The sequence below is a fragment of the Pseudomonas sp. GW456-12-10-14-LB2 genome (genome assembly GCF_002884345.1).
GTDB classification, from domain to species: Bacteria; Pseudomonadota; Gammaproteobacteria; order Pseudomonadales; family Pseudomonadaceae; genus Aquipseudomonas; species Aquipseudomonas paraglycinae.
This window is the reverse complement of sequence record NZ_POHV01000003.1, coordinates 115,344-173,014: the sequence shown is the minus strand read 5'-3', so window position 1 is coordinate 173,014 and position 57,671 is coordinate 115,344. Positions and strand designations below refer to the sequence as shown.

At 61.4% G+C, this 57,671-nt stretch carries 43 protein-coding genes (2 of these 43 cut by a window edge); 33 read left to right on the top strand and 10 right to left on the bottom strand.

Features of this window, described 5'->3' with window-relative positions; translation table 11 throughout:
- Positions 1–536, top strand: the end of a protein-coding gene (locus C1X29_RS03245; RefSeq protein WP_102716854.1) for an MFS transporter. 715 nt of this gene lie to the left of the window's left edge; 536 of the gene's 1,251 nt are visible here — the last part of the coding sequence; its start codon lies beyond the left edge, outside the window; its stop codon occupies positions 534–536.
- A gap of 58 nt (positions 537–594) precedes the next feature.
- Here the strand turns inward: C1X29_RS03245 and C1X29_RS03240 are convergent, their stop codons facing one another.
- Entirely contained in the window at positions 595–1,509 is a 915-nt protein-coding gene (locus C1X29_RS03240; RefSeq protein ID WP_074690647.1) for a LysR family transcriptional regulator, read from the bottom strand.
- A 270-nt stretch (positions 1,510–1,779) separates the two neighbouring features.
- On the opposite strand from C1X29_RS03240, the gene C1X29_RS03235 reads away from it, so the two are divergent.
- The 4 genes from C1X29_RS03235 to pgm all read left to right on the top strand — a co-directional run bounded on the left by C1X29_RS03235 (position 1,780) and on the right by pgm (position 8,001).
- Positions 1,780–2,802, top strand: coding sequence for a zinc-dependent alcohol dehydrogenase family protein (locus C1X29_RS03235; RefSeq protein ID WP_064381679.1), 1,023 nt, complete (start codon positions 1,780–1,782; stop codon positions 2,800–2,802).
- Between the two features lie 547 nt (positions 2,803–3,349).
- On the top strand, positions 3,350–4,798 hold the full coding sequence (locus C1X29_RS03230; RefSeq protein WP_085745731.1) for a hypothetical protein: 1,449 nt from the start codon (positions 3,350–3,352) through the stop codon (positions 4,796–4,798).
- 49 nt (positions 4,799–4,847) lie between these two features.
- The gene (locus tag C1X29_RS03225) at positions 4,848–6,278 is read left to right on the top strand and encodes a PLP-dependent aminotransferase family protein (RefSeq protein ID WP_085745730.1); all 1,431 of its coding nucleotides are present in this window, start codon (positions 4,848–4,850) and stop codon (positions 6,276–6,278) included.
- Positions 6,279–6,354: 76 nt separating this feature from the next.
- The gene (gene pgm, locus C1X29_RS03220) at positions 6,355–8,001 is read left to right on the top strand and encodes a phosphoglucomutase (alpha-D-glucose-1,6-bisphosphate-dependent) (protein ID WP_085745729.1); all 1,647 of its coding nucleotides are present in this window, start codon (positions 6,355–6,357) and stop codon (positions 7,999–8,001) included.
- Between the two features lie 61 nt (positions 8,002–8,062).
- On the opposite strand, the gene C1X29_RS03215 is transcribed toward pgm, so the two are convergent.
- Entirely contained in the window at positions 8,063–8,758 is a 696-nt protein-coding gene (locus C1X29_RS03215) for a pirin family protein (protein WP_085683700.1), read from the bottom strand.
- Positions 8,759–9,036: 278 nt separating this feature from the next.
- Here C1X29_RS03215 and C1X29_RS03210 point away from each other — a divergent pair, with 278 nt between their 5' ends.
- Positions 9,037–11,511, top strand: coding sequence for a UvrD-helicase domain-containing protein (locus tag C1X29_RS03210; protein WP_102716853.1), 2,475 nt, complete (start codon positions 9,037–9,039; stop codon positions 11,509–11,511).
- A gap of 56 nt (positions 11,512–11,567) precedes the next feature.
- On the opposite strand, the gene C1X29_RS03205 is transcribed toward C1X29_RS03210, so the two are convergent.
- Positions 11,568–11,840: a DUF1652 domain-containing protein gene (locus C1X29_RS03205; RefSeq protein WP_011334086.1), complete on the bottom strand. Its 273-nt coding sequence runs from the start codon at positions 11,838–11,840 to the stop codon at positions 11,568–11,570.
- Between the two features lie 263 nt (positions 11,841–12,103).
- Here C1X29_RS03205 and C1X29_RS03200 point away from each other — a divergent pair, with 263 nt between their 5' ends.
- The 14 genes from C1X29_RS03200 to C1X29_RS03135 all read left to right on the top strand — a co-directional run bounded on the left by C1X29_RS03200 (position 12,104) and on the right by C1X29_RS03135 (position 33,716).
- Positions 12,104–12,919 (top strand): helix-turn-helix domain-containing protein, encoded by an 816-nt coding sequence (locus tag C1X29_RS03200; RefSeq protein ID WP_102716852.1) that lies wholly within the window; start codon positions 12,104–12,106, stop codon positions 12,917–12,919.
- Between the two features lie 51 nt (positions 12,920–12,970).
- Positions 12,971–14,377: an FAD-binding oxidoreductase gene (locus tag C1X29_RS03195; protein WP_102716851.1), complete on the top strand. Its 1,407-nt coding sequence runs from the start codon at positions 12,971–12,973 to the stop codon at positions 14,375–14,377.
- Between the two features lie 29 nt (positions 14,378–14,406).
- The gene (locus C1X29_RS03190; RefSeq protein WP_102716850.1) at positions 14,407–14,751 is read left to right on the top strand and encodes a cupin domain-containing protein; all 345 of its coding nucleotides are present in this window, start codon (positions 14,407–14,409) and stop codon (positions 14,749–14,751) included.
- Between the two features lie 56 nt (positions 14,752–14,807).
- The gene (locus C1X29_RS03185) at positions 14,808–15,893 is read left to right on the top strand and encodes a polyamine ABC transporter substrate-binding protein (protein WP_102716849.1); all 1,086 of its coding nucleotides are present in this window, start codon (positions 14,808–14,810) and stop codon (positions 15,891–15,893) included.
- 387 nt (positions 15,894–16,280) lie between these two features.
- Entirely contained in the window at positions 16,281–17,747 is a 1,467-nt protein-coding gene (locus tag C1X29_RS03180; protein ID WP_102716848.1) for a serralysin family metalloprotease, read from the top strand.
- A 92-nt stretch (positions 17,748–17,839) separates the two neighbouring features.
- A complete protein-coding gene (locus C1X29_RS03175) occupies positions 17,840–18,262 on the top strand; it encodes an AprI/Inh family metalloprotease inhibitor (protein WP_158247897.1) in 423 nt (140 codons plus the stop codon).
- 158 nt (positions 18,263–18,420) lie between these two features.
- Entirely contained in the window at positions 18,421–20,220 is a 1,800-nt protein-coding gene (locus tag C1X29_RS03170; RefSeq protein WP_102716846.1) for a type I secretion system permease/ATPase, read from the top strand.
- The gene (locus tag C1X29_RS03165; protein WP_085603749.1) at positions 20,217–21,566 is read left to right on the top strand and encodes an HlyD family type I secretion periplasmic adaptor subunit; all 1,350 of its coding nucleotides are present in this window, start codon (positions 20,217–20,219) and stop codon (positions 21,564–21,566) included. Before C1X29_RS03170 ends, C1X29_RS03165 begins: the two co-directional genes overlap by 4 nt.
- A 2-nt stretch (positions 21,567–21,568) precedes the next feature.
- Positions 21,569–22,930, top strand: a complete 1,362-nt coding sequence (locus tag C1X29_RS03160; RefSeq protein WP_085745720.1) for a TolC family outer membrane protein — start codon at positions 21,569–21,571, stop codon at positions 22,928–22,930.
- 245 nt (positions 22,931–23,175) lie between these two features.
- Entirely contained in the window at positions 23,176–26,127 is a 2,952-nt protein-coding gene (locus C1X29_RS03155) for an autotransporter serine protease (protein WP_102716845.1), read from the top strand.
- Positions 26,128–26,332: 205 nt separating this feature from the next.
- The gene (locus tag C1X29_RS03150; protein WP_102716844.1) at positions 26,333–29,419 is read left to right on the top strand and encodes an autotransporter serine protease; all 3,087 of its coding nucleotides are present in this window, start codon (positions 26,333–26,335) and stop codon (positions 29,417–29,419) included.
- A gap of 57 nt (positions 29,420–29,476) precedes the next feature.
- Complete coding sequence (locus C1X29_RS03145) at positions 29,477–31,165, top strand: polyurethanase (RefSeq protein ID WP_102716843.1); 1,689 nt, start codon at positions 29,477–29,479, stop codon at positions 31,163–31,165.
- Positions 31,166–31,265: 100 nt separating this feature from the next.
- Positions 31,266–33,119 (top strand): polyurethanase, encoded by a 1,854-nt coding sequence (locus C1X29_RS03140; protein WP_102716842.1) that lies wholly within the window; start codon positions 31,266–31,268, stop codon positions 33,117–33,119.
- A gap of 222 nt (positions 33,120–33,341) precedes the next feature.
- Complete coding sequence (locus tag C1X29_RS03135) at positions 33,342–33,716, top strand: hypothetical protein (RefSeq protein WP_085745715.1); 375 nt, start codon at positions 33,342–33,344, stop codon at positions 33,714–33,716.
- A gap of 58 nt (positions 33,717–33,774) precedes the next feature.
- On the opposite strand, the gene C1X29_RS03130 is transcribed toward C1X29_RS03135, so the two are convergent.
- A complete protein-coding gene (locus tag C1X29_RS03130; protein ID WP_007951417.1) occupies positions 33,775–33,999 on the bottom strand; it encodes a YgdI/YgdR family lipoprotein in 225 nt (74 codons plus the stop codon).
- A gap of 195 nt (positions 34,000–34,194) precedes the next feature.
- On the opposite strand from C1X29_RS03130, the gene C1X29_RS03125 reads away from it, so the two are divergent.
- The 5 genes from C1X29_RS03125 to C1X29_RS03105 all read left to right on the top strand — a co-directional run bounded on the left by C1X29_RS03125 (position 34,195) and on the right by C1X29_RS03105 (position 41,850).
- Positions 34,195–35,847, top strand: a complete 1,653-nt coding sequence (locus tag C1X29_RS03125; RefSeq protein WP_102716841.1) for a VRR-NUC domain-containing protein — start codon at positions 34,195–34,197, stop codon at positions 35,845–35,847.
- Positions 35,844–38,129, top strand: coding sequence for an ATP-dependent DNA helicase (locus C1X29_RS03120; RefSeq protein ID WP_102686182.1), 2,286 nt, complete (start codon positions 35,844–35,846; stop codon positions 38,127–38,129). Before C1X29_RS03125 ends, C1X29_RS03120 begins: the two co-directional genes overlap by 4 nt.
- Before the next feature lie 176 nt (positions 38,130–38,305).
- Entirely contained in the window at positions 38,306–39,220 is a 915-nt protein-coding gene (locus tag C1X29_RS03115) for a zeta toxin family protein (RefSeq protein WP_102716840.1), read from the top strand.
- A gap of 100 nt (positions 39,221–39,320) precedes the next feature.
- Positions 39,321–41,240 carry a PAS domain-containing sensor histidine kinase gene (locus C1X29_RS03110; protein ID WP_102716839.1) on the top strand — a complete coding sequence of 640 codons (1,920 nt, stop codon included), beginning with the start codon at positions 39,321–39,323 and terminating at the stop codon, positions 41,238–41,240.
- Between the two features lie 73 nt (positions 41,241–41,313).
- On the top strand, positions 41,314–41,850 hold the full coding sequence (locus C1X29_RS03105) for a hypothetical protein (RefSeq protein WP_102686181.1): 537 nt from the start codon (positions 41,314–41,316) through the stop codon (positions 41,848–41,850).
- A 13-nt stretch (positions 41,851–41,863) separates the two neighbouring features.
- Here C1X29_RS03105 and C1X29_RS03100 read toward each other — a convergent pair whose 3' ends face one another.
- From C1X29_RS03100 to C1X29_RS03085, 4 genes are all read right to left on the bottom strand, one after another.
- Positions 41,864–43,225, bottom strand: a complete 1,362-nt coding sequence (locus C1X29_RS03100) for a sodium:proton antiporter (protein WP_102686180.1) — start codon at positions 43,223–43,225, stop codon at positions 41,864–41,866.
- Positions 43,226–43,270: 45 nt separating this feature from the next.
- Positions 43,271–43,882, bottom strand: coding sequence for a Yip1 family protein (locus C1X29_RS03095; RefSeq protein ID WP_085610274.1), 612 nt, complete (start codon positions 43,880–43,882; stop codon positions 43,271–43,273).
- Between the two features lie 90 nt (positions 43,883–43,972).
- On the bottom strand, positions 43,973–44,830 hold the full coding sequence (locus tag C1X29_RS03090) for a glucose 1-dehydrogenase (RefSeq protein WP_102716838.1): 858 nt from the start codon (positions 44,828–44,830) through the stop codon (positions 43,973–43,975).
- A 95-nt stretch (positions 44,831–44,925) separates the two neighbouring features.
- The gene (locus C1X29_RS03085) at positions 44,926–46,074 is read right to left on the bottom strand and encodes a MalY/PatB family protein (protein WP_102716837.1); all 1,149 of its coding nucleotides are present in this window, start codon (positions 46,072–46,074) and stop codon (positions 44,926–44,928) included.
- Positions 46,075–46,292: 218 nt separating this feature from the next.
- Between C1X29_RS03085 and fdnG the strand changes: the two genes are divergently transcribed.
- The 4 genes from fdnG to fdhE are packed head-to-tail and all read left to right on the top strand — an operon-like array spanning position 46,293 to position 51,888.
- Positions 46,293–49,358, top strand: a complete 3,066-nt coding sequence (gene fdnG / locus C1X29_RS03075; RefSeq protein WP_146023249.1) for a formate dehydrogenase-N subunit alpha — start codon at positions 46,293–46,295, stop codon at positions 49,356–49,358.
- 14 nt (positions 49,359–49,372) lie between these two features.
- A complete protein-coding gene (gene fdxH / locus C1X29_RS03070) occupies positions 49,373–50,308 on the top strand; it encodes a formate dehydrogenase subunit beta (RefSeq protein ID WP_085667048.1) in 936 nt (311 codons plus the stop codon).
- Positions 50,305–50,958 (top strand): formate dehydrogenase subunit gamma, encoded by a 654-nt coding sequence (locus C1X29_RS03065; protein ID WP_102716835.1) that lies wholly within the window; start codon positions 50,305–50,307, stop codon positions 50,956–50,958. Before fdxH ends, C1X29_RS03065 begins: the two co-directional genes overlap by 4 nt.
- 3 nt (positions 50,959–50,961) lie before the next feature.
- Positions 50,962–51,888 (top strand): formate dehydrogenase accessory protein FdhE, encoded by a 927-nt coding sequence (gene fdhE, locus C1X29_RS03060; protein WP_102716834.1) that lies wholly within the window; start codon positions 50,962–50,964, stop codon positions 51,886–51,888.
- Between the two features lie 3 nt (positions 51,889–51,891).
- Here the strand turns inward: fdhE and C1X29_RS03055 are convergent, their stop codons facing one another.
- Together C1X29_RS03055 and C1X29_RS03050 are read right to left on the bottom strand one after the other, a co-directional pair.
- Positions 51,892–53,223, bottom strand: a complete 1,332-nt coding sequence (locus C1X29_RS03055; RefSeq protein ID WP_102716833.1) for an ATP-binding protein — start codon at positions 53,221–53,223, stop codon at positions 51,892–51,894.
- The gene (locus C1X29_RS03050) at positions 53,220–53,945 is read right to left on the bottom strand and encodes a response regulator (protein WP_102686172.1); all 726 of its coding nucleotides are present in this window, start codon (positions 53,943–53,945) and stop codon (positions 53,220–53,222) included. Before C1X29_RS03050 ends, C1X29_RS03055 begins: the two co-directional genes overlap by 4 nt.
- 149 nt (positions 53,946–54,094) lie before the next feature.
- Between C1X29_RS03050 and C1X29_RS03045 the strand changes: the two genes are divergently transcribed.
- The 4 genes in view from C1X29_RS03045 to selB are tightly spaced (at most 51 nt apart) and all read left to right on the top strand, a layout consistent with a single transcriptional unit that may run on beyond the window.
- Positions 54,095–54,406 (top strand): hypothetical protein, encoded by a 312-nt coding sequence (locus C1X29_RS03045; protein ID WP_085745700.1) that lies wholly within the window; start codon positions 54,095–54,097, stop codon positions 54,404–54,406.
- A gap of 17 nt (positions 54,407–54,423) precedes the next feature.
- Positions 54,424–55,104, top strand: coding sequence for a DUF3313 domain-containing protein (locus tag C1X29_RS03040; protein WP_085745699.1), 681 nt, complete (start codon positions 54,424–54,426; stop codon positions 55,102–55,104).
- A gap of 51 nt (positions 55,105–55,155) precedes the next feature.
- Positions 55,156–56,562 carry an L-seryl-tRNA(Sec) selenium transferase gene (selA, locus tag C1X29_RS03035; protein WP_102716832.1) on the top strand — a complete coding sequence of 469 codons (1,407 nt, stop codon included), beginning with the start codon at positions 55,156–55,158 and terminating at the stop codon, positions 56,560–56,562.
- On the top strand, positions 56,559–57,671 hold the 5' portion of the coding sequence (selB, locus tag C1X29_RS03030; RefSeq protein WP_102716831.1) for a selenocysteine-specific translation elongation factor. It continues 798 nt past the right edge of the window; 1,113 of the gene's 1,911 nt are visible here — the first part of the coding sequence; its start codon is at positions 56,559–56,561; its stop codon lies beyond the right edge, outside the window. Before selA ends, selB begins: the two co-directional genes overlap by 4 nt.

Sequence of the window (57,671 nt, the reverse complement as noted above, 5' to 3'; positions counted from 1 at the left end):
GGCACTTTGCGATGTTCACTTATGTTCGGCCATTCCTAGAAGGGACTACCGGGATCGGCCCGCAAGGATTGTCGCTGATGCTGCTGGGGTTCGGTGTGGCGAACTTCGTCGGCACGTTGTTAGCCGGGAGACTGCTGGAGCGCTACCCGCTGGCCACTCTGGTGTTGATGCCCGCGCTGGTCGGCGTCGCAGCACTGGCGTTGGTGCTGTTGCCGGCGTCGGTGCCGGGGCAGGCGGTATTGCTGGCGATCTGGGGTCTGGCCTTTGGTGGTGTGCCGGTGGCGTGGTCGAACTGGGTCGCCAGCGCGGTACCTGATCAGGCGGAAAGCGCCGGGGGCATGGTGGTGGCCTCTGTGCAGTCCGCCATTGCAACGGGCGCGGCCGCTGGCGGTGCGATGTTCAACCTTGGAGGAAGTGCCGCCGTATTCGTAGCGGCGGCCGTGCTGATGCTGCTGGCCGCGCTGCTGATTGCCCTGCGGGTCCGCGTCCCTTCTGTAGATGGCGTTCGCCAGGCCAAGCCTGCGTTGCACCTTTGATGCGGTTTGCCAAAACGCTTCAAGTCCGTCCGTAATCAGGAGATATTCCAATAGAAGCCTAGAGACTGTCAGGGTCCCCAAAAAACATCTGAATCCGCGACCGCAACCACCGCTCACCCGGATCGTTATCCTGCGACCCACGCCACGCCATGTGCAGCTCGAAAGTGCGTGTCGGCAACGGTGGATCTTCCGCGCGAAGACCACCAGCCGCCGTCAGCGCTTCCGCCGTGTAATCGGGGACGGTCGCGACGATGTCGGTGCCCGCCAGCAGCGTACCCAGTCCGTTGAACTGCGGCACCGCCAGTACCACATGCCGTTTACGTTCGAGTTTTTCCAGCTCTTCATCGACGAAACCACTGAGGTCGCCGGCGAACGACACCAGCGCATGCGGTCGGGCGCAGTAATCGTCGAGACTCAACGGTCCCGGCACAGTATCGGCGCGCAGCAATTTGGGTGCGCTGCGGCGCAGGACCTTGCGTTTGGCGTTGGCCGGCAGGTCGGTGGTGTAGCTGACGCCGATGGAGATTTCGCCGGAGGCGAGCAGGCCGGGCATCAGGATGTAGTTGACGCGGCGTACTACCAGCACGATCCCGGGTGCCTCGGCGCGCAGGCGCTTGAGCAACATTGGCAGCAACGCGAATTCGACGTCGTCCGACAGGCCGATGCGAAATACTGAAGTGCTGGTGGCGGGGTCGAATTCCGCTGCGCGGCTGACGGCTGTCGAAATCGAGTCCAGGGCCGGGGAGAGCAGGGCGAAGATTTCCACCGCGCGGGCGGAAGGCTCCATGCTGCGCCCGGTGCGCACAAACAAAGGATCGTCGAACAGGCCACGCAGGCGCGAAAGCGCCGCGCTGATCGCCGGCTGGCCGAGAAACAGCTTTTCCGCCGCACGGGTCACGCTGCGCTCATGCATCAGCGTTTCGAACACGATCAACAGGTTGAGGTCGACACGACGCAGGTCATTACGATTCATCTGGAGTCCTGGCAGAGTCATCAAGCTTGACGAGAGCGACCATATGAGAACAATGGCCGGCATGAATCTTACGGGGAAAGGCTGGTAGTCTGCACCGGGTAATTCAGCTTTACTGAGAAGGCGGCAGCAGTTTTTTCATGGTTTTTTTCAATGCTGACCATGCTGCGGAATCAATGACAGGCATGTCGACTATTAATAGCCACTGATAGTCTTGGCTGGAAAGCCCAGATAGAGTTCATGGCATTAGAGGTTACTTTGACGAGGTTTGCGATGTCCCGCACGATCCGTTTTCACAAGTTTGGTCCAGCCGAGGTGCTCAAATGCGAAGAGCATGCGGCTGCTCAGCCAGGTCCTGGCGAAGTGCAGGTGCGTGTCGAGGCGATCGGCATCAGCTGGTATGACACGCTCTGGCGCCAGAATCTGGCGTCGTCCCAGGCGCGTCTGCCTTCCGGCCTCGGTCATGAAATGGCCGGCGTGGTCACGGCGATCGGCGACGGCGTCGAAGATCTCGCCGTGGGCGACAAGGTGGCCAGCTTCCCGGCCGAGAGCCCCAACGATTACCCGGTCTACGGCGAACTGATCGTTCTGCCGCGCACCGCGCTGACGCGCTATCCGGACGTGCTCAGCCCGATTGAAGCCAGCGTGCATTACACGCCGCTGTTGATCGCCTATTTCGGGTACGTTGATCTGGCACGGGTCAAACCCGGGCAGTTCGCCCTGGTGACCGACGCCAGCCACTGTGCCGGTCCGTCCTTCGTCCAGTTGGGCAAGGCGCTGGGTGTGCGGGTGATTGCTGCCACCAAAACGGCGGAGGAACGTGAGTATCTGCTGTCGCTCGGTGCCGAGAAAGTGATCGTCACTGAAGAAGAAGACTTGTTGATGCGGATCAACAAGATCACCGACAACCGCGGCGTCGACGTGGTGTTCGACGGTCTCGGCGGGCCACAGATGTCGCTGCTCGGCGATGTGCTGGCACCCCGTGGCAGCCTGGTGCTGTACGGCCTGCAGGGCGGCAACCAGACGCCATTTCCGGCCTGCGCAGCATTCCAGAAGAACATTCAGTTCTTCGTGCATTGCATCGGCAACTTCACCGGCAAACCGGAGCTCGGCATCATTCAGGATCACGTCGCCTTGCAGCGTGCCTTGCGTGATATCAACCAGCTCACTGCCGACCGTGTGCTGCTGCCGCTCAAGACTCGTGTGTTTCCGTTCAACGAGTTTGTCGAAGCTCACCGCTACATGGACGAATGCCCATGCCGCGAGCGGGTTGCCCTGCAAATCGAAACTGCCTGACCCTTCCAATCAGAGTCCGTGGCCGCACGGACTCTTGTGCGTTTAATCCTTCAGATATCGAGAAGCCCCTGGGCCATACGCCTGGGGACGTTCAGCAACTGAACTGGTTTTTGCTCTCGATCTGTATCTTCTAATTGCCCTCCAGACCCTGATAATTGAATGACTACTTTCATCTCAAGGAATGAGCTATGTCTGTGCATTCTATTTGTTCTGTGCAGTATCAATCTGCTGTTTATCAGCGCATCTCAAACTTTTGTTTAAAGTTTGTAGGCGTGTCATGTAATCCCTTCTTTTTTTCTTGTGCTCATCATGTGCAGGGGCTTGTAAGAAGTTTCCTAGGAAAGTTCGACCTTGCAAGGAGCCCAGAAACTACGGGGCTTTCGGTCACGCCCTTCGTGATTTCAAAATGCCGCGCGCTCAACTGTTTCAAATAACTACAAAAGCTTAAGTGTTAGCATTTCAGCGTCTATTAATTAATGAAGAATGATTGTGCGTCCGCCATTTGCGTCCGTGCGATATAAAACCTTTGATACCGGGTGAAGTACTGATGAGCACGATCCATGATCAGGCAATGAATTATGTCTACCAGCAAGTATTGCAACGACTGCTGAGTTTCTTTTCCCGTGCCGAGCGCACGGCATTGCAGCTGTTGATCCAGCGGCTGGCGGTCGCTGCCGGTGGTATGGATCGCATCGGTGAATTCAAGGTGATGACGATTCAGTCCGGCACACGAGATTGCAGCTACAGCCTGGCCCTGTTGCGTGCTGCCCAGCTGAGCATTGCCGGGCGTGCACCGGCCACGTTCCAGTTACGGGTCGCAACCTTGCGGAGCAATGGCTTACCGGCTTCGGCATTGCACAATCTGCATCGCAGTTTCAGCGCCCTGTTTCTGCATGACGATCCGAGGGTCGAACTGTTGATGGTCGATCATCGCGAGATTCTGCCTTTCAACCATCTGACACCTGTCTGCGATGAAGGTCGTGAAGCCGGCAGAATCGACCTGTTGATGGTCGGGCATCGTCGTGGATGGAATGAGGAGCTGACGTTGTGGGATGACGAGTACTTGACCACCGCCGAGTTCTACGGTCAGGTCGCCCGATGGAACAACGGTGTCGATGCATTGATCAGTAGCGACAGCGCACACCGTCAGGAGCAGTTTCTCGATGGGCTGGACCGCGCAGTGCGCAAGGTCGGCATGGGCGATCTGTCGCGAAAGGGCGGCGGGTTCGATGAACTGTTCAGTCTGCTCGACAACATCGGCGGCGATTGTTATCGCGAACTCTACTCGCAAGACGATCGGGTGCCGTGGCGTCCGCTCGGCGAGTTCGAAGCCTGTCGTCGCACCAGCTATATCGGGATCGACGATATGGTCGTCGGCAAAATGGAGGAGCGCTGGCCCTTGCTCAGCGATTTTCTCGGGTTTCAGGCTGACGAGATGATGCTTGAAGCCCGCCCCGGCGAGTGCGCTGATCCCTTGATCGGCGGCTATTTGAAGGGACTGCAAGCCAGTTACATCGAAGGGAGTACCTACGAGGCCGGCGTATCGGACTATCTGCAGCAATGCCTGGCCACGATGCGCCGCAGGAACACGCCCGAGCAGATTTGCGAACGCTTCGTTGCCACGTTCGACAAAGATCTCGCCGAGCATCGGTCGCTGGCAACGTCGTCCCTGCAAAAGAATTTCAGTATCAATGAGTCGCAACTGGTTTGTCTGTTGTTCGCTCCCTTCAACAATTCCGGTGCCGGTCTCGAGCGATTCCTGCGCACTTGTCACCCCGGCATGCTGGTCGCCATGCCGGACCTGCACCGCGCCATGCAGGGTTTGCACGCGCCGGAGCAGGTCTTGCAATGGATGACTGATGTCAGCGGTTTGCCCCTGCGACTGATCTGCCGGTTATATGCAATGGGGGCTGTCCGGATGGGCGAACACGTCGCACAAGCTCAGGAGTTGCCCGAGCACGAGGTCACTCTGGGCGACCGCTCGGCGGAAGGTTGAATGGGATTTTGTCGCCCGATCACACGGACACCTCTGCGGACGTACGCTCATGAGTGAGCCGAGAGAATCTGATTTTGCCTACCAGGCGGTCTATCGCTACCTGACGCAACTGATCAGCGAGCCGGGCAACCAAGGGGCGATTCGACTGCCATCGTTAAGGCAGCTGGCCGAGCGGTTGAACGTTTCGATATCGACTATTCAATATGCTTACGCGCTACTGGAGAAAGAAGGCCGGGTCTATTCCGTCGCCAAATCCGGATACTTCGCGCAGCCTGCATCGTCGGTCATGCCGCCCGGACGCGGCGGTGATTTGCTGGAAACGGTGTACGTCAATGCCAGGTGCACTGGCATGCAGGTATTGAGCGCCGATGAGCCGGCGTCGATCCAGCCCCTCGATCGCCCGTTGCTGATGCTTGAACGAGAGCTGTTGCGCCAGTATCCCCGGCACCTGCAAACGCCGGCCCAGCCTTGCGGAGAACTGGAATTGCGCACGTTGCTGGCGGCCCGCTACACGTCATCGGCCGCTCATTGCTGGCACGCTGAAGACGTCTACATCGGTGCCGATCTGCGAGGAGTGCTGGAAATCCTGATCGCCGTCCTTGAGCTGCGCCACGCAACCGTGGTGATCGAATCGCCGTGTGACTGGATGATCCTGCGCCTTTTCCAGTCCGCCGAGGTTCAGGTGATCGAGTTGCCGCTTCAGCCGGACGGGGCATTCGATCCGCAGAAACTCCAAAGACTGCTTGAAAGCGAGCGGGTGCGATTGATCCTGCTGTCCTCCAGATTGAACATGCCCCACGGTAGTCGTGTCCCGCCGGCCAGCCGTGAAGCCATTGCGCATTTGCTGCTGAGTCATGGCACCTGGTTGCTGGAAAATGATTGCCACGGCGACTTACTGGACGACGCCGAAGGGGAGCCGCTGCGCGAGTTGGTGGATCCCGACCGTCTTTTGGTGTTTTCCATGTTCGAAAAAATCATCGGGGTCGAAGCACCTTACGGTTTTGTCCTGTCGCGGCAATGGCGTGCGGACCTGCAGCGTCACTTCCTGCTGCGTTCGTTCCGCCTGTCACCGATCCGACAGAAAGCCATTGCCCGACTCTATGCGAGCGGGCGGGTCGACCAGCATCTGCCAGTGCTCAAGCACTTGCTCAGAGAGCGCCGAACGCAATGGATCGATTTGATACGTGAGCGTCTGGGCGACTTTCTGCAAATCGTGGAACCTGATGGCGGCGCAACAATCTGGCTGCATTCTGCGCGCCCGGTCGTGATGGATGCCGTGTTTCAACGGTTGCTCAAGCAGCACGTGCTGATTGCTCCGGGGGAGTTGTTCAGCCTCAGAGGGTTGCACGCGCAGCACATGCGTTTGAGCGCGATCGGTGGCACGGAACACGAGTTGTTAAGACTTGTCGGACTGCTTGGGGATGCGTTGCGACTGGCTCCGCGGACAGATGCGCGCAAACACTCGGCTTGTACGCAATAGACCCCATCGCACTCCGGACAAACTGCCAGTAAACTCCGGTGTAATTTCCTGAACCACTCTATTTCAGAGGTTTTGCATGACACTCAGTCCTTTTGCGGGCAAACCGGCACCGGCAGAACTGTTGGTCGACATCCCGCGACTGGTTACGGCGTATTACACCGGTCAACCCGACGCCTCGGTTTCCACCCAGCGCGTGGCGTTCGGCACCTCCGGGCACCGGGGCAGTTCCTTTGATTTGAGTTTCAACGAGTGGCACGTTCTGGCCATCAGCCAGGCGATCTGCCTGTATCGCGAAGCCCAGGGCATCACCGGGCCGCTGTTCGTCGGTATCGACACCCATGCGTTGTCGACCCCGGCCGGGGCCAGCGCCCTGGAAGTGCTGGCGGCCAACGGCGTGACCGTAATGATCGCCGAAGGCGATGAATACACGCCCACCCCGGCAGTCTCCCACGCCATTCTTTGCTACAACCGTGGTCGCACCACGGGCCTTGCCGACGGCATCGTCATTACGCCGTCGCACAACCCGCCTCAAAGCGGCGGCTACAAATACAACCCAACCAACGGCGGCCCGGCCGACACCCATATCACCAAGTGGATCGAAGCCAAGGCCAACGAACTGCTGGCCAACAAACTGGCCGGCGTCAAACGCATCAGCTACGAGCAAGCGCTCAAGGCCGAAACCACCCACCGTCACGACTACGTCAACACCTACGTCGCCGACCTGATCAACGTCATCGACTTCGATGCCATTCGCGGGGCCAAACTGCGTCTGGGCGTCGATCCGTTGGGCGGAGCAGGGGTGCGCTACTGGTCGGCGATTGCCGAGCACTATCGTCTGGACCTGGATGTGGTGAACAAGGAAGTCGATTCGACGTTCCGCTTCATGACCGTCGACTGGGACGGGCAGATCCGCATGGACCCATCGTCCAGCCATGCCATGCAAGGCCTGATCGGTCTGAAGGAACGCTTTGACGTGGCCTTCGCCTGCGATCCGGATCACGACCGCCACGGTATCGTCACACCGTCCGGCGGCCTGCTGGCACCGAATAACTACCTGGCGGTGTCGATCGACTACCTGTTCCAGAACCGTCCGCAATGGCGCGCCGATGCTGCCGTGGGTAAAACCGTGGTCAGCAGCGGTCTGATCGATCGCGTGGCCAAGCGTCTGGGCCGTCGCCTATATGAAGTACCGGTCGGCTTCAAATGGTTTGCCGATGGTCTGTTCGACGGCTCGCTGGGTTTTGGCGGCGAAGAAAGCGCCGGCGCCTCGTTCCTGCGCAAGGATGGCGGTGTCTGGAGCACTGACAAGGACGGTCTGATTCCAGCCCTGTTGGCCGCTGAAATGACTGCCCGTACCGGACGCGACCCAAGCCAGGCCTACCGTGCGCTGACCGATGAACTGGGCGAGCCGTTCTCGGTGCGTGTCGACGCCAAGGCCAATCCGGAACAGAAAGCGCTGCTGAGCAAACTGTCGCCGGAGCAGGTTACCTCGACCGAGCTGGCGGGCGAGAAGATCCAGAGCATTCTGAGCAAGGCTCCAGGCAACGATCAGGCCATTGGCGGCCTGAAAGTGATGACTGAAAACGGCTGGTTCGCTGCGCGCCCGTCGGGCACTGAAGACATCTACAAGATCTACGCTGAAAGCTTCATCGGCGACGACCACCTCAAGCAACTGGTGGCCGAAGCGCAAACCCTGGTAGACGGTGCTATCAGCACCCAATAAATCCGGACAACGGAAAAGGGCGACCCTGAGGTCGCCCTTTTTTGTGCCCGCGATTCGCCGATCAGGCCAGATCCACCAACACGATTTCGCTGTCTTCCAACGCCGTGACGGTCAGCACCTGTTCATCAGCCACCGCTACACCGTCTCGAGCTTGTGCGCGCAAACCGTTGACTTCAATGACACCCGTAGCCGGCACCAGATAGGCACGGCGTCCGGCATCAAGACGGTATTCAGCCGTTTCCCCGGCCTTGATATTGGCCGCCACCAAGCGCGCGTCGGCGCGGATGCGCAGGCTCTGATCGTCACCGTCCTTGCCGCTGGCGAGGGTCACGAAACCTTCGCGGTCGCCTTTCGGGAACGGTTTGGCGCCCCAGGACGGTGGCGCGCCGGTTTCGGTCGGCAGAATCCAGATCTGGAAAATCTTGGTGTCCGTGGCTTCCAGGTTGTATTCACTGTGGGCGATCCCGGTGCCGGCGCTCATGACCTGCACGTCGCCAGCCTCGGTGCGGCCCTTGTTGCCCAGGTTGTCCTGGTGGCTGATCGCACCTTCACGCACGTACGTGATGATTTCCATGTCGCGGTGCGGGTGAGTAGGGAAGCCCGTGCCGGCGGCAATGATGTCGTCGTTCCACACGCGCAGGTTGCCCCAGCTCATACGTTGCGGATCGTAGTACTCGGCGAACGAAAAATGGTGATGGGCATCCAACCAGCCGTGATGGGCGCCGCCCAGCGAGCTGAAGGGTCTGAGTTCAAGCATGATCGTCTCCTCAAAAGGTTCGTCATGGGGCGCGATGCCTGAGCCACGAAGCGAGACCGGTGATTGATGGCAGCCATCATCTATCAGTCAACCATCGAGAAAAAGCTTAAAAACTGCGGCATTCCAATCGAATCGGTTGATATGAAAAAGGCTCGAAACCGTCTCATCCCACCTTCAATTCATCGCCTAAACCAATGACCTGTAAGCATTTCGCTAGAACAAAAAAGCAAATGCAGACACCATAACCCTCAACAGCCTCACATCCGGAGTCCGTCAGCGTGGCGCAACACACCCCCGATCTTCCTCCCGAACTTCGTCCCTTGGCCGAGATGCCCTGGTTCAAACGCCTGGCGGCGCGTTTTCTTGGCCACGGTCTGACGCAACTGCGCGCCCAGCACCGGGCTTCGTGGTTGCACGGCCAGGCCGACGGCTTTCGCAGCGGGCATACCGCCGGCGTGGATTACGGGTACAAGGAAGGCAAGGCTGATGGGCTGGAAGAGGGCCGCCAGGTCTTGTTGATCCGCGACAGTCGCAATACCGAGCATCGCCCGCCGGGGATCGACAATCACTTGTTCGACGACTGGCGTCTGCCGCTCAGCGCAGAACTGAAGAAGCGCATGAAAGCCGATGTCGCGCGCCTGCTGCCAGCCCACGCCCAGCCAAGCGTGGCGCAATGGAAGATGATTTTCAGCGATACGCCGTCAACATCAGTGATTGCCGGGGCCGGAGCCGGAAAGTCGACCACACTGGTATTGCGGATCCTGCTGCTGAGTCATTACTTGGGCTTCGAGCTCGATTCGATGACCGTGGTGACCTTCACCCGCGAGTCGCGCAAGGACTTCATCAACAAACTGATCGAACTGTTCGCATTGTGGGGCCGGGCACTCAGTCAGAAAGACGCGCGGGATCTGGTGCGTACGTTTCACTCGCGCATTTTGCCGATGGTTCGCAGTCTGCCGGGGTTCGAGCGCTTGCAGGCATTCGAAAACCTCAGCCAGCGCGCGCCGGGTGCGGATGAAGACGTCGACAGCAATCCGTTCGATCTGCGCATCAACGACGCACAGCGCCAGCAGCTCAACGCCTGCTACCACCGGCTCTACAAGGAAGACCCGCGCTTTGCGCAACTGATCCAGCCATTGTCCCGGCACGCCTTGCAGCTCAAGGAGCTGGAGCGCGATCACCCGGACGTGCAAAAGCGCGTGGCAGTGACAGAGCTGGCGGCCCGGCGCGATGAAGAGCTGTGCGACATGATCGAGGACATGTGGCTCCGCGCCGGCGCCTGGCCGATCAAGGGCATCGAACCAAGCCGCGAGACTTTCGAAATCAACGGTGCTTCGTTCCATTGCCACGGCTACATTCCAAGCCTGGACGCCTGGGTCGTTCTGGGTTTCGACCCTCGGGAAAACCCGCAGGTCTGTCGTCCGAACGCCAAGCTGACGGTACGCGCGGAGTGGGCAGTCAAACGCACCCTGTTTCAAGCTTTCTGTCGTAAACCATTGATCTGGCTTGATAGTTACGAGTCATCAAAGCGTTTATTGGCCACGCTGGCAGGCGATGTCAGCGCCGGTCCCGGCTTCGATTACAAGGTCAAGGGCGAGCTCGCTTCCGCGCCGTTGCTCGACTGTTTTGTCGCCGCCGCAGGCTTCATCGAGAACCTGGGCCTGGATGTGCCGGACGCCGTTGGCCGTATGAGTTTCGCCAAGGACGATCCGGACCGGTTTTTCTTCGAAGCCTTGAGCCTGTTCTGGCGAGCGCTGGAAGATCACCTTCTGGATCAGAAACCGCCGGTCATGACCTACAACCGCATGTTCGCGCTGTTCAGCGAGCATTCGCCGGAGAACTTCAAACTGCTCAGCGATGAGTTACTGCGGCCGATGTCGCACCTGATGATCGATGAGTTTCAGGACGTTTCACCGCAAATCGTCTCGTGGATTCGCGCCAGCCTCTCGGAAATCCGCAGTCGCGGGCCGGCCATGCACGTCGGGCGAGGTGCACAGCGATCCTCGCTGCTTTGCGTAGGCGATGACTGGCAATCGATCTACGGCTGGCGCGGCAGTTCGCCGAGTTACTTCATGGAATTCAACAAGGAATTCCCGTCGCCGAGTACGACGAGGGTGATGCTTAGCGAAAACTATCGCAGCCATCAGCACATTATCGACGCGGCGGAGCACATCGTTCGTGCGGCACCGGCGATTCCCGGCAAGAAGGCCAAGGCCAGCGGCGAAGAGAAGCTGTTGCATCCGGTCAACGTGCTGGAGCGCGACGATCAGGCACTCGGCCAGCGCCTTGCAGAACACTATCGAAAGGGCGATTCAATCCTGATGCTCTATCGAAAAAGCAGCGATAAGTTGTTGATAGAGCAGCATATTCAGTCTGTAGTTAATGTGGATTCTAGCTTGCCATACGAGTCCCGACGCCTGAAACAACTGACCTATCACAGCGCCAAAGGTCTCCAGGCCGACGCGGTCTTCCTGCTGGGCGATTGCCAGCACCTGACCAGTTCGCCGTACAAGAATCAGGTGTATCGCATGGCCGGACTGGGCAAGGCTGGTGACAGCGAGCCTTATGACAGTGCGCAAAAGGACGAAATCCTGCGCCTTGCTTATGTCGGCATCACCCGCGCAGTCAGCCATTGCTACTGGTACGTAGAGCCGCAAGACACGCAGGCAGTCAACATGCCTCGGGCTTCGGACCGGGTCGCCAAAGGCAAACCGTTCTTCGTCGATCATCGTCCGGAAAAGAAAACGGCCTGAATCAACGCCCATAAAAAAGCCCGCACAAAGCGGGCTTTTTATTTTAAATCAGCTAGTTACGCGTAACTCTTGAGAGATTCCGGAGGAATAAAAGCCTCCAATTCGTCCTCGACGGCCTCGATTATTCGCTCCACATCCGCCGCGTTCATGACCGTGGCGCAGGGAATGCCGGCGATCGCGATCAGGGTTTCGCCGCTGGCCCGATCGAACAGGCGCGCGACCAGACTGCCCGGCGCATCCATGGTCGCCTCGAAACCCATGGGATGAAAATGCCAGCGCATCAGCTGGCAGGCATTGGGAAACGTGACTTTGCTTGACCCTTTGTTCATGTGTTGCCCGCCTTCTTCATCGAGCGCTTCCGTTTGCTCATGTTAGGTGGGAAGAGCCTTCATTGGCTCAACCGGTGACTGCCTTTAAAAGTAGCATCTGAATGTGAAATTCCTGTGAGAATTTTCAGTTCATTTAGCGATTGCGAGGATTCTTTTGATGTAAGTCACGATCCACCCAATCGTCGCCAAAGTGCCATTACGGTCGGGTTGTTGATGCAACGCCAGAAGTTGGGCAAGCTCGGTTCTTTTTCCAAGAGTCCCTTATGCACGCCGATGATGACGGCCCGGAACAGACCGGGGCCACGGCCGAAACGGTCATGCGCTATCACCTGTGCTGGAAACACCGGGACCTGGATGGCGTGATGGCGCTGTACCACCCGGACATCCAGTACAACGATTTTTTCCAGAATCGCGTGCTCGGCCTCGAAGAACTGCGCGAGTACGTGCGGGTCAGCATGCCGCGCGAATCCGACGAAGCGCTGGAGCATTGCGACCGGATCCGCATCGACGGCAACACCGCATTCATTCAATACGAAGTGACGCTGCGCGGCGGCAACGGGCTGGTGTCGTTTCGCTCCAGCGAAGCGATCACGGTCAAGGACGGGCAGATCTGGCGGGTCAACGAATATGCTTCGCTGGTGCGCGAACAGGCCGATAGCCCGACGACAAGCAGCCAGCGTCCGGCGGTGAGTCGACTGGGCCTGTCGCCGCGTCAGTTGAGCTTCATGGCCGATGACCTGCAGCAGTATTTCCAGCGTCAGCAACCGTATCTCGACCCCGAGCTCGACCTGCAGCGGGTGGCGAAGGAGTGCGGGTACAGCCGCAATCAGATTTCCTATTTGCTGAATCAGGTGTTGGGGCAAAGCTTCTACCGCTACGTCAATCAGGCGCGTCTGCAACATCTATTGCAGTCGCTGGACAACGCCACGCCGCCGTTACGCATCGATGAACTGGCCTTCGCTGCCGGTTTCAATTCGCTGTCGGCTTTCTATAGCTGCTTTCGCCAGCACACCGGCCAGTCGCCCAAGGCCTACGCGAAGCAAATTTCTTTGCGGACACGCGCGCAAGACAATCCCTGAGTTCTGCCTCTAGGATCGACGCCATCGAAACCTGGATTGGCGGAGTCTTGCATGCCGGCGTGGCGCACTATCAGTTTGTGGATGGATCAACTCGACGAGCCGCTGACCGCGCGCCCGTCGCTTGCGCAGGATCTGGACGTCGACGTGGCGATCATCGGTGCCGGTTACACCGGGCTGTGGACGGCGTACTACCTGAAACAACAGGCGCCAAACCTGAACATCGTCATCATCGAAGCGCAAACCGCCGGGTTTGGCGCGTCCGGTCGCAATGGCGGCTGGTTGATGGGCAATCTGCTGGGTGAGGATCGCCTGCTGGCGGGCCTCTCGCCACAACAACGCCGCGCTTCGTTCGATCTGTTGCACAGCATCCCTGATGAAGTAGAAGTCGTCCTCGAACGCGAAGGCATCGATTGCGATTACCGCAAGGGCGGGGTGCTGTACTGCGCCGCGCGTTATCCCGAGCAGGAAACCAGTCTTCGCGACTACCTGAAAAAGCTCCACGCTCAGGGCCTGACCGACGACGATTACCGCTGGCTCAGCCCCGAACAATTGGCGCAGCAGATCCGCATCGCCAAACCTTACGGCGGCATCTTCGCGCCCCATGTGGCGACCATTCACCCGGCGAAACTGGTGCGCGGCCTGGCGCGAACCGTTGAAAGCATGGGGGTGAAGATCTACGAAAACAGCCCGGTAACCCATTGGCAGGCCGGCAGCCTGCGTACTGACAAGGCCAGCGTGCGCAGTCGCTGGATCGTCCCGGCCATCGAAGGTTATTCCGTCACGCTGCCACCGCTGGGCCGTTATCAATTACCGGTGCAGAGCCTGATCGTCGCCACCGAGCCGTTGTCCGCCGCGACCTGGGATGCAATCGGCCTCAGCCGGGGGCAGGCGTTCAGCGAATTCAGTCGTCAGGTCACTTACGGCCAGCGTAGTGCCGATAACCGGCTGATTTTCGGCGCCCGTGGCGGTTATCAGTTCGCCGGCAAGTTGCGCCACAACTTCGACCTGACCCGTGATGAAGTCGACCTGCGTCGCTATCTGTTCGGCGAGCTGTTCCCGCAACTGAAAAACGTCCAGATCACCCACGCCTGGGGCGGCAACCTCGGCATGTCCCGGCATTTCAAGCCGCACATGCTCTGTGATCGGGCCAACGGCATCGCGCTGTCCGGCGGCTATGGCGGGGAGGGTGTCGGCGCTTCCAATCTGGGTGGGCGCACGCTTGCGGATCTGATTCTCGAGCGCGACACCGAGCTGACGCATCAGCCGTGGGTGCTGCCCGACGGCGGGATCCACGCGCTGCGGGCATGGGAGCCGGAACCGTGCCGCTGGCTCGGCTACAACGCGATCATCAAAAGCTTCGTCCACGAAGACCAGACCCTGGCCAACCCGGCGACTGCGCCCTGGCGGCGCAAGCTTGCCAGCCAGGTGGCCGGGTTCATGGAAGGTTTCATGCACTAATCGTTGTTTACTAGGAGACAGGTAACGCCATGAGCATCACCCAATTCAAGAACACCGCCACGTTGCAGCTGGAAGAATCCAACCCGGTGGCCGTGCCGCTCGGCACGCCGGTGGCGATTGCCTCGACCACCAGCGTCGAGCGCGACGACGGCGTCGAGACCGGCGTCTGGGAATGCACCCCCGGTCGCTGGCGCCGTCAGATCACCGCTCAGGAGTTCTGCCATTTCATTTCCGGTTGCTGCACGTTCACCCCGGACGACGGCGGCGAACCCCTGCACATACAAGGTGGCGACGCACTGATGTTGCCGGCCAACACGCTCGGGATCTGGGATATCCAGGAAACCGTGCGCAAGACCTATGTCCTGATTTTCTGACGTTTTGATCCTTTTGATTGCCTGCCAACAACAATAGCCAATACAGGAATCGATCCATGATCCGAAAGACCCTCGCACTCGCACCCTTGATGCTCGCCGTCTCCCTCGCTCAGGCGGCGGATACGGTCAAGATTTACAACTGGTCCGACTACATAGCGCCGGACACCGCCAAGAACTTCGAAAAGGCCAGCGGCATTGGCGTCACCTATGACGTCTACGACAGCAACGAAACTCTCGACGGCAAGTTGATGACCGGTAAATCCGGTTACGACGTGGTGTTTCCGTCCAACCACTTCATGGCGCGGCAAATCGAAGGCGGGGCGCTGAAGAAGCTCGACAAGAGCCAGTTGCCGAACTGGAAGAACCTCAACCCGGTATTGCTCAAGGCCTTGCAGACCAACGATCCGGGTAACGAACATGGCTTTCCGTACCTGTGGGGCAGCACCGGCATCGGCTATAACATCGCCAAGGTCAAAGCCGTGCTGGGTGACAACGCGCCGGTCGATTCCTGGGATCTGATCTTCAAACCCGAATACATGGAAAAACTGCAGAAATGCGGCGTGGCGATCCTCGACAACGGCCCGGAACTGCTGCCGGCGGCGCTCAACTACCTGGGTCTGCCGCATCACAGCAAGAATCCCGAGGACTACAAGAAAGCTGAAGCGCTGCTGATGAAAGTGCGGCCTTATGTCAGCTATTTCCATTCCTCGAAGTACACCAGCGATCTGGCCAATGGCGATATTTGCGTGGCGGTCGGTTTCTCCGGCGACATCCTGCAGGCGGAAAACCGCGCCAAGGAAGCGAAGAATGGCATCGAAATCGGCTACGAGATTCCCAAGGAAGGCGCCGCCATCTGGTTCGACATGGTCGCCATGCCCGCCGACGCACCGGACGAGAAGGCCGGCTACACGTTCATGAACTACCTGCTGCAGCCCGACGTAATGGCCGGCATCAGCAACTACGTGCACTACGCCAATGGCAACGAACAGGCCGACAGCCTGATCGACCCGGCGATCAAGAACGACACCAAGGTTTATCCGAGCCCGGAAATGATGGGCAAGCTGTTCGCACTGGAAGCGATGCCACTGAACATCGACCGGATCCGCACGCGGGTGTGGAACAAGATTCGTACTGGCAGCTGAAGAAAACAGGCGAGGGCGGTACAGCCCTCGCCTGAATATGTTCTGTTGGATCAACTTGATATCAAACCACTGGCATTGCACCGATAAAGTGCAGCAAAGTGAGACGTTGCTAACAAAAAACAACTTACCGATATTTAATATTTAAATAAGAAATCGTCAGACAATTAGGCAAATTCACCACACTTACAAACTTCTTTCGGCAGCACGCGCTTTGTTTACGGGAGTTTCCCGGAACAGTTCAATTTGATCTCAAAAAAACGCTAGACGTTAGATTTCAAATTGTGTCAGGTTTCTTACGCCTTCATTGGGCGAGTGATAGGACAATCTCGCCAGAGGTTGTCGCTATCGGACAAAAACTGTTCCATTGCTAAACAAGGAAGTGTGTTTATGTCGAAAGTAAAAGCTAACGCTATTGATACCGCCGAACAGGCTTTCCAGCTGGGCGCGGCGCCGGAACCACTGGCGGCAACCAGCACGGCGTATAACCAGATCAATAGCTTCAGCCATCAGTACGATCGTGGCGGCAACCTCACGGTCAATGGCAAACCCTCTTTTTCCGTCGACCAGGCCGCAACCCAGTTGCTGCGCGACGGCGCTGCCTACCAGGACAAGGATGGCAGCGGCAAGATCGAACTCACCTACACGTTCCTGACTTCGGCATCGTCCAGCACGATGAACAAGCACGGGATCACCGGGTTCAGTCAGTTCAGTGCTCAACAGAAAGCCCAGGCCGTGCTCGCCATGCAATCCTGGGCCGATGTGGCCAACGTCACCTTCACCGAGAAAGCCTCGGGCGGTGACGGCCACATGACCTTCGGTAACTACAGCGGTGGCCAGGATGGCGCTGCAGCGTTCGCTTATCTGCCAGGCACTGGCGCCGGTTACGACGGCACGTCGTGGTACCTGATCAACAGTGGCTACACGCAAAACAAAAATCCGGATCTGAACAACTACGGTCGTCAGACCCTGACCCACGAAATCGGCCACACCCTTGGCCTGGCGCACCCGGGCGACTACAACGCCGGCAACGGCAACCCGACCTACAATGACGCGACCTACGGGCAAGACACCCGCGGCTACAGCGTCATGAGCTACTGGAGCGAAAGCAACACCAGCCAGAACTTCAGCAAGGGCGGCGTGGAAGCTTATTCCTCCGGCCCGCTGATGGATGACATCGCAGCGATCCAGAAGCTCTACGGCGCCAACCTGACCACCCGTACCGGTGACACCACCTACGGCTTCAACTCCAACGCCGGTCGCGATTTCCTCAGCGCCTCGTCGTCGGCCGACAAGCTGGTGTTCTCGGTGTGGGATGCGGGCGGCAAGGACACCTTCGACTTCTCGGGTTTCACCCAGAACCAGAAGATCAACCTCAATGAAGCCTCGTTCTCCGACGTTGGCGGCCTGGTGGGCAACGTGTCCATCGCCAAGGGCGTCACCATCGAGAACGCGATCGGCGGTTCGGGCAACGACCTGCTGATCGGCAACAGCGCGGCCAACGAGCTCAAGGGTGGTGCCGGCAACGACATCATCTGGGGCGCCGGCGGTGCCGACAAGCTGTGGGGCGGCGCAGGTTCGGACACCTTTGTGTTCGCGGCCAGCTCTGACTCCAAGCCGGGTGCGATCGATCAGATCCTCGATTTCGTCAGCGGTCTCGACAAAATCGACCTGACCGGTATCACCAAGGGCGCAGGCCTGCACTTCGTCAGCGCTTTCACCGGCGCGGCGGGTGATGCGGTTCTGACGTCCTCGGGCGGCAACAGCCTGTTGTCGGTGGACTTCTCCGGGCACGGCGTGGCTGATTTCCAGGTCAGCACCGTTGGCCAGGCAGCCACCAGCGACATCGTGGCGTGATGTAAACGGGAAAGCGGCGCTTGATGCGCCGCTTTCTTCGCTTGCTTCGTCTCGCGACGTGCGCAAGGCTACACGCCGGAGTGAAATTTCCTATGATTCGAAACCCTTTTTCCCGCATGGCAGTCACCTGTTTCATGCCGATGCTGATGATGATTTCTGGAGAAACAACCATGGCAAGCAGCCTCAGACTCGAAGATCCATCGGTATTCGCCGGGCACTGGCAGGCGAAGCTGACCGCCGCCCATGACGCCCCCGAAGCGCAGGCACTGCAAGACAAACCTTCCAACATCTGCGTAATCGACCTTGAGCCGAACCAGACACTGGGCCACGGCGCCGACTGTCTGAGCGCCTGGCTGCAAGAGAACGCCATCGGCTGGTTCCCCGATCCGGATGGCCTTTCCATCACCGGCAAGGAAGGCTCCAGAATTCTGTTTTTCGGCCGACAACATGACGGACTTTATTCCAGTACTTTGAAGTCGGGTCTGATCGTGACGCTCAAGCGTGTCGAGCAATAACGCAGCGAATATAAAGAAGTACCCGACTGTTATAAGACTTCGAAAAAGTTGTTGTGAAAATGTAAGCGGGTACTTGCAAGTCATCTCTCGCAGGTAAGCGAAATAACAATTGAGCGCTCGTCACTTTTGGGCGGGTTCAATCATTTCAGGAAGAATCAATGAAGATGGCGAAGGCCCCAGCCACTGCTCCCTTATTCAAGGCCTTGGGTGACTATAAAAGCATTCTGATCAGCGTCGGATGTTTTACCGCATTGATAAACGTGCTGATGCTGGTGCCCTCCATATATATGCTCCAGGTCTATGACCGGGTGCTGTCTTCGCAGAACGAAACCACCCTGGCGATGCTGTCGCTGATGGTCGTCGGTTTCTTCGCCTTCATCGGTCTGCTGGAAGTGGTGCGCAGCTTTATCGTGATCCGCATCGGCAGCCAGCTCGAGCGCCGTTTCAATCTGCGGGTCTATCAGGCGGCGTTCGAGCGCAATCTGTTCAAGGGCGAGGGCAATGCCGGGCAGTCTCTCGGCGACCTGACCCACATTCGCCAGTTCGTCACCGGGCCTGCGCTGTTCGCATTCTTTGATGCGCCGTGGTTCCCGGTCTACCTGTTCGTGATTTACCTGTTCAACGTCTGGCTCGGCGTGCTGGCCACGGCGGGTGCACTGCTACTGATCGCGCTGGCGTGCCTGAACGAATACATGACCAAAAAGCCGCTGGGCGAAGCTGCCGGCTACTCGCAGAAATCCAGCCAGTTGGCCACCAGCCACCTGCACAACGCCGAAACCATTCAAGCCATGGGCATGCTCGGTGCCTTGCGCAAGCGTTGGTTCCAGGTGCATTCGCGCTTTCTCGGTCTGCAGAATCAGGCCAGCGACACTGGCGCAGTCATCAGCTCGCTGAGCAAAACCTTGCGTCTGTGCCTGCAATCGCTGGTGCTGGGCCTTGGCGCACTGTTGGTGATCAAGGGTGATATGACCGCCGGGATGATGATCGCCGGCTCGATCCTGATGGGTCGGGTACTGAGCCCGATCGACCAGTTGATCGCCGTGTGGAAGCAGTGGAGCGGGGCGAAGCTGGCCTACCGTCGCCTCGATGCGTTGCTGCAGGCCTTCCCGCCGAGCGATGACGCCATGGCGCTGCCGGCGCCGAAAGGCCAGATCACCTTCGAACAAGTCAGCGCCGGTCCTCCGGGCCAGCGTGCCGCGACCCTGCACATGGTCAACTTCAGCCTGGCGGCCGGTGAAGTGCTCGGCGTGCTCGGTGCTTCCGGCTCCGGCAAGTCGACCCTGGCGCGGGTGTTGGTCGGCGTATGGCCGGCGCTTGGCGGCACGGTACGTCTGGACGGCGCCGATATTCACCGCTGGAACCGCGATCAGCTCGGCCCTTACATCGGCTATCTGCCGCAGGACATTGAACTGTTCAGCGGCAGCATCGCCGAGAACATCGCCCGCTTCAGTGAAGCCGATCCGCAAAAGGTTGTGGCCGCCGCGCAACAGGCCGGCGTGCACGAACTGATCCTGCGTATGCCGCAAGGCTACGACACCCAACTGGGCGAGGATGGCAGCGGTCTGTCCGGCGGCCAGAAACAGCGCGTAGCCCTGGCCCGTGCGCTGTACGGCAACCCGAGCCTGGTGGTGCTGGACGAGCCGAATTCCAACCTCGACACCGTCGGCGAAGCCGCGTTGTCCAGCGCGATCGTGCAGCTCAAGGCCCAAGGCACCACCGTAGTGCTGGTGACGCACCGTTCTTCGGTGCTGGCCCAGGCCGACAAGCTGCTGGTGCTCAACGACGGTCGCCTGCAGGCCTTCGGCCCGAGCCACGACGTGCTCAAGGCGCTGTCCGCAAACCAGCCCGGCAATCAGCCCGGCAACCCATCACAACACAATGAAAAACCTGCGCAAGCACCGGCCGGGCTCAGCATGAGCCGACAGTATCAGCCGACGACAAGGAATTCGGGTGTATGAGCAGCGCGAGCATGAACACGCAAAACGAAGCGACGATGGAACACGCGTACATCACCGAACGCCCGGAGCGCGATGCAAAATTCTTCGCCCGCATGGGCTGGATTCTGGCGCTGGTCGGTGCCGGCAGTTTCTTCACCTGGGCGGCATTGGCGCCGCTGGATCAAGGCATTCCGGTGCAAGGCACCGTGGTGGTGTCGGGCAAGCGCAAGGCCGTACAGTCGATGAGCAGCGGTGTGGTCAGCCGGATTCTGGTGCGCGAGGGCGAAATTGTTAAGCAGGGCCAGCCGCTGTTCCGCCTCGACCAGACCCAGGTCGCCGCCGACGTGCAATCGCTGCAGGCGCAGTACCGCATGGCCTGGGCCAGCCTGGCGCGCTGGCAGGCCGAGCGTGACAACCTCAAGCAAGTGACGTTTCCGGCCGAGCTGAGCGACAACGCCGATCCGCGCCTGGCACTGGTGCTGGAAGGCCAGCGGCAATTGTTCAGCAGCCGCCGCGAAGCGTTCTCCCGCGAGCAAGCCGCCCTGCGCGCCAGCATCGAAGGCGCCACCGCGCAACTGGCCGGCATGCGCCGCGCCCGTACTGACCTCAACGCGCAGGCTGACTCGCTGCAACAACAGTTGAGCAACCTGCAACCGTTGGCTGACAACGGGTACATCCCGCGCAACCGCTTGATGGAATACCAGCGCCAGTTGTCGCAGGTCCAGCAACAACTGGCCGAAAACACCGGCGAAAGTGGCCGGGTGGAGCAGGGCATTCTTGAGTCCCGCCTGAAGCTGCAACAGCACGGTGAGGAATACCAGAAGGAAGTCCGCACCCAACTGGCCGACGCGCAACTGAAAAGCGTCACGCTGTCGGAGCAACTGACTTCCGCCGGTTTCGACCTGCAACACAGCGAAATCCTTGCTACCGCCGACGGCGTGGCGGTCAACCTCGGCGTGCACACCGAAGGCGCCGTGGTGCGTCAGGGCGAAACCCTGCTGGAAATCGTCCCGCAAGGCACGCGCCTGGAAGTCGAAGGACACCTGCCGATCAACCTGATCGACAAGGTCGGCACGCACCTGCCGGTCGACATCCTGTTCACCGCGTTCAACCAGAGCAAGACGCCACGAGTGCCCGGCGAAGTCAGCCTGATTTCCGCCGACCAGATGGTCGACGAGAAAACCGGCGTGCCGTACTACGTGTTGCGCAGCAGCGTCAGCGATCAGGCCATGGAGAAACTCAACGGTCTGGTGATCAAGCCCGGCATGCCGGCGGAAATGTTCGTGCGCACTGGCGAACGTTCACTCCTCAACTACCTGTTCAAGCCGCTGCTCGACCGCGCCGGTTCCGCGTTGACCGAAGAATAAGGATGTTCGGCTGTATGAATAAGCTTTCCATGCTGGCGGCAGCGTTCGCGCTGCTCGCGGGCAACAGTGCAATGGCGGCCATGGGGCCGTTCGAGATCTACGAACAGGCGTTGCGCAATGACCCGGTGTTCCTCGGCGCGATCAAGGAACGCGACGCCGGCCTTGAAAACCGCGCCATCGGCCGCGCCGGCCTGTTGCCGAAACTGGGTTACAACTACAACAAGGGCCGCAACTCGTCGAAAGCCACGTCCCTCGACGAACGCGCACGCAATCGCACCGATGACCGCAACTACAGCAGCTACGGCTCGAGCCTGACCCTGCAACAACCGCTGCTCGACTACGAAGCCTACGCGGCGTATCGCAAAGGCGTGGCCCAGTCGCTGTTTGCCGACGAAAACTTTCGCGGCAAGAGCCAGGAACTGCTGGTTCGCGTACTGGACAACTACACCAAGGCTTTGTTTGCCCAGGATCAGATCGACATCGCGCAGGCCAAGAAGAAGGCGTACGAGCAACAGTTCCAGCAGAACGAGCACATGTTCAAGCAGGGCGAGGGCACTCGCACCGACATCCTCGAAGCCGAGTCGCGTTACGAACTGGCGACCGCCGAGGAAATCGAGGCCCGCGACGAGCAGGACGCCGCGCTACGGGAGTTGGGCGCATTGGTAGGCGTGCCGGCGATGGACATCAGTGATCTGGCACCGCTGGATCAGAATTTCCAGACATTCGCCTTGATGCCGGCCAACTACGACACCTGGCACGAACTGGCAGTCAGCAACAACCCGAACCTCGCGTCCCAGCGTCAGGCGGTGGAAGTGGCGCGGTACGAAGTCGAGCGCAACCGCGCCGGGCACCTGCCGAAAGTCAGCGCTTACGCCACGATGCGCCAAAACGAATCGGAAAGCGGCAACACCTACAACCAGCGTTACGAAACCAACACCATCGGTTTCGAAGTCAGCGTGCCGTTGTATGCCGGCGGCGGCGTGTCGGCCTCGACCCGCCAGGCCAGCCGCACCATGGAACAGGCCGAATACGAACTGGACGGCAAGACCCGTGAGACGCTGATCGAATTGCGTCGCCAGTTCAGTGCGTGCCTGTCCGGGGTCAACAAGCTGCGCGCCTATCAAAAGGCCCTGGCCTCGGCCGAAGCGCTGGTCGTGTCGACCAAGCAAAGCATTCTCGGTGGCGAGCGAACCAACCTCGACGCACTGAACGCCGAACAACAACTATTTACCACCCGCCGTGATTTGGCCCAGGCACGCTATGACTACCTCATGGCCTGGACGAAGTTGCATTACTACGCGGGCACCTTGAGCGAACAGGATCTGGCGCGGGTGGATGAGGCGTTTGGGGTGGCTCGACGTTGATGTGCATGGCTTCAGACCGGCCCTCACCCTCTCCCGGAGGGAGAGGGGACTGATCGGGGGATATTTTGGAGGTACACCGACCTGATCGGGCGTCACCGAATCCAGCATCGACCCGGTTTTTCAGGTCGATGTATGACGCAAGACACCTCGATCAGCTCCCTCTCCTTGGGGAGAGGGCTGGGGTGAGGGGAATGGGCAACACCGCAGAATCAACCTGCATAAAACAATAAAAGTGAGTGGTGAACATGGACGTACGCATCAAGCCGGTTTCGGTCGGCACCCTGCTGCTTGTGATTTCTTCGACCCAGGCTCAGGCGCAGTACCTGGAATCCGGACAACCCGGCGATCCGGCCAGTTGGCGCAGCGCCGAGTTCCTGCGTGACTGGGGCCTGGACCGGATGCAGGCCGATCAGGCCTACGCCACCGGCATCACTGGCAAGGGCGTGAAAATCGGCGCGCTGGACTCCGGTTTCGACGCCGCCCATCCCGAGTTCGCCCGTGACCGCTATCACCCGGTACTGGCCAGCGGCAGCTATATCGACGGCTCGCTGTTCAACGTCAACGGCACCCTCAACCCGAACAACGACTCCCACGGCACCCACGTGGTCGGCACCATGGGCGCATCCCGTGACGGCAGCGGCATGCATGGCGTGGCGTACAACGCGCAAATCTACGTCGGCAACACCAACAAGAACGACAGTTTCCTGTTCGGCCCCAACCCGGACCCGCGCTACTTCAAAGCGGTGTACGACGCCCTGGCCGATGCCGGTGTGCGTGCGATCAACAACAGCTGGGGCAGCCAGCCGCCGGATGTCAGCTATCGAACCCTCGCGGATCTGCACGCCGCTTACGCCCAGCACTGGAACAAAGGCACCTGGCTAGACGCAGCGGCGGACGTTTCCCGTCGTGGCGTGATCAACGTGTTCAGCGCCGGCAACAGCGGTTACCCGAATGCCAGCGTGCGCTCGGCGCTGCCGTACTTTCAGCCCGATCTGGAAGGCCACTGGCTGGCAGTCTCCGGACTCGATCAAAGCAATCAGCAAAAGTACAACCAGTGCGGAATCGCCAAGTACTGGTGCATCACCACGCCGGGGGCGAAGATCGACAGCACCATTCCCGACGGCGGTTATGCGATCAAGTCCGGCACCTCGATGGCCGCGCCACACGCCACCGGCGCACTGGCGCTGGTGATGGAGCGGTATCCGTACATGAACAACCAGCAGGCTCTCGAAGTGCTGCTGACCACGGCTACGCAACTCGATGGCTCGGTGACCGACGCGCCCACCGAGCGAGTCGGCTGGGGCGTAGCCAACCTGTACCGGGCGATGCGCGGTCCGGGGCAATTGCTCGGAGCGTTCGACGCCCATCTGGCAGCCGGGCAGAGCGATGTCTGGAGCAATGACATCAGCGACAAGGCGCTGATCCAGCGCCAGAGCGAAGACCTCGCCGAACACAGCGCCTGGCAGCAAACCCTGCAAAACAAAGGCTGGCAGAACGGCGTGCCGGCCGGCGCCAGTCAACAGGATCAGACCGATTACGCCGTGGGCATGGCTCGCGATGCAGCGGCGGCCAGTCGGGTGTATCAGGGCAGTCTGATCAAGTCCGGCGACGGGCGACTGGTTCTGACCGGTAACAACAGCTATCGCGGGCCGACCACGGTCAATGGCGGCCTGCTGACGGTGAACGGTTCGCTGACTTCGGCCGTGACCGTCAACGACGGCGGCACCCTCGGCGGATCCGGGCGGATCGGCGCGTTGACCGCCAACAGCGGCGGCCGGGTAGCACCGGGCAATTCGATCGGTACGTTGAACGTCGCCGGTGACGTGACCTTCGCGCCTGGTTCGACCTACGCCGTGGAGTTATCTCCCACCAGCAGCGACCGCATCTTTGCCGGCGGCACTGCGTCCATCAACGGCGCCACCGTGAGCCTGTCGCTGGAAAACAGTACGACGCTGCTCAGCACCACCGAGGCCAGAAGCCTGCTCGGCCGGCAGTACGACATTCTGCAAGCGGCGGGTGGCATTCAGGGTCGGTTCGGTGCGGTGCTGCCGGATTACCTGTTCATCGGTGGCAGCCTGGCCTACAGCGACAACGGCATCGGCTTGAATGTCGAGCGCAACGCAACATCGTTCGCCAGCGTCGGCCAGACACCGAATCAACGCTCCGTGGCCACTGCCGTCGAAGGACTGGGCGCGGGCAATTCCGTTTACGAAAGTCTGCTGTTGTCGGCCACCACCAGTGATGCGCAACAAGCGTTCCAGCAGTTGAGCGGTGAAATCTATCCGGCCCTCGGCTCCGTGCTGATCAACGACAGCCGCCAACTGCGCGACGCCATCGGCGAGCGACTGCACGACGCCCAAGCCACGCAAAGCAATGGCTGGATCAAGGCCCTCGGCGCCTGGAGCAGCACCGATTCGCGCCACGACACCGCCGGTTACAGCACCTCAATCGGTGGATTGCTGGCCGGTGTCGACGGAGCGCTGGACGAGCAGACCCGCATCGGTCTGGTCACCGGTTACAGCGACAGCTCGCTGAGCATGGGCTCGGGCACGCATTCCTCAGCCAAAGTCGACAGCTATCACCTCGGCGCCTACGCCGGTCACGACATCGGCGCCTGGCGCCTGAGCACCGGCGCGGCCTACAGCTGGCATCGCGCCGATGTGAAACGCGACTTGCAGTACGGCAACGTCAGCGCCAGGCAAAAAGCCAAGGTCGATGCCGCCACCACTCAGGTATTCGGCGAAGCGGCTTATCGACTGAACCTGCAACCGCTGGCCCTGGAGCCGTTCGCCAATCTGGCCTACGTGCACCTCGACACCGACGGTTTCACCGAGAAGGGCGACGCCGCCGCGCTGAAAAGCGGTGACGACCAGCGCGACGCAGTGTTGAGCACCCTCGGCGTGCGGGCGATCAAGACCTTCGACCTGCCGTCCGCGCAGAAGCTGCAAGTGAGCGGACACCTGGGCTGGCAGCACAGCCTGACCGACATCGACTCCGAACAGCATTTGCGTTTTGCCAGCGGCAGCGCGCCGTACACGGTCGAAAGCTCGCCACTGGTGCGCGACGCCGCACTGGTCGGCGTGCAGGCCAGCCTGGCACTGACCCGCGACGTGCGGATCAACCTCGATTACACCGGACAACTGGCCAGCCGCGAGAAGCAGCATGGCGTGGGCCTGAGCCTGAACTGGCAGTTCTAGACACACGGATTTTGATCGTTCCCACGCTCCCGCGTGGGAATGCAGCCCGTGACGCTCCGCGTCACTGGACGCGGAGCGTCCCCAGAGGCATTCCCACGCAGACGGTTCGACGCCTCGACGTGGGAACGATCAACGGGGAGAGCGCGAGAACGATCAACACCCCAATAGACGGATTTTTCGCAACATCACTAAGGAAGGTCGCTGGATGAAAAACAACAACACCCCCGCGCAATCGGGTGGATGCTTTCGCCTGAAAACTCTCAACGTCGCCTTGCTCTGCGCGCTGGCCACCTGGGGTAGCGCACACGCGGCGCCCTACGTGGAAAGCGGCCGGGCAGGGGATCCGGGCAGTTGGCGCAGTGCCGAGTTCAAGGCCGACTGGGGCCTGGGCGCCATCGGCGCGGATTACGCCTACGCCGCCGGTTACACCGGTAAAGGCGTGAAACTGGGAATTTTCGACCAACCGGTCTACGCCGCGCACCCGGAGTTTTCCGGCAGCAACAAGGTCATCACCCTGGTGACCTCGGGGATCCGCGAATACACCGACCCGTACATCCCGGTCAAAGCGGGGGACGCGTTCCGCTATGACGGTTCGCCCTCGGTCGGTTCCGACGGCAAACTCGGCGCCCACGGCACCCACGTTGGCGGTATCGCTGCCGGCAGCCGTGACGGCGGGCCGATGCACGGCGTGGCGTTCGGCGCGCAGATCATCAGCGCCGACAACGGCGACCCGGGCCCGGAAGACGGCATCGTGCGCGGCAACGACGGCGCGGTGTACAAGGCCGGCTGGGATGCGCTGATCGCCAGCGGCGCGCGGATCATCAACAACAGCTGGGGCATCGGCATCACCGACCGTTTCGACCTCGGCGGCCGTGACCCGGCGTACCCGCACTTCACCGTCAACGACGCGCAACTGCAGTTCAACGAGATCCGCACACTGCTGGGCACCAAACCCGGCGGCGCCTACGACGGTGCAATCGCCGCCGCACGCAGCGGGATCGTGACGATCTTCGCGGCGGGCAACGACTACAACCTGAACAACCCGGACGCCATCGCCGGCCTCGGTTACTTCGTGCCGGACATCGCGCCGAACTGGATCACCGTCGCCGCATTGCAAAGGAACCCGGATCAGGCCAGCGCCAATCCGTACATCATGAGTACGTTCTCTTCGCGCTGCGGCTACACCGCCAGTTTCTGCGTCTCGGCACCGGGCACGCAGATCTACAGCTCGATCATCGAAGGCACCAACGCCGACAACCTGACCACCGGCTACAAGAACTACAACGGCACCTCGATGGCCGCGCCCCACGTGGCCGGCTCCATGGCGGTGCTGATGGAGCGCTTCCCGTACATGTCCGGCGATCAGGTCGCCAGCGTGTTGCGCACCACGGCCACCGACCTCGGCGCACCGGGCATCGACGCCCTGTATGGCTGGGGCATGATCAACCTGCGCAAGGGCATCGACGGCCCGGCGATGTTCGTCACCGAGCAGGACATCCCCGAAGAATTCCGCATCCAGGGCGCCTACGGTTCCGGCCAGTTCGTGGCCGATCTGCCGGGCATCGGCGCAATCATCGATGCGGGCAAACCCACCGAACGCGTATGCAACGACATCACCTGCGGGCTCGACACCTGGCGCAACAACATCTCCGGCCATGGTGGTCTGACCAAACAAGGCATCGGCACTCTGGTGCTGACCGGCAACAACACCTACAGCGGCCCGACCCTGGTCAATCAGGGCCGACTGGCAATCAATGGCTCGCTGCAATCGGCGGTGACGGTCAATGACGGCGGCATCCTCGGTGGTAACGGCCGGATCGCCGCGCTGACCGCCAACAGCGGCGGCACCGTGGCGCCGGGCAATTCCATCGGCACCTTGAACGTGGCGGGTGACGTGACCTTCGCACCGGGTTCGACCTATGCGGTGGAAGTGTCGCCGACCAGCAGCGACCGGATCGTCGCCGGTGGCACCGCCATAATTGAGGGCGCCACCGTCAGTCTGTCCCTGGAAAACAGCCCGACGCTGTTGACCACCGAAGACGTGAAATCGCTGCTCGGCAGTCAGTTCAACATCCTGCAGGCAGCAGGCGGGATTCAGGGGCGCTTTGGTCAGGTGCTGCCTAACTATGCGTTCCTCGGCGGCACCCTCGATTACTCATCAGGTGGCGTGCAACTGGAGGTTGGACGTAACGGCGCCTCGTTCGCCAGTGTCGGCCTGACCCCGAACCAGCGCGCAGTCGGTGCTGCCGCCGAACGCCTCGGCGCCGGCAATGCGTTGTTCGAAACCCTGTTGCTGTCGCCGTCGGCGGCCGCTGCGCAGGATGCCTTCCAGCAGCTGTCCGGCGAGATTCACCCGGCCATCGGCACGCTGCTGATCAACGACAGTCGCTACCTGCGCGATGCCGTGGGCGAGCGTCTGCGTGAGCGCGATCTGTTCGATGCCGGTGCGCCGACCGATGACCGCAGCAACGCCTGGCTCAAAGTACTGGGCGCCTGGGGCAAGAGCGATGGCGGGTCGAAATACGCCGATTCCACCAGTTCCATCGGCGGCCTGCTGGCCGGTGTCGACGGTTTGATCGCTGAAGATACTCGTCTCGGTTTCGTTACTGGTTATAGCGACAGCTCGTTGAGCATGGGCGAGGGTACGCATTCGTCCGCCTCGGTCGATAGCTATCACCTGGGCGCGTACCTGGGGCATCAGATTGATGCGTTGCGTCTGACCGCCGGTGCGGCTTACAGCTGGCATCGCATCGACGTCAAACGCGACCTGCAATTCGCTGGCGTCAGCGGAAAACAGAAAACCAAGCGCGATGCGACCACCGCGCAATTGTTCACCGAAGCGGCCTACGACCTGGGTCTGCAACCGATGAATCTGGAGCCGTTCGCCAATCTGGCCTACGTGCACCTCAACAGCGACAGCTTCACCGAGAAGGGTGATGCCGCCGCACTGAAGGGTGGTGAAGACAACCGCGACGTGGTGTTGTCGACCCTCGGTGTGCGGGCCAAGCGCACGTTTGCCCTGTCGGAGAAACACCAGCTGGAACTGGGCGCAAGCCTGGGCTGGCAGCACAACTTGAGCAGCGTGGATTCCGACAGTCACTTGGCCTTCGTCAATGGCAACAGTGCGTTCACCGTGCAAAGTGTGTCGATGGATCGAGATGCAGCGGTAGTCGGCGTGCGCGCCGGGCTGGCGCTCAATCACGATGTCCGGGTCAACCTGGACTATAACGGGCTGATCGGCTCCAACGAAAAGGACCACGGTGTGGGCCTGACGCTGGACTGGCAGTTCTAAGGGGTAGCGGCAGTTCTTTCGAGAACTGCCGTTTTTGAAAGGAAGAGAGAGCACAACATGGGATTGTTCGATTACAAAAACGCCGACGGCAAAGCGCTGTACAGCGACGCCATCGCCCTGACGCTGTATGCCTACACGCCGACCGGGCAGGCCTTGCCCGGCACTGGCTGGAAGCCGATCGGCGCCACGGCGCTGGGCTATCAGGGCAAAGTCGGGGCGCAGGGTACGTTCTTCGGTGAGAAGGATGGTTTCACCAGCGCCGAAGCCGAAGTGCTCGGCAAGTACGACGCCGCGGGCAAGCTGATCGGCATCGGCGTGGCCTTCCGGGGCACCGGCGGGCTGGGTTACAGCGACACCTTCGGCGACATGAAAAACAACCTGCTGGCCGCCATCGGCCCGACGGATTACGCCACCCAGTACGCGAAAAACGCCTTCGACAACCTGCTCAAATCGGTGGCGGCTTTCGCGGTCGCCCACGGCATCGCGGCCAAGGACGTGTTGATCAGCGGCCACAGCCTCGGCGGTCTTGGGGTCAACAGCGTGGCGGAGTTGAGCGCGAGCAATTGGGGCGGATTCTTCAAGGACGCCAACTACATTTCGTTCGCCTCGCCGACCCAGAGCAGCACCGGCACCAACGTGCTGAACATCGGTTACGAGAACGACCCGGTGTTCCGCGTGCTCGACGGCACCACGTTCAGTACCGCGTCGATGGGCAAGCACGACAAGCCGCACGATTCGACCACCGACAACATCGTCAACTTCAACGACAACTACGCGTCCACCGCGCAGAACCTGGTGCCGTTCAGCATCGCCAATCCGCTGAACTGGTCGGCCCACAGCTCGCTGGGGTATGCCGACGGCCTGAATCGGGTGATCGCGTCGAAGTTCTACGGCCTGACGCATAAGGACTCGACGATCATCGTCTCCAACCTTGAGCAAGCATCGCGGGGCAAGACCTGGGTCGAGGATCTGGGCCGCAGCGGCGAGCCGCACACCGGCAGCACCTTCATCATCGGCACCGACAGCGGTGACTGGCTCAAGGGCGGGGCGGGCAACGACTTCCTCGAAGGCCTGGGCGGCGATGACCGTTTCCGTGACGACGGCGGTTTCAACATCCTGCTCGGTGGCCAGGGCCACAACACTTTCGAGCTGCAAAAGCCGTTGCAGAACTTCAGCTTCGCCAACGACGGCGACGGCACCCTGTACGTGCGTGACGCCTACGGCGGCATCAGCATGACCCGTGACATCGGCGCGCTGGTAAGCAAAGAGTCGGGTTCGTGGTGGGGCAGCAAGGAAATCACCTGGACCGTCACCGCCAAAGGCCTGGCCAACGGTGCCGAACTGACCCAGTACAACCATTCGCTCAGCGGCGGCGCCATGGGCGACACCCTCAAAGCCGCCGCCGACGGCGACTGGCTGTTCGGCCTGGGCGGCAACGATCACCTGCAAAGCGACAAGGCCCACGTGACCTTCGTCGGCGGAGCCGGCAACGACGTGATGAGCGCGGTGGGTGGCAACAACACCTTCCTGTTCAGCGGCGCCTTCGGCTTCGACGCGATCAATGGCTACCAGGGCAGCGACAAACTGGTGTTCATGGGCGTCGAAGGCGCGGGGCAGGGCTACGACTACAAGCAACACGCGTCGCAGTCCGGAAGCGATACCGTGCTGAAGATTGGCGACTTTGCCGTGACGCTGGTCGGGGTCGGTGTGGCTAACCTGTCGGATTCGAGTTTCGTCTTCGCCTGACAAACGAACGTTGTACTGAAATGCTCCGGGGCGCCTCGGGAGGGGCGTTCTGGTTGTGAGCTATCTCTGAACAATTCCAACAAAAAGAGAGGCAACAGCAATGGGTGTGTATGACTACAAGAACTTCGGTACGGCGGAATCCAAGGCGCTGTTCAGCGACGCCATGGCTATTACGCTGTATTCCTACCACAACCTCGATAACGGCTTTGCCGTCGGTTATCAGCACAACGGCTTCGGCCTCGGCTTGCCGGCCACGCTGGTGACCGCGCTGATCGGCGGCACGGATTCCCAAGGCGTGATCCCCGGCATTCCGTGGAACCCCGATTCGGAAAAAGCCGCACTCGACGCGGTGAAAAAAGCCGGCTGGACCCCGATCACCGCCTCGCAACTGGGTTACGAAGGCAAGACCGATGCGCGCGGCACCTTCTTCGGCGAAAAAGCCGGCTACACCAGCGCTCAGGTGGAAATCCTCGGCAAATACGACGCTCAGGGCCATCTGACGGAAATCGGCATCGCCTTTCGCGGCACCAGCGGCCCACGGGAAATCCTCATCGGCGATTCCATCGGTGACGTGATCAACGACTTGCTCGCTGCATTCGGGCCCAAGGATTACGCCAAGAACTATGTCGGCGAAGCCTTCGGCAACCTGATGAACGATGTGGTGGCGTTCGCCAAGGCCAACGGCCTGACCGGCAAGGACGTGCTGGTCAGCGGCCACAGCCTCGGCGGGCTGGCGGTCAACAGCATGGCGGACCTGAGCACCAGCAAATGGGGCGGGTTCTTCCAGGACTCCAACTACATCGCCTACGCCTCGCCGACCCAGAGCAGCACCGACAAGGTGCTCAACGTCGGCTACGAAAACGATCCGGTGTTCCGCGCGCTCGACGGCTCGACCTTCACCGGCTCCTCGCTCGGCGTGCACGACGCGCCCAAGGAGTCGGCGACCGACAACATCGTCAGCTTCAACGACCACTACGCTTCGGCGGCGTGGAACGTGCTGCCGTTCTCGATCGTCAACATTCCGACCTGGATCTCGCACCTGCCGACCGCTTATGGCGATGGCATGAACCGGGTGATCGAATCGAAGTTCTACGACCTGACCAGCAAGGACTCGACGATCATCGTCGCCAACCTGTCGGATCCGGCGCGGGCCAACACCTGGGTGCAGGACCTGAACCGCAACGCCGAAACCCACAAGGGCAGCACCTTCATCATCGGCAGCGACGCCAACGACCTGATCCAGGGCGGCAGCGGCAACGATTATCTGGAAGGCCGCGCCGGCAACGACACGTTCCGCGACGGCGGGGGCTACAACATCCTGCTGGGTGGCTCGGGCAACAACACACTGGAGTTGCAGAAGTCGGTCAATACCTTCGACTTCGCCAATGACGGCGCCGGCAACCTGTACATCCGCGATGCCAACGGCGGGATCAGCATCACCCGCGACATCGGCAGCATCGTCACCAAGGAGCCGGGTTTCCTCTGGGGCCTGTTCAAGGACGACGTCACCCACACCGTCACGGCGACCGGACTGAAGGTCGGCAACAACGTCACTCAATACGAATCAAGCGTGAAGGGCACCGGCGCCGCCGACACCCTCAAGGCCAAGGCCAGCGGTGACTGGCTGTTCGGCCTGGACGGCAACGACCATCTGATCGGCGGGACGGGCAACGACGTATTCGTCGGCGGCGCCGGCAATGATCTGATGGAGTCGGGCGGCGGGGCGGATACCTTCCTGTTCAGCGGCGCGTTCGGCCAGGACCGCGTGGTGGGTTACACCGCCAACGACAAACTGGTGTTCCTCGGCGTGCAGGGCGTGTTGCCGGGCGACGACTTCCGCGCCCATGCCACGGCGGTGGGGCAGGATACGGTGCTGAAGTTCGGCGCGGATTCGGTAACGCTGGTCGGGGTTGCGTTGAACAGTCTGAGTGGCGACGGGATCGTGATTGCCTGACGTTAGTGGCGCCCGAAAGGGCGCCGTCGCGAGCTGGCTCAATCCCACCTTTGGCCTTTTGTGGGAGCGAGCCTGCTCGCGATTGAACGATAACGCGGTATTGAAAGTGACTCACCAGCCACTCCCTGACTCCAATCCCTGCACCAACAGGAAATGCGGCCTAAAGCCATGACGACAACGTTCGTCATGTAAGGGTCGCCAACGAGTACAGGAGATTCACACGTGAAAGGTTTCAAGAGGTTTATCGGTATCGCGGGACTGGCGCTGCTGTCGGCCAATGCCTGGGCCGATTTGCCTCACAGCTCGATTCTGAGCCGCTATGGCGTCACCACCGATCAACTGCCAAAACCGGCCGACAGTGATGACGTCAAACCCGTCGAAGAGAAAAGCCGCTTTCATATCCAGCCCGAACAACCGTTCGTGACCGTTCGCATCGGCGAAGACCATGAGCCGGAAATGACCGGCAACCTGAGCATCGACCGCATGGCGCAGCAGGAGCGTCAGCGCTGCCAGCGCTTGCAGGAAGAAATGGTCCGGCGCGGCGAGCGCGCGTTGAACTGCGACGGTTCCCTCCCGGGCATGGCATTACCCCGCTGATCAATGCAAAAAAGGCTGCGCTCCACCAGGAACGCAGCCTTTTTTGATGGGGTAACCGTCAGTCTTCCTTGCGCACCGTGGCTACTTCGTCGGCACGCACGCGGATCTTGGCGCCGGAAATATCCTTGAACTCGTAGAAGCCGTCCTCGTTTTTGGTATCGGGCATGTCCTCGGTCAGGTACTGGGTGCCGTTCTGCAGGGTGACCACCGTCGGGGTCGAGCAACCGGCCAGCGTCAGCAGGGCCGCAACAGCCAACGGGATCCCGAGAGTCTTGATTTTCATAAGCAGCATTCCTGTTCATTTCGACCATTGTCGGCCTCTAACGCGGTTGGTGCCATTACGTCGGAGAAAGTTCGATGGCCACCTGAAAAAATCCGCAATGAAGGTGCCACTGATCTTTTTCCGTTTGCGCCCGCCGGGGCAGGCTGGTATCTGTACGCATAACCAGTACTCGCTTGCCATGGCCCCGAAATCACCGTGACTGCCAATCCCCTCGAAGATCCGTTCTATTACCTCAACAACTTCCGCCAGGTGCTTGATTGGCTTGAGCTTCGTTACGCCGATGTCATGAGCGAAGCGGAGCACGCCTTCATCCGCGACTTCAAGGCACTGCCGCGCGGATCCCAGGGGTTGCTGGTGCGGATGGTGATGCGCAAGGGCGTGCATTTTCGCGCCGGCAAGCTGAATTATCCGGAAATCGGCGACATCGCCGAGGCGGCGCAACCACTGCTGGAGCAGGGCTGGCTCGATGAACAGGCGCCGTTGTCGATGGCGGATCTGTTCGAGGTGCTGCTCAAGGCCGAGATCCTGCAAGCCTTTGGCCCGGCCATCGATCAGCCCCGGGGCAAGAAAGTCGACTGGCTGCCGCTGCTGCACGAACAATTCCCCGAGCCCCGCATTTTCCGGCAATGGTGCCCAACGCTGGCGGATCGGCTGTTCAGCCTGACGCTGATGGACCTGTGCGACCGTTTTCGCCTGATGTTCTTCGGCAACCTCTATCAGGACTGGTCGGAGTTCGTGCTCGCCGACCTCGGCATCTTCACCTACGAAAAAGTTGAGTTCAGCGCCGATTCCCGGGGTTTGCGCAGCCGTGCCGACGTCGATGCCTGCCTGTTTCTGCACGACTGCCAGCTGTATTTCGAAGCCGGCGAGCCGTTGGAGCCGATCGTCGAACAGGTCGCGGCGCTGCATTTCGACAACCCGTGGCTGCAACGCCGGCGCGGCAAGCTGTTGTTCCAGATCGGCCAATACTGCGAGCGCCTCGGCGGATTCGCCCTGGCCCTGAAGATCTATCGCGACTGCGCCTATCCCGGCGCACGATTGCGGATGATCCGCGTGCTGGAGCGCAGCGCCGAGTATGCGTTGGCTCTGGAACTGGCGGTCATTGCCGAGCAGGCGCCGGAAACCGCCACCGAACAGCAGGGCTTGCAACGGATATTGCCGCGCCTGCGGCGCAAGCTCGGCGGGCCACCGATCAAACGCACGGCGCCCGGCCTAGTGGAGCGGCTCGATCTGCACCTGCCGCGTATCGATCCGGCATTGTCGGTGGAATATCACGTTCAGGCGCACCTGCACGAAGAAACGGGCCCGGTGCATTACGTGGAAAACAGCCTGATCAATTCATTGTTCGGCCTGCTGTGCTGGCCGGCGATCTTCGCGCCGCTGCCGGGCGCGTTCTTTCACCCGTTCCAGCGCGGGCCGGTGGATCTCCTCAATGAAGACTTCCAGCCCCGACGCGCCGAGCTGTTTCAGGCCTGTCTGGCCCAACTCGACGATGGCCGCTATGCCGACACCATCCGCGCGCGGTTCGCCGCCAAATGGGGCGTGCAGTCGCCGTTCGTGTTCTGGGGCGCGCTCAATGAAGATTTGCTGGAGCAGGCGCTGGCCTGTCTGCCGGCCGAACACCTCAAGCACTGGTTCAGCCGTCTGCTGCTGGACATCAAGGCCAATCGCGCCGGCATGCCCGATCTGATCCAGTTCTGGCCACAGCACAAGACCTACCGGATGATCGAAGTCAAAGGCCCGGGCGATCGCTTGCAGGACAACCAATTGCGCTGGCTGGAGTTCTGCAACACGCACCGGATGCCGGTCGCCGTGTGTTACGTGCAATGGGCGGAGCAGGGCGCTTGAGCTACAGCATCGCGGTGCGGGCGTTATGCGAATTCACCGCGAAAACCGGTGACCTCGACCTGCGCTTCACCCCGTCACCGACCGCGCTGGAGGGGATTGCCGGGCATCGCACCGTGGCGTCCCGGCGCAACGACGCCTACCAGAGCGAAGTGGCGCTGGAGGGCGCATTCGGGCCATTGAAAGTCAAGGGCCGGGCGGACGGCTACGACCCGACGCAGAACTGCCTGGAAGAAGTCAAAACCTACCGCGGCGATTTGAGCAAGCAACCGGCCAATCACCGTTCGCTGCATTGGGCCCAGGCGAAAATCTACGGCTGGTTGATGTGCTGTCGATTGCAACTTGAGCAGATCAATCTGGCGCTGGTGTACTTCGACATCGTCACGGAAAAGGAAACCTGTCTGGTCGAAGCGTTCAGCGCCGATGCGCTGCGGCAGTTCTTCGAACAACAATGCGGTCTGTTCCTGGCGTGGGCCGAACAGGAAATGGCCCACCGCGACGCGCGCAACCGGGCGGCGCAGCAGCTGGGTTTCCCCCATGCCGCGTTTCGCCCCGGCCAGCGTCACCTCGCCGAATCGGTGTTCAAGGCCGTCAGCACCGGCCGCTGCCTGATGGCCCAGGCCCCGACCGGGATCGGCAAGACCCTCGGCACCCTGTTTCCGATGCTCAAGGCGTTGGCGCCGCAGCAACTGGACAAGGTGTACTTCCTCACCGCCAAGACACCCGGCCGCAAACTGGCGCTGGACGCGGCGCAAGTGCTGTTCGATCACAGCGAAACCTTGCCGCTGCGGGTGTTGGAAATGGTCGCCCGGGACAAGGCCTGCGAACACCCGGACAAGGCTTGCCACGGCGAATCCTGCCCGTTGGCCCAGGGCTTTTACGACCGCTTGCCCGCTGCCCGCGAAGCCGCCAGCCAACTACGTCTGCTGGATCAGGCCGCGCTGCGAGACGTCGCGGCGCAGCACGCGGTGTGCCCGTATTATCTGAGCCAGGAAATGGCCCGCTGGGCCGACGTGGTGGTGGCGGACTACAACTATTACTTCGATTTCAGCGCGCTGCTGTTCGGTCTGGCCCAGTTCAATCAATGGAACGTTGCGGTGCTGGTGGACGAGTCGCATAACCTGGTCGAGCGCGGGCGGCAGATGTACAGCTCCACTCTCGATCAGGCGACGCTGGGCAGCGTGCGCAAAACCGCCCCCGAGGCCTTGAAAAAATCGTTGCAGCGGGTCAACCGCGAATGGAACGCCCTGCACAATGACCAGTTGGCGCCGTATCAGGCCTACGACAGGGCGCCGGAAAAACTGTTGCAGGCGCTCTCATCCTGCACGGCGAGCATCGGCGACTACCTCAACGATCACCCGCAAGGGCTCGACAGCGCCTTGCAGAATTTCTATTTCGAAATGCTGCAATTCGGCCGGGTAGCAGAATTGTTCGACGCGCATTACCTGTTCGACATCAGCAAGCGCGACCTCGAGCGCAAACGCCCGCTATCGCAACTGTGTCTGCGCAACGTGGTGCCGGCGGCGTTCATCGGCCCGCGCCTGACGGCGGCGCGCAGCAGCGTGCTGTTTTCCGCAACCCTCAGCCCGCGCCACTATTACGCGGATTTGCTTGGCACCCCTGTCGACACGGTCTGGATCGATGTCGAGTCACCGTTCAGCGCCGAACAATTGCAGGTGCAGATCGTCAGCCGGATTTCCACGCGTTTCACGCACCGGCAAGCGTCGCTGGAACCGATTGTCGAGCTGATCGCCCGCCAGTTCAGCGAACGCCCGGGCAACTATCTGGCGTTCTTCAGCAGTTTCGATTACCTGCAACAGGTCGCGCAGCTGCTGGCCGAGCGGCACCCGCACATCACCCGCTGGCAGCAATCCCGGGGCATGACCGAAGGCGCGCGGCAGGACTTTCTCGATCAATTCACCGCCCACAGCCAGGGCGTCGGTTTTGCCGTGCTCGGCGGCGCGTTCGGTGAAGGCATCGATCTGCCCGGCGCACGGCTGATCGGTGCATTCATCGCCACCCTCGGGCTGGCCCAGCTCAACCCGGTCAATGAACAGATGAAGCGGCGCATGGCCGCGATCTTCGGCGCCGGTTACGACTACACCTACCTGTTCCCCGGCGTGCAGAAAGTGGTGCAGGCCGCCGGACGGGTGATCCGCACCCAGCAGGATCGCGGCGTGGTGATGCTGATCGATGACCGCTTTGCCGAAAGCCGGATCCGCCAATTGCTGCCGCGCTGGTGGTCGCTGGAGGGGAGTGAATGCGCAGGAAACCTGTCGGGTTGACGTACGTTTCCGGGAATTTGAACAGGGTGATTTCCATCGTTAACTGTAGGATTAATTCCCATACAAAACAGTGACATACGTTGTAAATATCTTGTCTTTGATGAAGTCCGAAAACCGGTCTTTAGTCAAAGGACCGGCCACCGGTATCCCTCAAGACGAGATAAGGAAATCACTGCATGTCTGTCGCCGCTGCCTACCACTACACCTACACGCCAGAGCAGGTCACTGCCGCTTTCGACACCCTCAGCCCAACGCTGTTTTCCGCAGTAACAGCCGAGACCACACCCCGGATGCTGGTCACTGCCGGCGTGCAAAGTTCGGGCAAAACCTACCTGCTGGAAAAAAGCCTGCTGCCTTCCGGTCGCTATCAAAACCATGTTCGCCTCTACCTTCCCCAGTATCGGGAGAGGCATCCGCAATATGAGGAAATGATCAAAATCGGCGTATTGCATGCCTACGAACACACAGAGACGTTCGTCCGCGATCTGTGCCAGAAGATTTTCGAAAGAGCCTTCAGGGAAAAACTCAACATCATTCTGGAGTGTGCATTCGACACCATCGAATTTGCCGCCTTGCCTGAGTACGCCGCCAATGCCGGCTATCAGCTGGAAGTGCACGTGGTCGCCTGCAACTACCCCTTTGCCTTTATTTCCGGGGTTCGACGCGGGCTCAAAAGCCTCGAAAAGGGCGAGCTTGAGCGTTTCGTGAAACCGTCGGCGCTGAAATCCAGCCTGGGTAATGCTCATGCGGTGCTGTACACACTGGAGGCGGTGGCCAGAAAAATCAGCGGCTCGCAGATTTTCCTGTACGAGCGCGGGCTGGGTGCCTTGCAGGATCGGATCCTGCGCGCGCACAGCACATACACCCTGGACACCCAGCACAAGCTTTCCATTACCTCGACATCCACGCCTTACAGTTACGAGGCCTATGAGCGCATTTTCAGCAAATCGGTCAATGGCGAAAACGAGCGTAATGAAATGGTCAGGGAGTGCCACCTGGCCTTGTCCAAGGCAACGCAATACGCGACGCAGGTACCGGATTTCCTCTTCAATGCGCTTTACGCAAGGATCATCAGATATGTCCAGCGATGAGCTGCTGCCCCTTGCCTGGCCCGGTATGCTTTTGCGGCTTTCCAAACCGCCGGTTTGACGCATACTCCAGTCATTGAAAACCTGCTTTGAGCCAAGCCTGATGAGCGAGAACAAGAAGTCCGCTGCAATCGAAGACATGCGCTTTCGTTTGCTGATCGATGCGGTCGTCGATTATGCGATCTACATGATCGACCCCGAGGGGATCATTACCAGCTGGAACTCCGGCGCAAAGCGCTTCAAGGGATATGAAGAGGCGGAGATCCTCGGCGAACACTTTTCCCGGTTCTACACCGATGAAGACCGTGCTAACGGTTTGCCGCAGCGGGCGCTGGACACGGCGATCCGCGAGGGCCGGTTCGAGGGTGAAGGCTGGCGGGTACGCAAGGACGGCACGCACTTCTGGTGCCACGTGGTGATCGATCCGATTTTCAGCCCGGGCGGGCAACTGCTCGGGTTTGCCAAGATCACCCGCGACCTGACCGACCGCAAAATGGCCGAAGAAACCCTCAAGCAGAGCGAACAGCAGTTTCGCCTGCTGGTGCAGGGCGTCACCGACTATGCGATCTACATGCTCAGCCCCGAAGGCCGGGTGACCAACTGGAATCCCGGCGCGCAGCGGATCAAGGGTTACAAGCCGGATGAGGTCATCGGCAAGCATTTCTCGATGTTCTACACCCCGGAAGACCGTGACGCCGGTGAACCCCAGCGCGCCCTGGAAACTGCGGTGCGCGAGGGCCGTTTCGAGAACAAGAGCTGGCGCCTGCGCAAGGACGGCACGCGGTTTCTGGCCCATGTGGTGGTCGATGCGATTCGCGGCGACACCGGCACTTTGCTCGGTTTTGCCAAGATTACCCGCGACGTCACCGAGGCTACCCAGGCGCAACAGGCCCTGGAAAAAACCCGTGAAGCGCTGTTCCAGGCGCAGAAAGTGCAGGCTATCGGCCAACTCAGCGGCGGTATCGCCCACGACTTCAACAATCTGCTGACGGTGATCCTCGGCAACCTGGAAATCGTGCGCAAACGCCTGGGCGATGACCCGAAAGTCAGCCGTCTGCTGGAGAACGCCACCCAGGGCGCCTTGCGCGGCGTGTCGCTGACCCAGCGCATGCTGGCTTTTGCCCGGCGTCAGGAGCTCAAGACCGAACCGATCGAAATCCCGAAACTGGTGCAGGGCATCACCGGGCTGTTGCGCAGTTCACTGGGGCCGGGGATCCGCATCGAAACGCAGTTTCCCGAAGACCTGCAAGCGGTGCTGGCCGACAGCAACCAACTCGAACTGGCGGTGCTCAATCTGGCGACCAATGCCCGTGATGCCATGCCCGAAGGAGGCAACGTCACGATCAGTGCCGAGCCCGAAGTGGTGCTCGAACAGAACGACACAAGCCTGGCAGCTGGGCGCTACGTGTGCCTGAGGGTCACCGATACCGGTGAAGGCATGGACGCCGCCACCCTGGCGTCGGCGAGCGATCCGTTTTTCACCACCAAGGGCTTGGGCAAGGGCACCGGTCTGGGATTGTCGATGGTCCAGGGTTTCATCGAACAACTGGGTGGCCGCTTCATTCTGAAAAGTACAAAGGGGCAGGGCACCACCGCTGAACTGTGGTTGCCGGTAGCCATCGACGGTGTTGTCGCCAAACCGCTTGGCCCGATGGTGTCCACCGATACAGTGCCGCGCCTCAGCGTGCTGGTGGTGGACGACGACAGTCTGGTGCGCACCAGCACGGTTCTGCTGCTGGAAGACCTCGGCCACCGGGTGGTCAGCGCCGCCTCCGGTGCACAGGCGCTTGAGCTGTTCGATCAGGGCGAGGTCATCGACCTGATGATCACCGACATGGCCATGCCGCAGATGAGCGGCGCGCAACTGGCTCACGCCGTGCGCCTGCTCAAGCCGGATCTGCCGATCATCCTCGCGACCGGTTATGCCGAGCGCCTCGAAGGTTTTGCAGCAGGGCTGCCGCGGCTGTCGAAACCGTTCAATCAACTGAATCTGGTGGAGATCATTGCCCAGTCGATAAAGTGAACCGGAGGCACAATCGGGCTGAACTTGTCCGAGACGTGGCGCCTCAAAACGCTTTGTTTCGGAGCGTTCCATCGTGCCACGCATATTGACCCAACCGACCGCCGAAGAGACCCTCAACGAACATAACGCCAAAATGTTCGGTTCACCCAAGGAACGGCTGGATTTCTACCGACGGGAAATCCAGTACGAAACCAGCATCCTGGCCAACCGCACCGATGCCTACCTGGCCGCGCAATCGTTTCTGGTGATTGCCTTCGCGTCCTGCATGGCCAACCTCAATCCCGAGTGGGGCAAGTTGTTCACCCTGGTGGTGCCACCGTTCCTGGCCTTGCTCGGCCTGCTCAGTTCGCTCAATGCCTGGCCGGGGATTCGTGCCGCCTACGACATCATCGATCATTGGCATTTCAAGCAGAGTGAATTGCTGCGCAGCGAACCCCTGATGGGTCTGGCTTATGACGAATCGCCGCTGTTCAGCGAAATGGAGTCGAGCCACAAGGGGTATCGCAAGTCACTGCTGTTTTCCATTCGTACGCCGTGGATCTTTGCAACATTCTGGATGTTGCTCGGCACTTATGCCTTCTACATTCAGGTGACCAACCCGGGAGGCTGAAACACCACCGCGTTCAACGGCCATCTCGTTTAGGATTGACCGGTTTTTTACGCCGCTCGTAGCGGGCAAGAATCGGCTGGGTGCTGATGCCGTGCAGCAGAATGCTCAGCGCCACCACCGACAGGGTCAGGTCGGTACACAGCGTGCCCACGCTGTCGCCCAGCCCATGGTTCAGCGCATAGAAGAGGTAGAACAGACTGCCGATGCCACGAATGCCGAACCAGCCGATCAATAACCGTTGGCGCCCAGCCAATAACGATCCCCACGGCATCAAAGCCACGCAGGCAGGGCGAATGAAACAGAACAGCACGCCGCCGACCAGCAGCGCCCGCCAGTCCCAGTGACTGACCAGCACCACGCCCAGCAGGGTAACCAGAAACACTTCCATCGCCCGCTCGACCAGACCGCCGAAGGCGAGCATGTCGCCCATCATGATGCCGGCGGCCACCTGGCTGTCTTCCAGCCGCTCGGTATCGCCGTGCACCGCCTGCTGCGGCTCGACATTCTGATGACCGACAACCGGTTGCACCATGTGTTCGGCGGGTGGTTGATGGGCGCCGGTGGATTTGACTTCCTCCTGTCGCAAGCCGAGGCCGGCGGCGAATACCGACAGAAAACCGTAGCCACCGATGGATTCAGCCACCACGTAGGCCAGCGCAATCAACGCCAGGGCCAGATAGTCATTCGGGCTCAGAGTGCTGTCATCGTTGCGGATGCGCAGCGAGAGGGTCAGACGACCGATGCCACGGCCCATCCAGTAGCCACAAAGCAACCCGGCCGGAACCGCCCACACAAGGCTGCGCAGTACCCAGTCGGGCCACTCGGCGGCAAACCCTTCACCGTTCAGCAGCAACAGCCCGAGGATCACGAAGGGGAATGCAACGCCGTCGTTGAGCCCGGCCTCGCCGGACAGGCCGAAGCGCACGCTGTCGACGTCCCGCGCATCGTTGACCTGTACCAGCGCTGCGAGCACCGGGTCGGTCGGAGCCAGAATCGCGCCGATCAACAGCGAAGGGCCCCAATTCAGATCCAGGCCAAAATGCAGCAACAGACAGACGCCGATGATCGTCAGCACCATCACCGGACCCGCCAGACCGAATGCAATCCGCCAACGTCTGTCGCGCAATGGCAAACGCAACTTCAAACCGCAGACGAACAGGGAAAACAGCACCGCGACTTCAGTCAGGTGCTCCATCCACAAAGAGGCTTCGTCCAGCGGCAGTTTCAGCAGATCGAGCCCTGCCGGCCCGATGCCCACACCCAGCAGCAGGCAAACAGCCGAGGTCGTTACCGGCATCCAGCGCAGGTACGACGATGTCAGCGCCAGGGTCAGCAGCACGGCACCGAGCACCGCCACCCAGATGATGAAGCTCATGACGCGCGGCCCGCAAGGTCAGTTCGATGCCGCCCCATAACCGGCCTAACCCGCAGTCGTGCGCAGGTATTCCGGCGTCAGCACGTTAAACCAGAGCAGAATCATCGACACCAACAACGTCACCAGCACCAGCAGCGCGACACCCCAGACGCTGGCCGAATACAGCAAACCCTGTTCCTTGCGCTCGTGCATGAAAGTCGGCAGGCCAACGAACAGCAGAAACGTCGAATAGATCGACGCCGCGCCAAGTACCAGCACCGCCAGCCAGCGGCTGGGATACAGGCCGGCGAGCCCGGCGATGAAAAACGGGGTGACGGTGTATGCCGCGAAACCGATGCACTGGTTGAGCGTCGGCCGCGCATCGAAGGTGCGCGACATCCAGCGAATGAATCCGCCAATGATCGCCACGCCGACCACGATGGTGATATAGAGCAGGACACTCAGCTGCAACGCGCTGGCACTGCTGAGCCTGACGGTTTCACCCACCGCCAGGCTCCAGCCGACATAGGTGGTGCCGATGAACAGACACACCGCCGGGACGAGGGCGAGCAACAGCAGGTGAGCAAGGTAATGACGCGGGTGGGCCTCTTCTTCGCGGCGGATGTCAGTCCAGGCAAAGTTCGGCTGGGTGAAGAGTTTGATAATAGGCGCAGACATGACGACCTCCTGATCTCTTGCAACCCGAACGGGCCATGAAGGTATGGAGAGGTCGCCTTGTCCAGCGGTTCACTTTTTCTGGCAAGTGGTTCAGAGCATCGGTTTGCCGCCGGTCACGCCATAGCGCTGGCCCGTGATGTAGCTGGCTTCATCAGACGCCAGCAGCACATAGATCGGCGCGACCTCCACCGGCTGGCCGGGGCGGCCGAGTGGCGTTTGCCCGCCAAAGTTCTGCACTTCCTCATCCGGCATGGTCGAGACGATCAGCGGCGTCCAGATCGGCCCCGGTGCCACGCAATTCACGCGGATTTCCCTCGGGCCGAGCATTTGCGCCAGACCACCGGTGAAATTGGCGATGGCGCCTTTGGTGGTGGCGTAGGCGAGCAGGGTGGGCTTGGGCATGTCCGAGTTGATCGAACTGGTGTTGATGATGGAGGAGCCAGGTCCCATGTGTTTGATGGCAGCCTGGCACAGACGGAAGATCGCGGTGATGTTGACGTCGAAGGTCATCACCCATTCGTCGTCGGGAATCTCCTCGAAGGTTTCGTGGGTCATCTGGAAAGCCGCGTTGTTGACCAGCACGTCGATGCGGCCGAAGCGCTTGACGGTTTGATCCACCAACGCCTGGCACTGGGCTTTCTCGGCAATGTCACCGGGCAGCAACAGGCACTGGCGACCGGCCTGTTCGACCCAGCGCGCGGTTTCCTTGGCATCTTCATGTTCATTCAAATAGGCGACCGCCACATCGGCACCTTCGCGGGCGAAGGCAATGGCCACCGCCCGGCCGATGCCACTGTCGGCGCCGGTGATCAGGGCGATCTTGCCGGCCAGCCGACCGGAGCCGGTGTAGCTTTGCTCGCCGCAATCGGGGTAGGGCTCCATCTTGCGCTGGGAGCCGGGAACCGGCTGCGCCTGTTTCGGGAACGGGGGTTTTGGATAGTCGGTCATCGTCAATCTCCGGGTCTCAGGACAGGTAGGCCGGTTGACCCGGCCCGTCTGCGGTGAGTTCGATCGGATTGACGCTCGGGTTTGCCCTGACTTGATTACCGGGACTCGAGGGCTCGCTCCATCCGCGCAATGCCTTCTTCGAGCATCGAACGCGGGCAACCGAAGTTCAGGCGCACGAACTGCTGGCTGTGGTCGCCAAAATCCAGGCCCGGGCTGAGGCCGACCCGGGCGTGGTCCAGGAAGAACTTCTGCGGATCGTCCAGATCCAGCGCCGAGCAATCGAGCCAGGCCAGATACGTGCCTTGCGGCACATTGAGGGTCACGCCGGGCAAACGGCTGCGCACGGCGTCCACCAGCCAGTCACGGTTGGCTTGCAGATACTGCTTCAGCGCCTCTAGCCACGGACCGGCTTCGCTGTAGGCCACGCGGGTGGCTTCCATGCCCAGCGGGTTGACGCTGTCGACCATGCCGCAACGGGCGTGGTTGACGCGTTCACGCAGGGCGGCGTCCTGGATGATCATGAACGAAGTCTTGAGACCGGCGATGTTGTAGGCCTTGCTCGCCGACATCAGGGTGATGGTGCGGCGGGCGATTTCCGGGCTCAGGGACGCGGTCGGAATGTGGACGCGACCGTCGTAGCACAGCTCGGCGTGGATCTCGTCGGAGATGATCCAGGCGTCCTGCGCCACGCAGATGTCCGCTACCGCTTGCAGTTCTTCACGGCCGAAGACTTTGCCGATCGGGTTGTGAGGGTTGCTCAGCAGCAGGGCGCCGACACCGGTCAGGGATTCACGCAGTGCGTCCAGCGGGGTGGCGTAGGTGCCGTCGGCCTGGGCGTTGAATTCCAGCTCGACCTTGTTCAGGCCCCAATGGCCAGGTGCATGGCGCAGCGGCGGGTAATTCGGGGTTTGCACCACGACGTTCTGCTGCGGTTGCACCAGAGCCTTGAGCGCCATGTTGAAACCCGACTCCACGCCCGGCAGGAAAATCAGTTCTTGGGTTTTGACCCGCCAGGCGAACTTGTTCCAGAGGTCGGCGACGATGGCCTCACGTAGGTTGTCCTGGGCCACGCTGTAGCCCACCAACGGGTGCAGCAGGCGTTGTTGCAGGGCCTCGATAACCACCGGCGGCGCGGCGAAATCCATGTCAGCGACCCACATCGGCAACACGTCGGCCGGATAGCGGCTCCACTTGGTGCTGCCGGTGTCGTGGCGGTCGAATACCTGATCAAAATCGAAAGTCATGCGCGGTCTCTGAGGCGGAGATGGGTCGTGCCGGCGATGATAAACCCCCATCCCCTGTGGGCGCGAACTTGTGACCGATGAATGGCCGACGGTCGGTTTTCACACAAGCGGCGGGAGCTTTGTCTACAGTGAAAAAGTCGGCACTCGTCTGCCGCAACCGTGATTGTCCAGAACAAACCCGGCACCAGTACCGGGTTCCACCTGATCAGGAGTGCACGATGGATCTCAGCCGTCGTCAGTTCTTCAAGGTCGCCGGTATCGGCCTTGCAGGCTCTAGCCTGGGCGCGTTGGGCATGGCCCCGACGCAGGCCTTCGCCGAGCAGGTGCGCCACTTCAAGCTTGCCCACACCCATGAAACCCGCAACACCTGCCCGTATTGCTCGGTCGGTTGCGGCTTGATCATGTACAGCCAGGGCGATGCCGCGAAGAACGTTGCGCAAAACATCATCCATATCGAGGGCGACGCCGACCACCCGGTCAACCGCGGCACTTTGTGCCCGAAAGGCGCCGGTCTGCTGGACTTCATTCACAGCCCCGGCCGCTTGCAGTACCCGCAGGTGCGCAAGCCCGGCAGCAGCGAATGGACCCGGATCACCTGGGACGAAGCCCTCGACCGCGTCGCCGACCTGATGAAGGCCGACCGCGACGCCAATTTCGTCGAACAGAACGCCCAGGGCCAGACGGTCAATCGCTGGCTGACCACCGGTTTCCTCGCAGCGTCGGCAGCGTCCAACGAAGCGGGCTACATCACCCACAAGGTGGTTCGCAGTCTCGGCATGCTGGGGTTCGATAACCAGGCGCGTGTCTGACACGGCCCGACGGTGGCAAGTCTTGCCCCGACGTACGGCCGTGGAGCCATGACCAACACCTGGACCGATATCGCCAACGCGAATCTGATCCTGGTGATGGGTGGCAACGCAGCAGAAGCCCATCCTTGCGGCTTCAAATGGGTGACCGAAGCCAAGGCGCACAACGCCGCGCGGCTGATTGTGGTCGATCCGAGGTTTACCCGGACCGCGTCCGTAGCCGATTACTACGCGCCAATCCGCACCGGCAGCGACATCGCGTTCATGGGCGGGCTGATCAATTACCTGTTGACCGAGGACAAGATCCAGCACGAATACGTGCGCAACTACACCGACGTGTCGTTTATCGTCAAAGCCGGTTTCGGCTTCGAGGACGGACTGTTCACCGGTTACGACGCGGCCAAACGCAGTTACACCGACAAATCCACCTGGGGTTACGAACTGGGCGAGGACGGCTTCGTCAAAGTCGACCCGAGCCTGCAGGACCCGCGCTGCGTCTATCAACTGATGAAGCAGCATTACAGCCGCTACAACATCGACCTGGCGAGCCAGATCTGCGGCATGCCGGTCGATGCGATGAAAAAGATCTGGGAGGAAATTGCCACTTGCTCGGCACCGGGCAAGACCATGACCATTCTCTATGCGCTGGGCTGGACTCAGCACTCGATCGGCTCGCAGATAATACGCAGCGCAGCGATGGTGCAACTGTTGCTGGGCAACGTCGGCATGCCGGGCGGCGGGGTCAACGCCTTGCGCGGGCACTCGAACATTCAGGGCCTGACAGACCTTGGCCTGCTGTCCAACGCGCTGCCGGGTTATCTGACCTTGCCCACCGACGCCGAGCAGGATTACGCGGCCTACATCCATAAACGCACCCAGGTTCCGTTGCGGCCGGGGCAATTGTCCTACTGGCAGAACTACAGCAAGTTCCACGTCAGCCTGATGAAAGCCTGGTACGGCGCCAATGCCACTGCCGAAAACCAGTGGGCGTACAACTACTTGCCGAAACTCGACATCCCCAACTACGACATCCTCAAGGTGTTCGACCTGATGGGGCAGGGCAAGGTCAACGGCTACATGTGCCAGGGCTTCAACCCGATTGCCGCGTTGCCGGACAAGAACCGGGTGATGGCGGCGCTGGCCAAGCTCAAATGGCTGGTGGTGATGGACCCGCTTGCCACCGAAACTTCGCAGTTCTGGGAACATGTCGGGCCGTTCAACGATGTTGAGAGCGCCGATATCCAGACCGAAGTGATCCGCCTGCCGACCACCTGTTTTGCCGAAGAGGACGGCTCGCTGGTCAACAGCAGCCGCTGGCTGCAATGGCACTGGAAAGGCGCCGACGGCCCGGGCGAGGCGCGCACCGACGTTCAGATCATGAGTGCGCTGTTCCTGCGCCTGCGTGAGCGTTATCAGGCCGAGGGCGGCAAATTCGCCGATCCGCTGTTGAAGTTGTCGTGGCCGTACAAGATCGCCGAAGAGCCCTCACCGGAAGAAATCGCCAAAGAGATCAACGGCTACGCCACCACGGATTTCACCGACGCCACCGGCGCGACGATCAAGGGCAACTCGCAACTGGCCGGGTTCGCCCAGCTCAAGGATGACGGCAGCACCGCGTCCGGCTGCTGGATTTTCTGCGGCAGCTGGACCGAGGCTGGCAACCAGATGGCCCGGCGCGACAACGCCGATCCGTACGGCATGCACCAGCATCAGGGCTGGGCGTGGGCCTGGCCGGCCAACCGGCGGATTCTCTATAACCGCGCCTCGGCGGACGTCGCCGGCAAGCCGTGGGATCCGAAAAAACGCCTGGTCTGGTGGAACGGCAAGGCCTGGGGCGGCACCGATGTGCCGGACTACAAGGCCGACGTGCCGCCGGAAGCCGGGATGAACCCGTTCATCATGAACCCCGAAGGTGTGGCGCGGTTCTTCGCCGTCGACAAGATGAACGAAGGGCCATTCCCCGAGCACTACGAGCCGTTCGAAACGCCGATCGGCATCAACCCGCTGCACCCGGACAACAAGAAAGCCACCAGCAACCCGGCGGCGCGGATCTTCGATTCGGTGTGGGACAGCCTAGGCGTAGCCAAGGATTACCCGTATGCAGCGACCAGCTACCGGCTGACCGAGCATTTCCACTTCTGGAGCAAGCACTGCAAGTTGAACGCGATTGCCCAACCCGAGCAGTTCGTGGAAATCGGCGAAGTGCTGGCCAAGGAGAAGGGCATCGCTGCCGGCGATCGGGTGCGCGTGAGCAGCAAACGCGGGTTCATTGAAGCGGTGGCGGTGGTGACGAAAAGGATCCGGCCGTTGCAGGTCAACAACCAGGTGGTGCACCAGATCGGCATTCCGCTGCACTGGGGTTTCACCGGCCTGACGCGCCACGGTTACCTGACCAACACCCTGGTGCCGTTCCTCGGCGATGGCAATACACAGACCCCGGAATCCAAGTCATTCCTGGTCAACGTGGAGAAACTCTGATGGAGAATCTTTAGATGGCCAGCCAAGACATCATTGCCCGCTCGGCCACCACGACCCCGGCGCCTTCGATACGCGGCCAGGAACAGGTGGCCAAGCTGATCGACACCACCAAATGCATCGGTTGCAAGGCCTGTCAGGTCGCGTGCTCGGAATGGAACGAGCTGCGCGACGAGGTCGGCCACAACCACGGCACCTACGACAATCCGCAGGATCTGAGCGCCGATTCATGGACGCTGATGCGCTTCACCGAGCACGAAACCGACGCCGGCAACCTCGAATGGCTGATCCGCAAGGACGGCTGCATGCACTGCGCCGAGCCCGGATGCCTGGCGGCGTGCCCCAGCCCTGGCGCGATCATCAAGCACGCCAACGGCATCGTCGATTTCGACCAGGACCACTGCATCGGCTGCGGTTATTGCATCACCGGTTGCCCGTTCAACATCCCGCGCATTTCGCAGAAGGACCACAAGGCCTACAAATGCACGCTCTGTTCGGACCGGGTGGCGGTGGGGCTGGAACCGGCCTGCGTGAAAACCTGCCCGACCGGGGCCATCGTGTTCGGCACCAAGGACGACATGAAGACCCACGCCGCCGAGCGCATCGTCGACCTGAAAAGCCGAGGCTTCGACAACGCCGGCCTGTATGACCCGCAAGGCGTCGGCGGCACCCACGTCATGTACGTGCTGCACCACGCCGACACCCCGAAAATCTACGCCGGCCTGCCGGACAACCCCGAGATCAGCCCGCTGGTGGGCTTGTGGAAAGGCATCAGCAAACCGCTGGGCCTGCTGGCCATGGGCGCGGCGGTGCTGGCCGGGTTCTTCCATTACGTGCGGATCGGCCCGAACCGGGTCGAGGAAGATGAACATCCCGAACCGCCCGACACCTCGGTGCACGTCGTCGACCCGGCGGTGCACACCTTCGACCCACGCGGGGAGGGCCGGCCATGAGCAACAAGACGATCCTGCGCTACACCGCCAACCAGCGCACCAATCACTGGCTGGTGGCGATTCTGTTCTTCATGGCCGGCCTGTCGGGGCTGGCACTGTTCCATCCGTCGATGTTCTGGCTGACCCACCTGTTCGGCGGCGGGCCGTGGACGCGGATCCTGCACCCGTTCATGGGCGTGCTGATGTTCGTGTTCTTCCTCGGCCTGGTATTTCGCTTCTGGCGTTCCAACTTCTTCATCGACAACGACTGGAAATGGTTGCGACGCATCGACCGGGTGCTGGTCAACGACGAGGAGACCGTGCCGGCGGTGGGCAAATACAACGCCGGGCAAAAGCTGCTGTTCTGGACTTTACTGCTGTGCATGCTCGGATTGCTGTTCACGGGATTGGTGATCTGGCGCGCGTATTTCAGTCATTACTTCGGCATCACCACGATCCGCTGGGCGATGTTGCTGCACGCTCTGGCGGGGTTTGTGCTGATCCTGAGCATCATCGTGCACATCTACGCCGGGATCTGGATCAAGGGCTCGGTGGACGCAATGATGCACGGTTGGGTCAGCCGCGCCTGGGCCAGGAAACACCATGCACTCTGGTATCGCGAGGTGGACAGCAAGGATCCGCCAGAGCGACCGGTCACGAAAAAGGGCTGACAGTTGCCAACCATCCTCGAACCCGGAGAAATCGAAGCGGCGGCCAGTTCGCCGCCGTTTCTGCACCTGCCGCCGCACAACCTGTTCCTGTTGCGGGCCCAGCGTCTTGAGCGTTTGGCCGACGGGCATCCGCTGGCCGACTACCTGCATTTGATCGCTGGTTTGTGCCGGGTCCAGCAGCAGATCCTCGATGATCCGCCCTCAACCGCGCCGCTTGATCAACAGCGGCTGGAGGTCTGCCGGCAACACGGCATGCCGCCGTTCGCCGCCGACACCCTGATTCGCGAGGACACCTGGCAGCTGTATCTCGGGGCCTTGCTCCAGCGTTATGTCGTCCCCGAGCAACCGGCTGTGGTCGAGGCCGTGACCACACTGCGCATCGCCAGCCCCGGCCAGTGGCGCGCCTGGGCCGTGGCGCTGGTCAGCGGTCAGTATTCGCTGGTGCCGGCGGCGCTGGTGCCGTTTCTCGGGGCGGCGCTGCAAGCGGCGTGGAGTCACTGGCTGCTCAGCGCACAGAACCTGCAACTGACGCCCGGCGACAGCCTCAGCCAGTGCCCGGCCTGTGGCTCGCCGGCCATGGCCGGGGTGATCCGCCATCGCGGCAAGCACAACGGCCTGCGTTATCTGGTGTGTTCACTGTGCGCCTGCGAATGGCATGTGGTGCGGGTCAAGTGCGTGTATTGCGAGCAGAGCAAAGGGCTTGAATACCTGAGCCTCGAGGATGATCGCCACGCCGCCAATCAGGCGCCGTTGCGCGCCGAAGTCTGTCCGGGCTGCAACAGCTACCTGAAGTTGCTGTATCTGGAAAACGACGGGGAGGGCGAGGCGCTGTCGGCGGATCTGGGCAGTCTGCTGCTCGACATGCGCTTGGCTCAGGACGGTTATCAGCGGCTGGCGCCGAATTTGTTGCTGGCGCCCGGCGACGAATAAGCCTCAGCGATGCGGCAATTCAACCCGTGCGCGTAAGCCGCCGCTGCGGCGATTGCGCAGACTCAGCTCGCCACCCTGTTCACGAATGATTCCTCGTGCCGCCGAGAGACCGAGCCCGACGCCACCGGTGTCACGGTTGCGCGAGGTCTCGAGTCGGAAGAAAGGATCGAAAACCCGCTCCAGCGCGTCCTCGGGAATCCCCGGCCCTTCGTCAATGACCTCGATGCGGATCGACGTGTCATCGCTGCTCAGCGCCACACTGGGTCGCTGTCCGTATTTCACCGCGTTATCCAGCAGATTGACGATGACCCGTTTGATGCCCAGCGGCCGGCCGTCATACACCACATGCGCCGGAACGGTGAAACCGATGTCGATGTGCTGATCGCGGTAGTCATCGATGATGGTTTGCAGCAACTCCGACAGATCGAACGCGGTGGATTGCTCCAGATGGGTGTCTTCCCGGAAGAACGCCAGGGCGGCGTTGATCATCGATTGCATTTCCTCGATGTCGCGGATCAGTTTGCCCTGATGGTCCAGATCCTCCATGAACTCGCTGCGCAGCCGCATCCGGGTCAGCGGGGCGCGCAAATCGTGGGAGATGGCGGCGAGCATGTGCGTGCGTTCGCCGATGAAATGCTGGATCTGCGCCTGCATCGTATTGAAGGCGACGATGGCCTGACGGATTTCATGGGGGCCTTCGAGGTGGATCGGCGGCGCTTTCAGGTCCCCGCCGAAACGCCGCGCGGCATGGGCAAAGCGCTGCAACGGCTGGGCCAGTTGGCGTGTGGCGAGCCAGGCGACCAGCAGGGTGGCGACCAGCCCCAGGGCAACGATCACGGCAATCCGCACGTTCAGACTCAAGCCCCAACTGCGCTCCGGCGGCGTGAAAGACAGCCAGCTGTCATCGGCCAGCCGCACCAGCGCCATGTAATGCGCGCGAGGGCTGCCGGCGGGCCAGTCATCGGGGTTGAACACATCGATCTGTCGGTTATCGCCAAGCAATTGCCGCAGCGCCGGCACTTTTCCGGCCTCAACCTGTTCGCCGTCCCCCGGCAGACCGAAGTCGACCCGACGGGGTTTCCACAGCACTTCAAGCATCGGGCTGCTGGCGGCACTGGCCAGTTGCGGGCGCAAGGTCGCCGGCGCAGCTTCGATCACTCGGGTGGTGGCGGCAATCTGCTCCAGCAGCCCGGTGCGCTCGATCGGTGGCCGGGCCCAGATCCCCGCGACCTGAACGAACAGCGCATTGAGCAGCAGCGAAGCGAGCATGGCCGCGACGATTGTCAGGGCAATCCGCCGGCTGAGGGTGTCGCGCCGCAGCATCCGGCCGATCATGAGCGGCTGACCTTGGCGGTGAACATGTAGCCGCCGTTGCGCACGGTACGAATCAGGTCCGGGCGTTTGCTGTCCGGTTCGATCTTGCGCCGCAGCCGACTGATCTGCACGTCGATGCTGCGGTCATAGGCGTCGTGGCCCTGGCCGTGGGTCAGGTCGATCAGTTGTTCGCGGGTCAGGATGCGTTGCGGATGTTCGAGCAACACCAGCAACAGGTCGAATTCGCCGGCGGACATCGGAATCATCACGCCTTCGGGCGAGCGCAGTTCGCGGCAGGTGATGTCCAGATGCCAACCGGCGAAGGCCATGACCGGGCGTGAAGGCTCGGCGCCGGACGGCGTGTTCTCACCGACCCGGCGTTGCAGCGCGCGCACCCGGGCCAGCAACTCCTGCGGGGCGAAGGGCTTGGTCAGGTAGTCGTCGGCGCCCAATTCCAGGCCGACGATCCGGTCGCTCAGCTCGGCCATGGCCGTGAGCATGATGATCGGGATGCCCATCTGCGCCCGGACTTTCTGGCACAGGCTCAGGCCACCCTCACCGGGGAGCATCAGGTCGAGGATGATCGTGTCCGGCCGTGCCTGCGCAATGGCCGCCCACATGGCCTCGCCATGGGCGGCGACATCGACCTGATAGCCGTGCTGAACGAAGAACTTCTTCAGCAAGGACAGAATTTCCCCGTCGTCATCGACGATCAGCAATCTGCTCACGTTTGCGCAATCCATGAACCCAAAAGAAGCGCATCTAAAACCATTTCGATGCGCCGGTCATATATTTCAATCCTGCAACATTCCTTCAGCGCGGACATCAGCCGGACATCGTCGGGCAAACATCCGCAGGCACTCTGCACGCTTTCCAACCAAGGGGGCTCAACATGAAGGACATGAACAGCGGCTACATCACCCGGGACCATGGCGCCGTGCGTCCGTTGATCCTGACCCAGCGCACCACCGCACCGGGTCCCGACACGCCGATCCTGTTCCAGGAGACGTGCCTGGGGCTGACGAACGATCAGAGTCAGTTGATCCTGCGCCGCTATTTCGAACGGTTCAGCCCGACCGAGGCCCATTGGGTCGAATACCTGCACACGATTCCTACCGCCGAATTCATCCAATGGATCATGACCCACGGCCAGTTGCGCATCGAGTGCTCCGACAACACCCCGCACAACCACGTCCACGCCTGAAAAAGGAAACACCCTCGATGAGTAACCATCGCTCACTGGCCGTGCTGTTTGCCGCCACCCTCAGCCTGTCGGCGTGCAGCAGCAAAAAGCTTCCGGCCGAGCCGCAGGCCGGGTTTCTGCGGGATTACAGCGTGCTCAAGGAAGGGCAGACCGCTTCGGGGCACAAGATTCTGAGCTGGGTCAGCCCGACACTGATGAGGGGGCGTTACACCCAGGTTTACCTGGCGCCGAGCCAGTTCTATCCATGGCTCGAGCCTTCTCAGCGCATTCCCCAAAGTACTTTGTCGGGCGTAACCCATTATTACGACGCAGCCCTCAGGCTGGAGCTGGGCAAGGTGCTGCCGCTGGCGTCGAAGCCCGGCCCGGACACGCTGATCGTCAAACCGGCCATCACCCAGGTCGCCGCCAGTACTCAGGGTCTGCGCTTTTATGAATGGCTGCCGGTGACACTGGTCGCGGCCGGGGTGAGCAGCGCCACCGGCATTCGTGACCGGGACAGTGAGATCGCCACGGAAGTGTCCTTCGAGGACGGTTCGACCGGGGAGGTTGTGGCCGAAGTGGTGCGCAAGGGCAAGGGCGTGCCGCTGGAGAATGACAAACAGGTCATGACGCCCGATAACGTGAAAGCCGTGCTCGATGGCTGGGCCACGGACTTGAGTCAAACCTATGTGCCGGTTCAGCGGGCCGCGCTGCGCTAGAAGCAGGGTGGTCTAACATCATCAGGCGTATTTCGATTTCGGGAGTGCCTGATGTCCGTGAGTGTTGCCCTGCGGTTACCGTCGATTGACAGCCTGTTGCGCCACCCCGCGTGCCAGCCATTGGCCGAGCGTTACGGGCGTGAGGCGCTGTTGACGGGGTTTCGCCAGTTACTGGATGACTTGCGCGAAGCGGTGGTGGCGGGGCAACTGACCGCCATTGAAATCAGCCCTGAAGCGCTGGCCGGAAGGGTCGCCGAACGTCTGGCGCTGCAGCAGCGCAGCCAGGTGCGCCGGGTGTTCAACCTGACCGGCACGGTGCTGCACACCAACCTCGGCCGGGCTTTGTTGCCGGAAGAAGCCATCGACGCCGTGCAACTGGCGGCGCGCTATCCCTTGAACCTGGAATTCGATCTGGCCAGCGGCAAGCGCGGCGACCGCGACGACTTGATCGAAGGCCTGATCCGCGAGCTGACCGGCGCCGAAGCCGTGACCGTGGTCAACAACAATGCCGCCGCCGTGCTGCTGACGCTCAACAGCCTCGGCGCGCGCAAGGAAGGCATCATTTCCCGGGGCGAGCTGATCGAGATCGGCGGCGCGTTCCGCATCCCCGACATCATGAGCCGCGCCGGCGTGCGCCTGCACGAGGTCGGCACCACCAATCGCACCCATGCCCGCGACTACGAGGCGGCAATCAGCCCACGCAGCGGCCTGATCATGCGCGTGCACGCGAGCAACTACAGCATCGAAGGCTTCACCGCCCGGGTGCCGACCTCCGAACTGGCGGCATTGGCCCATCGGCATGACCTGCCGTTGCTGGAAGATCTTGGCAGCGGCAGCCTGCTGGACCTGACCCGCTGGGGCCTGCCGGCGGAACCGACGGTGCGTCAGGCGCTGCTCGATGGCGCCGACATCGTCACCTTCAGCGGCGACAAGTTGCTTGGCGGGCCGCAGGCGGGGGTGATCGTCGGGCGCAAGGACTTGATCGCGAAGATCAAGAAGAACCCGCTGAAACGCGCGTTGCGGGTCGACAAACTGACGCTGGCGGCACTGGAAGCAGTGCTCGGACTCTATCGCGACCCGGATCGTCTGGCCGAGCGTTTGCCGAGCCTGCGCCTGTTGACCCGACCGCAAGCCGAGATTCTGGCCCAGGCCGAACGCCTGCGACCGACCTTGTCCGAACTGTTGGGCGAGGGCTGGATCGTCACGGCGGAGCCCGCGCTGGGCATGATCGGCAGCGGCAGCCAACCGGTGGCGCGCCTGCCAAGCGCAGCGCTGTGCCTGCGCCCGCAAGTATCGAAACGCCTGCGCGGCCGTTGCCTGCTGAATCTGGAAGCCGCGCTGCGCGCCTTGCCGATCCCGGTGCTCGGGCGGATCGATGACGATGCGTTGTGGCTGGATCTGCGGCAACTCGACGATGAACCGGCGTGGCAGGCGCAACTCGGGCAGTTGCAAACGTGATCGTCGGCACGGCAGGGCACATCGACCACGGCAAGACGTCACTGCTGCAAGCGCTGACCGGGCAAACCGGCGACCGCCGCCCGCAGGAACGCGAGCGCGGGATGACCATCGACCTCGGTTATGTGTACGCAGAACTGGCGCCCGGCGCCGGGCTGACCGGTTTCATCGACGTGCCGGGCCACGAGAAATTCACCCACAACATGCTCGCAGGCGCGCAGGGCATCGATCTGGTATTGCTGGTGGTGGCGGCGGATGACGGCGTGATGCCGCAGACCCGCGAGCATCTGGCGATTGTCGAGCTGCTGGGCATTCCACGGGCGCTGGTGGCGATCACCAAGTGTGATCGGGTCGAGGCGGGCAGGGTGGAAGAGGTTCGCCGACAGGTTGAAAGCCTGCTGGCACCCGGGCCCTATGCCGAAGCACCGTTGCTGACGGTTTCCAGCGTGACGGGCGAGGGCGTCGATGCGCTGCGCCAGACATTGCTGCAGATAGAAGGCGAGGAGCGCAGTCGCGAAGGCGGTTTTCGCCTGGCCATCGACCGGGCGTTCAGTGTCGCCGGCGCCGGGATCGTGGTGACGGGGACGGCGCTTTCGGGCTCGGTCGTCGTGGGTGACAAACTCAGCCTCGGCCCGGCGGGCAAAACCGTGCGGGTCAGGGGCCTGCACGCGCAGAATCACGCCGCCGAACAAGCCTTCGCCGGCCAGCGCGTGGCCCTGAACATCAGCGCGGATCGTCTGGAACTCGGGCAGATCCATCGCGGCCAATGGTTGCTCGCCGAATGGCTGCACGCGCCGACCCAGCGGCTGGATATCGAATTCCGGTTGTTGCCGGGCGAGCGGGTTTTCGAGCATTTCCAGCCGGTGCACCTGCATCTGGGCACTCAGGACGTGATCGCGCGGGTCGCCTTGCTGGAGGGTTCAAGCCTGGCGCCCGGCGAGCGCATGTTTGCGCAACTGCTGACGAACGCTCCGGTGCATGGCGTCCACGGCGATCCTTTGATCCTGCGTGATGCCAGCGCCCAGCGAACGCTCGGCGGCGGGCGTGTGCTCGATCCCTTCGCCCCGGCCCGTCAGCGCCGCAGTCCGGAACGGCTGGCGCAACTGCGTGTG

Excerpts from the sequence above, each read along its gene's own strand:
- C1X29_RS03240 (WP_074690647.1), bottom strand. The coding sequence starts at position 1,509 with ATGAATCGTAATGACCTGCGTCGTGTCGACCTCAACCTGTTGATCGTG.
- C1X29_RS03235 (WP_064381679.1), top strand. The coding sequence starts at position 1,780 with ATGTCCCGCACGATCCGTTTTCACAAGTTTGGTCCAGCCGAGGTGCTC.
- C1X29_RS03230 (WP_085745731.1), top strand. The coding sequence starts at position 3,350 with ATGAGCACGATCCATGATCAGGCAATGAATTATGTCTACCAGCAAGTA.
- C1X29_RS03225 (WP_085745730.1), top strand. The coding sequence starts at position 4,848 with ATGAGTGAGCCGAGAGAATCTGATTTTGCCTACCAGGCGGTCTATCGC.
- pgm (WP_085745729.1), top strand. The coding sequence starts at position 6,355 with ATGACACTCAGTCCTTTTGCGGGCAAACCGGCACCGGCAGAACTGTTG.
- C1X29_RS03215 (WP_085683700.1), bottom strand. The coding sequence starts at position 8,758 with ATGCTTGAACTCAGACCCTTCAGCTCGCTGGGCGGCGCCCATCACGGC.
- C1X29_RS03205 (WP_011334086.1), bottom strand. The coding sequence starts at position 11,840 with ATGAACAAAGGGTCAAGCAAAGTCACGTTTCCCAATGCCTGCCAGCTG.
- C1X29_RS03200 (WP_102716852.1), top strand. The coding sequence starts at position 12,104 with ATGCACGCCGATGATGACGGCCCGGAACAGACCGGGGCCACGGCCGAA.
- C1X29_RS03195 (WP_102716851.1), top strand. The coding sequence starts at position 12,971 with ATGCCGGCGTGGCGCACTATCAGTTTGTGGATGGATCAACTCGACGAG.
- C1X29_RS03190 (WP_102716850.1), top strand. The coding sequence starts at position 14,407 with ATGAGCATCACCCAATTCAAGAACACCGCCACGTTGCAGCTGGAAGAA.
- C1X29_RS03185 (WP_102716849.1), top strand. The coding sequence starts at position 14,808 with ATGATCCGAAAGACCCTCGCACTCGCACCCTTGATGCTCGCCGTCTCC.
- C1X29_RS03180 (WP_102716848.1), top strand. The coding sequence starts at position 16,281 with ATGTCGAAAGTAAAAGCTAACGCTATTGATACCGCCGAACAGGCTTTC.
- C1X29_RS03175 (WP_158247897.1), top strand. The coding sequence starts at position 17,840 with ATGATTCGAAACCCTTTTTCCCGCATGGCAGTCACCTGTTTCATGCCG.
- C1X29_RS03170 (WP_102716846.1), top strand. The coding sequence starts at position 18,421 with ATGAAGATGGCGAAGGCCCCAGCCACTGCTCCCTTATTCAAGGCCTTG.
- C1X29_RS03165 (WP_085603749.1), top strand. The coding sequence starts at position 20,217 with ATGAGCAGCGCGAGCATGAACACGCAAAACGAAGCGACGATGGAACAC.
- C1X29_RS03160 (WP_085745720.1), top strand. The coding sequence starts at position 21,569 with ATGTTCGGCTGTATGAATAAGCTTTCCATGCTGGCGGCAGCGTTCGCG.
- C1X29_RS03155 (WP_102716845.1), top strand. The coding sequence starts at position 23,176 with ATGGACGTACGCATCAAGCCGGTTTCGGTCGGCACCCTGCTGCTTGTG.
- C1X29_RS03150 (WP_102716844.1), top strand. The coding sequence starts at position 26,333 with ATGAAAAACAACAACACCCCCGCGCAATCGGGTGGATGCTTTCGCCTG.
- C1X29_RS03145 (WP_102716843.1), top strand. The coding sequence starts at position 29,477 with ATGGGATTGTTCGATTACAAAAACGCCGACGGCAAAGCGCTGTACAGC.
- C1X29_RS03140 (WP_102716842.1), top strand. The coding sequence starts at position 31,266 with ATGGGTGTGTATGACTACAAGAACTTCGGTACGGCGGAATCCAAGGCG.
- C1X29_RS03130 (WP_007951417.1), bottom strand. The coding sequence starts at position 33,999 with ATGAAAATCAAGACTCTCGGGATCCCGTTGGCTGTTGCGGCCCTGCTG.
- C1X29_RS03115 (WP_102716840.1), top strand. The coding sequence starts at position 38,306 with ATGTCTGTCGCCGCTGCCTACCACTACACCTACACGCCAGAGCAGGTC.
- C1X29_RS03110 (WP_102716839.1), top strand. The coding sequence starts at position 39,321 with ATGAGCGAGAACAAGAAGTCCGCTGCAATCGAAGACATGCGCTTTCGT.
- C1X29_RS03100 (WP_102686180.1), bottom strand. The coding sequence starts at position 43,225 with ATGAGCTTCATCATCTGGGTGGCGGTGCTCGGTGCCGTGCTGCTGACC.
- C1X29_RS03095 (WP_085610274.1), bottom strand. The coding sequence starts at position 43,882 with ATGTCTGCGCCTATTATCAAACTCTTCACCCAGCCGAACTTTGCCTGG.
- C1X29_RS03090 (WP_102716838.1), bottom strand. The coding sequence starts at position 44,830 with ATGACCGACTATCCAAAACCCCCGTTCCCGAAACAGGCGCAGCCGGTT.
- C1X29_RS03085 (WP_102716837.1), bottom strand. The coding sequence starts at position 46,074 with ATGACTTTCGATTTTGATCAGGTATTCGACCGCCACGACACCGGCAGC.
- fdxH (WP_085667048.1), top strand. The coding sequence starts at position 49,373 with ATGGCCAGCCAAGACATCATTGCCCGCTCGGCCACCACGACCCCGGCG.
- C1X29_RS03065 (WP_102716835.1), top strand. The coding sequence starts at position 50,305 with ATGAGCAACAAGACGATCCTGCGCTACACCGCCAACCAGCGCACCAAT.
- C1X29_RS03055 (WP_102716833.1), bottom strand. The coding sequence starts at position 53,223 with ATGATCGGCCGGATGCTGCGGCGCGACACCCTCAGCCGGCGGATTGCC.
- C1X29_RS03050 (WP_102686172.1), bottom strand. The coding sequence starts at position 53,945 with ATGGATTGCGCAAACGTGAGCAGATTGCTGATCGTCGATGACGACGGG.
- C1X29_RS03045 (WP_085745700.1), top strand. The coding sequence starts at position 54,095 with ATGAAGGACATGAACAGCGGCTACATCACCCGGGACCATGGCGCCGTG.
- C1X29_RS03040 (WP_085745699.1), top strand. The coding sequence starts at position 54,424 with ATGAGTAACCATCGCTCACTGGCCGTGCTGTTTGCCGCCACCCTCAGC.
- selA (WP_102716832.1), top strand. The coding sequence starts at position 55,156 with ATGTCCGTGAGTGTTGCCCTGCGGTTACCGTCGATTGACAGCCTGTTG.